This window comes from Bacillus sp. NPDC060175, assembly GCF_042728695.1.
Lineage (GTDB): Bacteria > Bacillota > Bacilli > Bacillales > Bacillaceae_G > Bacillus_A.
The window spans coordinates 1-56,450 of record NZ_JBHWYR010000019.1 but is presented as its reverse complement, the minus strand read 5'-3'; the positions used below and the strand labels follow the sequence as shown (position 1 = coordinate 56,450).

Genomic DNA, 56,450 nt, shown 5'->3' with positions numbered 1-56,450 from the left:
ATCGAAGAAAAAAATGGCGTTCTCTTTTACCGTTTTTAGTGCCGATTCAGGAAAAGGAGTTTTCCCACGAAGACCGGCTTACGGTAAGAGAAGCAATTTTGAAAGTTCCTGAAGAGCAGCGGGCTGTCCTGATTCTTTCTTACTATCATGATATGCAGCAAAAAGAAATTGCAGAGGTACTGGATATTCCTGTTGGAACAGTGAAGTCGAGACTTCATAACGGGATAAAGAAATTGAAACAATTGCTGGAGGTGGATGAAATTGAGCGAAAATCCTTTTAAGAATGAATATAAATTAAAGCAGCATTTAGATAGCGATCATGTAGACATACCGGATTTTCCAAAAACGGTAAGCCGCTTCGATCGATTACTTGGATTTCTTGCTTCTCCAGCGAAAGATCCTGTGGAAGCGACGATTGGGAATGATTTATCGGTTGTGTTTCATGTGTCGTTATTAGTTGGTGTTCCAGTTATTTCTCTTATTACGATATTCATTGCGACTTTGTAAAGGATTGGTAGGAAAAGAACTCATACCTCTATTTGACACGCCTATATAAATGATGGTATAAAGAAAAGTATATGAATAATTGAGCGTGGAAAGGGAGAAGTAGTGATCATTTCCCTGTTTTAGAGAGCTGATGGTCGGTGAAAATCAGCACATAGATGATCGCGAATTACGCCCCTGGAGCATCTTTTTTCGATTGAATTGTATTCAAAAGGGAAAAGACGGTGCTAAGCCGTTATGTAAATAAGGTGGTAGGCTTTTTTGTCTGCAACTAGGGTGGTAACGCGATGATCAAAATCGTCCCTTATTTGAAGGGGCGATTTTTTTATGTTTTCAACCTTCACGCCAGTAATGAACTTAAAGGAGAGTATGTAGGATATGGGTATTTTACAAGATCTTGAATTTCGCGGGCTAATTAATCAGCAAACAGATGCTGAGGGATTAGAGCAATTATTAGAAAAAGAAAGCGTTAAATTATACTGTGGTTTCGACCCGACAGCGGATAGCTTACATATTGGTCATATGTTACCAGTATTAATGTTACGTCGTTTCCAATTAGCTGGTCACCAACCAATCGCACTTGTTGGCGGTGGTACTGGTATGATTGGTGACCCAAGTGGTAAAAAAGCAGAGCGTACATTAAATACGAAAGATACAGTTGCTTACTACACGGAAAGCATTAAAAACCAACTTTCAAACTTCTTAGAGTTTGAAAACGTGGACAACCCAGCAACGATGGCTAACAACTACGACTGGCTTGGTAACTTAGATGTAATTACATTCTTACGCGATATCGGTAAAAACTTCGGTTTAAACTATATGTTAGCAAAAGATACAGTAGCATCTCGTTTAGAAACTGGTATTTCATTTACTGAGTTTAGTTACATGATTTTACAATCATACGACTTCTTAAACTTATACCAACAACACAATTGCTGTCTTCAAATCGGTGGTAGTGACCAATGGGGTAACATTACAGCTGGTCTTGAATTAATCCGTAAATCAGAAGAAGATGCGAAAGCATTCGGTTTAACAATTCCACTAGTTACAAAATCTGACGGTACGAAGTTTGGTAAAACAGAGGGCGGCGCAATTTGGTTAGACCCAGAGAAAACAACTCCTTACGAGTTCTACCAATTCTGGATCAATACAGATGACCGCGATGTAGTTAAATACTTAAAATACTTCACATTCTTATCTCATGAAGAAATTCTTGAGCTTGAGAAGCAAGTAACTGAAGCACCAGAAAAACGTGCAGCACAAAAATCATTAGGATCTGAAATGACAAAACTTGTTCACGGCGAAGAAGCGTTAGAGCAAGCAATTAAAATTTCAGCTGCATTATTCAGTGGCTCTGTAGCAGAACTTACTGCAAGCGAAATCGAGCAAGGATTCAAAGACGTACCATCTGTAGAACGTACTGCAGAAGATACAGTATTAATCGACTTACTTGTAGAAAGCAAAATTTCACCATCTAAACGTCAAGCACGTGAAGATGTAACAAACGGTGCAATCTACGTAAACGGTGAGCGTACACAAGCTTTAGACTACGTTGTAACAGAAAACGACCGCATCGAAGGTAAATTTACAATTATTCGTCGCGGTAAGAAGAAATATTTCTTAATTCGTTACTAATCAGAAACGAATGTAAAACAAATAGTACCCCGAATGGTAGGCTGAAAAGTCTATCGTTCGGGGTTTTTATGTATGCATTTAAATTGCCTCATGATTTCTTTTAAATAGAATATGAAGAATTAATACGAGCATATAAAGTAAGCTAATTAGCATAACGACAAATGCTGTGGGATAAAATTTTGCCGCATATATAAAGAAATCGATTTGATAAATATCGTCATAATGTGAAACGTACCCTTTAAAATAATTCGTAAACTTAGCGCTATATTTCCATTCATCAGGATAATCAATTAAATTACTCCCTTGATACCAACTAATAAGTGTTGAAGTAATAAACAGCATACATGCACTGCCCAATTGAACCATTTGGTTTATTGTCAAAACGAATCAACCTCCTATTTTATGGTTATTATAACGTGCATTCGTATTCCTGTAACCTTTTTGTTGTAATCTCCTTTTCGAGTTCATACGGAAATCACATGTAAGCGGTATGATAAACGTATAACAAATAGAAAGGAGTGGTAAAACAAAATGTCACTAGAAGCGCTCATTATTTTTTCTTTGCTAAATGCGGGACAGCTTGCAGAGCATACGAAAGGCGATATACATAAAGAGCAGAAAGATGCTTATGTATATGTTCAAAAAGAGGAAAATAAATAACTTTAATATATATAAATAAAAGCTACTTGAAGTGACTGTTTAGTTGTCTTCGGTAGCTTTTTCTATTGAGATATAATGTGGAAGTCATGAAAAAAGGGGTAGTCAGAAAACGAAATGATTATATGTTTAAGGGAATAAGTATAACAGCATGTAATGAAGATGGATTATAAAATTTTGCACAATAAACGGAGCTAGTATTAAAGAGGATCCAATCGTTGGAATGAATAAAAGAGAAGTAAGGACGATTATCCATAACTCATGAAAAAACTTCCTTGAAGTATTTTACTATACATACGACATTTATATAAATAAAAAAGCCCAGGCCCCTTGATAAACAAGGTTCCTAAGGCTTTTAATATTACTCTTTGCAGAGTACCGAGATTAACGAGAGTAGAACTCTACGATTAATGCTTCGTTGATTTCAGCTGCTAACTCAGGACGCTCAGCGTGACGAGTGTAAGTAGCTTCTAACTTATCAGCATCGAAAGTTAGGTATTCTGGTACGAAGTTGTTAACTTCGATCGCTTCTTTAACAACAACAAGGCTGTTAGATTTTTCGCGAACACCGATAGTTTGACCAGGTTTAACGCGGTAAGATGGGATATCTACGCGAGCTCCATCAACCGTGATGTGACGGTGGTTTACTAATTGGCGAGCTGCACGACGAGTGCGAGCTAAGCCCATGCGGTAAACTAGGTTGTCAAGACGAGCTTCAAGAAGGATCATGAAGTTTTCGCCGTGCTTACCAGGCATTTTACCTGCTTGGTCAAATGTGCGACGGAATTGACGCTCAGTCATGCCGTACATGTGACGAAGTTTTTGTTTCTCTTGTAATTGTAAACCGTATTCTGAAAGTTTCTTACGTTGGTTAGGACCGTGAGGACCTGGTGCGTAAGGGCGTTTTTCTAATTCTTTTCCTGTACCGCTTAGAGAGATTCCAAGACGACGAGACAGTTTCCATGCTGGACCTGTATAACGAGCCATAGTTGACTCCTCCTTCAAAAATGTTTTTATTTTCGTAAAATAAAAACAGACGTAATCGATATTTACGGGTATTTTGTTTTCATGTACCTTCGCTCCAGCAGCAGGGAGTTACGAGATACACCTCCGCAGAGGAACAAAATACAAACGATAAACTCACATTACAAGGCTGCCTTTTTATTTTACACAAACGCTATTATATCTTTTAGCTGTGATTTCGTCAAGTGAGTACCTTTTTGTTTTATTCATATAAATTTTGGAAATCAGTTAAGAAGGAATTTAAAACGATGTAAAAGAAGAGATAGAAACACAAATAAAACGCTTACATAAAATAAGGTAAACCGTTCATCAAATTTTTATTGATGAATATGCGGCAATAAAAACATAAAGGGGATGTTTTTATGAAAAAGAAACATATGGAGACAGCATTAATTCATCACGGATATGAATCAAATGAAAATAAAGGGAGTTTAACACCACCTTTATTTCAAACTTCTACATTTACGTTTGAGACAGCACAGCAAGGAGAAGCGAGTTTTGCGGGAGAAGATCCATCTTATATTTATTCAAGACTGGGGAATCCAACTGTGAAATTATTTGAAGAACGTATGGCTGTTTTAGAAGGTGGAGAGGAAGCGCTGGCGTTCGGTTCAGGTATGGCAGCCATTTCAGCAACGTTAATCGGTTTTCTAAAGGCTGGAGATCATATTATTTGTTCAAATGGATTATATGGATGTACGTACGGTTTTTTAGAAGTATTAGAAGAAAAATTTATGATTACTCACTCGTTTTGTGATATGGAGACAGAGACTGATATTGAAAATAAAATTCGTCCAAATACAAAGCTCATTTTCGTTGAAACACCGATTAATCCAACGATGAAATTAATTGATTTAGAAAAGGTAATCGGGGTAGCGAAGCGAAATGACTTGCTTGTTATTGTCGATAATACGTTTTGTTCACCTTATTTACAAAGACCTCTTGAGCTCGGTTGTGACGCCGTCGTTCACAGTGCGACAAAATATATTGGTGGTCACGGGGATGTTGTAGCGGGTGTAACAATTTGTAAAACGAAAGCGATAGCTGACAAAATCCGTCCGATGCGAAAAGATATCGGCGGCATTATGGCGCCTTTTGACGCTTGGTTATTGTTACGCGGATTAAAAACATTAGCAGTAAGAATGGATCGTCATTGTGATAATGCGGAAAAAATTGTATCGTTTTTGAAAAATCATGAAGCAGTAGAAGGTGTTTGGTACCCGGAAGGGGAATTAGCATCCCGGCAAATGAAACGAGGCGGGGGCGTTATTTCTTTTTCAATTAAAGGCGGGAAAGAGGAGACACAGTCGTTTATCAATGAGCTCCATTTTATTACAATTGCCGTAAGTTTAGGTGATACAGAAACGTTAATTCAGCATCCAGCGACGATGACGCATGCAGCTATTCCAGCTGAACTAAGAAAAGAAATGGGTATTTTCGATAATTTAATACGCCTATCTGTCGGTTTAGAATCATGGGAAGATATCGTTTCTGATTTAGAACAGGCACTCAAGAAAATATCTACTGTTAGTAATCAATAAAGTGAAACTTTAATCAGTGGGGGTTTTGTCCATCCCCCACTGATTATTAGCCTTCACCAATCGGGCTTTTACGGGCAGTTATCTCCCACCTAACTTCCTCGCATTTGCCGAATTTTGAGGAGGGAGTCTTACTGCCCACAAATAGCGGGATAAAAAAGAGTGAGCTATCGGTTTCGTACGTTACGTACTTAATCGATAACTCACTCTTTTCTTTTTTTAAATATGTTTTAGGAGTGTTTCCACAAACTTTTCTAAATAATGCTGATCTACTTCATCAAAACGATTTTTTTCAGGACTATCAATATCGAGTACACCAATGATATTTCCTTCTTTCATAATCGGTACAACGATTTCAGAATTAGAGGCACTATCGCAAGCGATATGTCCTGGGAATTGGTGCACGTCCGCTACAAGTTGCGTTGTTTTTGTTTCAGCTGCAACGCCGCAAACACCGCGTCCGAACGGAATACGCACGCAAGCTGGCATTCCTTGGAATGGTCCAAGAACAAGCTGATTTCCTTCTGTTACATAAAAGCCAACCCAATTAACGCGATCTAAAAATTGATTTAATAGTGCGGACGCATTTGATAAGTTTGCGACTACGTTCGGTTCGCCAGTTAATAATGCATCCAGTTGTTTAATTACTGTCTCATATTGCTTTTCACGAGATCCTGCATAACTTTCTTTTGTAAACATGGAAACAACTCCCTTTTTATCGAGATATGTAAAATGGTAGCAAAATACGATGTATTTCACATGACTTTGTCGATAGAAAATTAAAGGAATTTGTCTTAAAAGTCAAGAAATTTAAACTATAGCTGTTCATTGAGAGGAAGTGAGCGCATGAAGCAGACGAAACAAAAGGTAATTGATGCGGCAATATCGTTGTTTAATACGAAAGGTTATGACGGGACATCGGTGCGAGACATTGCAAAGCGAGCGGATGTGAATGTAGCGAATATTTCATATTATTTTGCTGGAAAGCAAGGGTTATTAGAACAGCTTATTACGGATTTTTTAGAAGGCTATATTCACGTAATTGAAACGTCATTTGAACAAAGAGAATATTTATCGGCTAAAGATGTGATGGTGCAAATGGTGCGAGGGATTTTACGATATCAATTTGATAATAGAGAACTGACACGTTTTTTTTATAGAGAGCTTTCGCTTGATACGACATTAATTCGTGAAGTGATGACCGTTTATTTTTCGAGAGAAAGATATTATATAGAACAAATCATTAAACAAGGACAAATGAAGCAAGAATTTAAGAAGGTATCTTTTACAATGTTTATGACGCAATTAAAGGGCATGATGAATATGCCGTTTTTATATCCACAATATATATCAGAGGTGCTACACTCGTTTCCATCTGAGACGTTTTTCTTAGAAATGTATACGAAGGAAATTGAGCAATGGATGGAACGAACATTATATAAAGCGAGTATGTATTATGAACTGCCAAGAGCTATTCATATGTGAAAAATCCCCACCTAACGAATTGAGGTGGGGATTTTTATATGTTGTTTTCTTTGCCATAAATTGTTGCATACTAGCGCAATAATTGTTAATGAGGCGCCGGCAATTTCTATGTTATCGACAGTATAACCTTGAAACATAGAACCGATAAGTGCAAGTACAGGAACTAAATTCATAAATAATATGCCGTTAATAGATGAAATATATCGATTTCCCGTGTTCCAGCAAAATACAGCGATAACCCCCGCAACAATCGACATATAAAAGAGTTCAAAACGAACGCTCATAACTGTATGCAGTGACGGTACAGAAATTATATTTGTGTAGGTATATTACCGAGTTTAGCGGCTCATTACATATCAAAGTGTAAAGACTTATTAGAGGATATATTATGAAATAGAATGGGAAATTGAGCATACGAAAGTATTAATGGAGTTATTTAAAGAGCGAAAAATTGAAGCGATGTTCATCGATTCAGTAGTAGAAGGCGCTACGTATATAAAAGAAATGCGGGAAGAAAAAATCGTTTGTGCTGTTTCGAATGATCATCCGTATAGGGCGAAAAGGGTAATCAAAATGGAAGAGTTGCAAAATGAACAGCTAATTGTATACCCAGAAATATGCGATGTAAGGAAAATGATTATGAATGTGTTTCACGATATAGGTGTAAAACCAACTATAGCTGTTGAAACATCTTATGCAGAACCGATGCTTGCAATGGTAAAAGCTGGCCCTGGTATTACTTTACTTCCGGAAATGGTGGTAGAGCAAGCGGTAAGGCAAGGAAATGTACATGTGATTTCTATTGAACCACCACTTGTGCGCAAAATTTATTTCGCATCTCATATGAAAGAGTGCCTGTTATTACAATCATTTGAGGATAGGTAGTTAAGTAAGCGGAATATTAAGAAAGATTACATTTACATTTAAAGAAACATGAAATTTTAAAAAAAACTAGGTCAAAAACACGTCATTACATGGTATGATTAGAACATTGTTAGTTGTTAAATATAGGGGATTCCCTTTTTATACATAATGCCTTCCATTTCATAAACGGAACGGACAAAAAAAGAGATATAACTTAGGAGGCTTTTTTGCATGGATTCTATCCTGACGATCGTTATCATTGTAGTAAGCTCTATTCTAGTGCTGCTCATGATAGAGCTTGTGATAAGAAATCGTTCATATAAAGATATTGAAGCACTGGAGCAGTGGAAACAAGAGATAAAAGATAAACCTGTGGCAGATGAACTAAAGCGGGTAAAAGATTTAAATATGACAGGTCAAACAGAAGAACTGTTTGGTAAATGGCGTGAAGAGTGGGATGAAATTGTATCAACAACTCTTCCGAAAGCTGAAAAAGATTTAGGGCAAGCGCGAAAATTCGCCTCGCAATTCTCCTTCCGCAAAGCAAAGCATGCGATGAAAGAATCCATAAGTGGTTTAGATGACGCTGATAATCGTATTACAGACATTTTAAATGAATTACAGCAACTGTTAGAAAGCCATGAGAAAAACAGCTCGGAAATTGAAGGGTTACGTGATACATATCGTAGTATGAAAAAGAGCGTTCTTGCTCATCGACACATGTATGGAGCAGCTGAGCAAAAAATTGAAGAGATGTTAGATGTTGAATCCGAGAAGTTCAAAACTTTTGAAGAGGCAACTGATAATGGTGATTATTTAAAAGCGAGAGAAATTGTTATTAGTTTAGAAGAAGGTTTAGCAAGTTTAGAACTCGTTATTCATCAAATTCCAGATTTATTGGTAGAGTGTCAAGCGACATTACCAGTTCAGCTGGAAGATTTATTACAAGGCCATGATGATATGATAAGACAAGGCTATGTATTAGAGTATTTGGAAATTCCTAAAGAAGTCCGCGATATGACGACACAACTACAAACATGTTTAATGGATATACAGGAGCTTTATATAACGGAAGCAGCAGAAAAAGTAGAGAACTTAAAAACTCATTTAGACAGTTTTTATGATCAACTTGAACAAGAAGTGCATGCGAAACACTATGTGGAGCAAAAAACACTGTCTGTTTATGAAGATTTAGAAGAAATTCGTACAGAAACAATTGAAACGAAAATAGAAACACAACTTGTGAAACAAAGTTATCAATTACAGGACAAAGACATTGAGTCACAAAAAGTAATTGAAAAGCAAATGCATATTTTAATGAAACGTTTTGAAGTGTTGCAAATACGCGTTGCTGAACAAGATATTGCATTCTCTATTATTCGTGAGGAACTAGAAGAAGTTTATGAGCAATGTGAAACTTTAAAAGTACTTCATGCAGAATATAAAGAAATGCTACAAACGATGCGCAAAGAAGAATTTGAAGCGCGTGAGAAGTTACAAGAAATGCGAAATACAATTTTTGAGACGAAACGTTTTATGCAAAAGTCGAATTTACCAGGTCTTCCAGAGAGTATTATGGAAGATTTACAAAAAGGGCAAATGGCGATACAAGCTGTATATGAGCAATTAGAAGTAAAGCCGTTAAATATGAATACTGTAAATAGTAGTTTAGAAGAAGCATACACAGTTGTGAATGGTGTATCTGAAATGACGGAAGAATTAATTGGACAGGCGTATTTAGTTGAAAAACTAATTCAATACGGTAACCGGTACCGCAGTCATGATGAGAATCTTGCAGAAAGCTTAAATTATGCGGAGAAATTATTCCGTGAATATCAATACGATGCAGCTTTAGAACAAGCGGCTTCTATATTAGAGCAACTTGAACCTGGTGTTGTTCAAAAAATAGCTGAATATGTAGACAATGAGCAAACCCTTTAATAAAGGGTTTGTTTTTTTGTGTAATTTGGAAGTCGATGTTGCTATAATGAATAGCGGAATACAGTAAGGTTGTTCGTTTCAAAATAAAGTGAAACCATAAGTGATGGGGTTTCATCCACCATTGATTGTTAATCTTTACCACTCAGTATGCCTGCAAATGGCGGGGGAAAATGTACACTTTTATATAAAAACGGAACCTTTGAGTAGTCTTAGCGTAATTACACGTATTTGTGATATGATTATATGATGTGATAGCGCTGAAAGGGGAAGAACGATGATCTATTTTGATAATAGTGCGACGACGAAGCCATATCCAGAAGCTCTTCAATCGTACGTAACGGTTGCAGGGAAATATTTTGGTAATCCTTCTTCTATTCACTCGCTTGGAGGAGAGGCAGAGCGTCTATTAACACAATCGAGAACGATTGCGGCACAGCTCCTTCACGTTAAACCTTCTGAAATTATTTTCACATCAGGTGGAACGGAAGGGAATAACCTTGCGATTAAAGGGATAGCGATGAGGAATCGTTCGCGCGGTAAACATATCATTACAACAAATATTGAACACGCGTCTGTGTTTGAGGCATATAAACAATTAGAAGATCTCGGTTTTGATGTAACATATTTACCGGTTAACGAGCACGGTGTTGTATCGGTAGAAGATGTAAAACGAGCGCTTCGTGAAGATACGATTCTTGTGTCAATTATTCACGTGAACAACGAGACTGGAGCGATTCAGCCCGTTGCTGAAATTGGAACATTATTATCGAACCATCCGAAAATAAGATTCCACGTGGACCATGTACAAGGGATAGGAAAAGTACCACTTGATTTATACGCTTCTCATATTGACCTTTGTTCAATATCTGGACATAAATTTCATAGCGTAAAGGGGACAGGTCTTCTTTACATACGTGATGGTGTAAGATTAGATCCAATCTTATCAGGTGGTCAACAAGAGCTCAAGTATCGTTCAGGTACAGAAAATTTACCTGGTATTGTAGCGATGGTGAAAGCACTTCGTATGACGATGGAACAAGTGAAAGAAAAGGTAGTTCATTTGCAAAATTTACAAACAGAGCTGGTCCGTTTCTTTAAAGAGATGGAAACTGTAACGATTAATACATCACTTGAATATGCGGCACCGCACATTTTAAATGTATCATTTGTCGGTTTAAAACCAGAAGTAGTCGTTCATGCTTTAGAAGAACATGGTGTATATGTATCGACGAAGTCTGCTTGTTCTTCAAAAGCAAATGAAGTGAGCCGAGTACTAGTGTCAATGGGAGTACCGCACGCCGCAGCTACAAGTGCGATTCGCATTAGTCTAGCACCGGACAACACGATGGAAGAAGTAAAACAATTTGAAGGTATTGTTAAAGAGACAATGCCAAAATTATATGAAGTGATGAGGTAAAGAAATATGATGACATATGAATATATTTTAGTTCGTTATGGAGAAATGACGACAAAAGGAAAGAATCGTTCTAAGTTTGTAAGTACGTTAAGAGATAATGTGAAATTCAAATTAAAAAAATTCCCAAACATTAAAATTGATGCAACACATGATCGTATGTACATTCAGTTAAATGGCGAAGACCATGAAGAAATTTCTGAAAGATTGAAAGATGTATTTGGTATTCATAAGTTTAACTTAGCGATGAAAGTACCATCAGAATTAGAAGATATTAAAAAAGGTGCATTAGCAGCTTTCTTACAAGTAAAAGGTGATGTGAAAACATTTAAAATTACAGTGCACCGTTCTGATAAGCGATTCCCAATGAAGACGATGGAGTTACTTCCAGAAATCGGTGGGCACATTTTAGAAAATACAGAGGATATCACAGTAGATGTTCATAATCCAGATGTGAATGTACGTGTAGAAATTCGCAGTGGTTATAGCTATATTATGTGTGGTGAGCACATGGGAGCAGGCGGTTTACCAGTTGGCGTTGGAGGAAAAGTAATGGTACTTCTTTCTGGTGGTATCGATAGCCCGGTAGCAACTTACTTAACGATGAAACGCGGCGTATCTGTGGAAGCAGTTCATTTCCATAGTCCACCTTTCACAAGCGAGCGCGCGAAACAAAAAGTAATCGATTTAGCACAAGAGTTAACGAAATACTGTAAACGTGTAACACTTCACCTTGTTCCATTTACTGAAGTGCAAAAAACGATTAATAAAGAAATTCCATCTAGCTATTCTATGACAGTTATGCGTCGTATGATGATGCGTATTACAGAGCGTATTGCAGAGGAGCGTAATGCACTTGCAATTACGACTGGTGAAAGTCTTGGACAAGTAGCGAGCCAAACGTTAGATAGTATGCATACGATTAACGAAGTAACAAACTATCCAGTTATTCGTCCGCTTATTACGATGGATAAATTAGAAATTATTAAAATTGCAAAAGAAATTGGAACGTATGATATTTCAATTCGTCCATATGAAGACTGCTGTACAGTATTTACACCAGCAAGTCCATCGACGAAACCGAAGCGTGAGAAAGCAAATCGTTTTGAGGCGAAGTACGATTTCGCGCCGTTAATTGAAGAGGCTGTAGCGAACAAAGAAACAATGGTATTACAAACAGTAGAAGTAGTGGCCGAAGAAGAAAAATTCGAAGAACTTTTCTAAACCCATAAATTACCACATTCAAATGTGCATGAAGTCATGTTGTTTATCACACTCTATATTCACAAGGAGGTGATACAACATGGCAAGCACAAATAAATTAGCAGTATCTGGTGCTCAAGCAGCATTAGATCAAATGAAATACGAAATCGCTCAAGAGTTTGGTGTTCAACTTGGAGCTGATGCAACATCTCGCGCTAACGGATCTGTTGGTGGCGAAATTACTAAACGTCTAGTTTCACTAGCTGAGCAACAATTAGGCGGTTACCAAAAATAATCCCATATACGATGGCTTAGAAAGAGCGGGTTCTCCCGCTCTTTCTTTTTTTGTCATGATTTATCGATAAATCGATATAAATTTATTCAACGGTTCGACATAAATATAAAAAAATTGTCAAAAGAAGAGGGTTCAAAATTTACTGAAAATTCTTTATTATATAAGAGAGGCATAGAAATAAAGGAGGATGTTTATGAAGAGAGAGGAATTGTTGGCGCCGCCGTCTTATAATTTAGTTTCGGAAATAGAGAAGTATACGAATGATAAAGAGAAGCTTGCTTTAATTTGGCAAGATGATAAAGGGAACAGACGAGAGATTACATATTTTGAATTAATGCAAGGTGCGAATAGGATTGGAAACGCTTTTATAAAGAGTGGCTTACAAAAAGGGGACAAGCTCCTTATTATGATGCCGCGCTTAATTGAAGCTTACATGACGTATATTGCTGCGATTAAAGTAGGATTTGTCGTTATTCCAAGCTCAGAAATGTTACGTAAAAAAGATATTGAGTATCGTATTGGGCACGGAGAAGTAAAGGCTATCGTAAGTTACGAACCGTATATTGGACAATTTGACGGCGTAGAAGCGGTGGAATCTCTTCAAAAATTCGTCTTGAGCGAGCGTTCAGTAGATGGTTGGACAAATTTAAAAACAGCATTAGAAACAGAAAGTGACATGTTAGAAATGGCGAAGACAGATAAAGAAGATATGGTCTTTTTATCTTATACGTCAGGGACGACAGGAAATCCAAAAGGAGTTGTTCATACGCATGCGTGGGCATACGCTCATTTACGTACAAGCGCTCCGAACTGGCTCGGAATCGAAGAAAATGATGTTGTATGGGCAACGGCTAGTCCAGGTTGGCAAAAGTGGATTTGGAGCCCGTTTGTAGCGACTCTCGGTTCAGGTGCAACTGGATTTGTATACCATGGTAAATTTGAACCGAAAACGTATTTAAATTTATTAGGCGATAATAAGGTGAATGTGCTTTGTTGTACACCGACTGAGTATAGATTAATGGCAAAGGTAGAAAACTTGAATGAGTACAATTTAGAAGCGTTACATAGCGCGGTATCAGCTGGTGAGCCGTTAAACAGAGAAGTGATTGAAACGTTCCAAAGGCATTTCGATATTACGGTAAGAGATGGTTATGGGCAAACGGAAAACACATTACTTGTTGGGATAATGAAAGGGATGGATATTAGACCAGGATCAATGGGAAAACCAACGCCAGGTAATCACGTTGATATCGTAAATGAAGAAGGAGTTCCAGTGCAGGTAGGAGAAGTTGGTGATATTGCAGTTCACATTGAAACACCAGCACTCTTTAAACAATATTATAAAGACGATGAGCGTACAGCGATGCAATTCCGCGGTGATTATTATATTACCGGTGATAAAGCGAAGAAAGATGAAGACGGCTATTTTTGGTTTGAAGGACGCGGCGATGATATCATTATTAGCTCTGGCTATACAATCGGGCCGTTTGAAGTAGAAGATGCACTTGTAAAACACCCATACGTAAGAGAATGTGCGGTTGTCGCAAGTCCAGATGAAATTCGCGGAAGTGTCGTGAAGGCGTTTATCGTATTAAGAGAGAATATAGAAAAGAACGAAGAAACATTAATTCCAGTGCTCCAACAACACGTCAAAGAACTGACTGCACCATATAAATACCCTAGAAAAATTGAATTTGTAGATGAACTACCAAAAACGATTTCCGGAAAAATTCGCCGTATTGAGCTTAGAAAACAAGAGATGGAGCTTCCTTCAAAATAATTTTGAAAAGGAAGAAGTAAATAGTTGAATGAAATGTAAAACGTATGATATTATAAAAACGAACACAAGTTCGTTTTTATAAATTTGAAAAAGAGGTGTCCGTATGATTTTAGGTATTAATCCATATTTAGTTTTAGATGGTAGTGGGCAAGAAGCTGTACAACTTTATAAAGAGGCGTTAGATGCGAAAGTAGAAGTAATGCAAACTTTTGGTGATATGCCTGAAAATCCAGAATACCCGATTCCAGCTGAAGCGAAAGAGCGTGTTGCACATGCTCATTTGAAAATTGGTAATACGGAACTTATGATTTCTGATACATTCCCAGGTAAAGGGCATGCGATTGGATCTCAAGTAACGATTGCAATTCGAATTAGTAATGCAGAAAAAGCAAAAGAGGTATTTGATAAGTTACAAGAAGGTGGAGAAGTTATCATGCCACTTCAAGAAACTTTCTGGAGCCCGGCATACGGACAATTGAAAGATAAATTTGATATTGAATGGCAAATTACAACGAATCCTACTGAACAAAATTAATTTTTAGAAAAGCACCATTTTTAATCGAAATGGTGCTTTTTTTATACGTTCTAATTTCGTAGACTAAAGGAAAAAGGGGATGAGTATATGGGAGAAATTTGGCATGGTGGAACCATTTATACAATGCGAGAAGAGAATGAAAAAGTGGACGCCGTTTACGTTGAAAATGGCATCATTGTTGATGTGGGGAATAAAGAAGAGTTAGAAAACCGATATTCAGAAGTGAAGTCGTGCGATTTACAAGGAAAAACGATGATTCCAGGACTCGTTGATAGCCATATGCATCTTATTGGGCATGGGGAGAGGTTGCTTCGTCTAGACCTATCAAATTGTACCTCTTATAAAGAAGTACTTTCACTTGTTCAGAAGCGAGTAGAAGAAGCGCCACAAGGAACATGGATTATCGGAGAAGGATGGAATGAAAATAATTTTACAGATACAAAACAAGTTCATGTACGTGATTTAGATGAGATTTCTAAAGAGCATCCAATTTTATTAAAGCGCGTTTGTCGTCACGTGACATGGGTGAATTCATACATATTGGAACAAACGAACATAACAGAAGCGACGCAAGATCCGAAGGGCGGGAAAATTGGTCGTGATGCGTCTAATAAGTTAACAGGACTTTTATATGAGCAAGGACAAGAGTTAATAAAACATGTGCAGCCTGAAATAGATGAAGCGTATTTACAAAGAGCTCTGCAAACAGCGATTTCAGACTGCTGGCAATACGGATTAGTTGGCGGGCATACGGAAGACTTAAATTATTATGGCGGCTTTCAAAAAACGTACAATGCGTTTTCACACGTTATAAAAGAAATGCCATTTAAAGCACATTTGCTCGTTCATCATGAAGTAGCGAATGAGCGAAAAGAATATGAAAATGAGCACTATATTGAATTTGGGGCGATGAAGATTTTTTCTGATGGCTCTTTTGGCGGAAGAACAGCTTTATTAAGTGAGCCGTATGAAGATGCGCAGGAAACGAATGGAGTTGCGATTTTTTCACGTGAAGAGCTTGCAGGATTAGTGAAGAAAGCACGTGATTTACATATGCCAGTTGCCATTCATACAATCGGTGATTTATCGCTTGAATATGTCATTGATGCAATTGAATTATATCCACCAGCAGAAGGATTACGTGACCGCATTATTCATTGTCAGCTCGCTCGTGAAGAGTTGATTGAAAGAATGAAAAACTTGCAAGCCATTATTGATATTCAGCCCATCTTTGTTTCATCGGATTTTCCGTCAGTTATTGAAAAACTAGGAAAGCATCGTCTTCGTTACGCGTACGCTTGGAAGACATTGCTCGGCGCAGGATTACATTGCAACGGTGGATCTGATGCTCCAATTGAACAAGTGAATCCGTTTTTAGGTATATATAGCGCTGTTACACGTAGAAGTTTTATTGATGGCGTATGCTATATGCCAGAAGAAAGATTAACGGTATATGAGGCTGTTTCTTTATTTACAACAGGAAGCGCGTATGCAATTGGAAAAGAAGCAAAGCGAGGACAAATTACAAAAGGATATGAAGCAGATTTTACGATATTAGACCGTAATGTTTTTGAAATTGAGGCGGAAGAAATAAAAGAAGTGCAGGCAGAAATGACCGTCATTGATGGGGATATTGTTTATAGAAAAGACGTGTGAAAATATATCAGCGATTTTCGGAATATATCGACTGTAACTCGAAATATATCAGCGATTATTGAAATATATCGACCGCAATTCAAAATATATCAGCGATTTTTAAAATATATCGATTTACCGACAAAATCTGACAATAATGGCGACTGCATAGTAAGAGATGGCTGCCCACACCAATCGGGGGAAATAAATAACCCTCGAATTATGGAAATCCCATAATTCGAGGGTTATTTTATTACTATAAAAACGTTCTCTGTACTTTTTCCCAGAAGGAATTGTTTTTTAATTTGACAGTTTTAATTTGTTTATCGCTTAAACGCACAACGGCTTTTTCCACTTGTTTAATGCTAAGTGCTTCGTTATCCATTCCGATAACAGGATAATCATTGCCATCTGGTTTAAGTGTTAAAGTTAACGTACGCTCGTGATTTAAAAGGAACGGTGACCCGAGTGTACGGTATGTGTTGTTATTTAAAGATGCTAGTTCGCTTACTTGGAAACATGGGATAAGTGGGTCGACAACTGCACCATGTAATGATTTATTGTAAGCGGTACTTCCTGTTGGTGTGGAGATAACTAATCCATCACCTCTAAATGTTTCAAAATGTAAATTGTCGACGTGTACATCTACGACAAATGTTTTAATGATGCTAGAGCGTAATGAAAATTCATTTAAACAATGGAAAGATGTACCGTGATCTACATCTACTTTAATCGTTGGATATTTTCGCACTTCAATTTCGTTTTTTGTAATTTCTTGAAGGGCTGTATCAACGTGATCGATGTGGAAATCGCAGTAGAAAGAAATTTCATTTTTCGTAGAAATACCTGCGTATAAGCAATCTTCTCTAAAGCCAGTTTTACGAACGGCTTGTAAGAAAGTTCCATCATCTCCAACGCTGACGATAGCGTTTGCATTTTTTGGATGATCTAATATGGTAAATCCATTCTCCTCTAAAATACGATATACTGGTTTCATTTTTTCAACGAGCGTTACTTTGTCATCACCATAAAAGAAAAATAAATTGCGACGATCTGCCATTATGTATCCCTCCACTGCAGTTAAATTTTCTAGTTTTAGTGCTGCATACCATCAAAGTGTATTCTGAATGATATGCTCAAATAGTATATTTCGATATGAAATGTCAAAATCCCTTTTTATTTTTAGAAAAATTTTTATATTCAATTTTATCAAAGGTTGTTTAATGATGAATAAACTTGTCGATAATGGGTATGGAGTGAAAGGATGGTACGAATGAAATGGCTCGTAATTGGAATGATAATTCTTCTACTTTTTATTTTGCTAATACTATTATCGAAAATATCGCTTAAGGTGACGTTTTTATATTCAGAAATGGAAAAGCAATGTTTATTTCAAGTGAAAATATGGATGATTCGATATACGTTTGATGTATTGGAAAGAATTGAAAAACAGCAAAAAAAGACGGGGCAGAAAATCGAAAAAGCTGAGGAAGATGGCGGCATAGATAATAAAATTATGGCACAACTTGATAGCATTGGAGAACTGATAAAAAAGCTTCAAGAAGTTCATACTATTGTTAAAGATTTTCTCAAACGAGTGAAAATCAATAGTTGGAAATGGCATTCACAAATTGGAGCAGGCGATGCGGCTAGTACTGGAATTGTCACTGGATATGCATGGGGGACAAAAGGAATGGCTGCTGGAGTTGTAGGACAATATATGCATATTGTCGACATACCAGAATTTGAAATTACACCTGTTTTTCAAGGGAAGGGATTTGCATCAAGATGTGAACTAACAGCTTCCTTTCATATATTTCGTACTGTGAAAACAGCGGTAAAACTATTCATGTTTATGAGAAAACAAAAGTCTGGTATGGAAGATAAATCTGTTCAAGCATAGGGGGGATATAGAATGGACCATCCAATTCAAGGTTTAATGACAACAGCAATGCAGCATTTAAAACAAATGACTGATGTAAATACAATTGTTGGTGACCCGATTAAAGCAGCAGATGGAAGTGTAATTCTTACCGTTTCGAAAGTAAGTTTTGGATTTGCTGCTGGTGGAAGTGAATTTGGCAAAGTAGAGCATTCAGGCCGTCACCCGTTTGGAGGAGGTAGCGGTGGTGGGGTTTCCATTAATCCTGTTGCCTTTCTCGTTATAAATGGAGAAGGTGTGAAGGTTTTACATTTGGATAAACAAACACATGTCATTGATAAAATAATTGAATTAGCGCCACAAGCTGTTGATAAAGTGAAAGAAATGATGGATAAACGAAAAGAAGATGATCCGGAATTTCAAATTTAACGAATAAAGAAGCTAATCAATGGGTTAGCTTCTTTATTTTTTTGTAAATAAAGCGATTTTATTTGCATTATCGATAGGGACAAACTATCATTTACATTGTACATATTTTGTTTAAATAAGGGAGGATTTTTAAGTGGCAAATGTAACCTTTAAAGGTAACCCAATGACTTTAGTTGGAACAGAAGTTAAAGTTGGCGATCAAGCGCCTAACTTTCAAGTATTAGCAAATGACTTATCTCCAGTAAGTTTAGAAACATACAAAGGTGAAGTGAAATTAATTAGTGTTGTACCTTCAATCGACACAGGTGTATGTGATGCACAAACTCGTCGTTTTAACGAAGATGCAGCAGGTATTGAAAATACGAAAGTATTAACAATTAGCGTTGATTTACCATTCGCTCAAAAACGCTGGTGTGCAGCTAACGGTTTAGAAAATGTTGCGACACTTTCTGATCACCGTGACCTTTCATTCGGCGAAGCTTATGGCTTAGTAATGAAAGAGCTTCGTTTACTTGCTCGTGCAGTATTCGTAGTAGATAGCAATGACAAAGTAGTTTACGTAGAATACGTAAGTGAAGGTACAAGCCATCCAAACTATGAAGCAGCATTAGAAGCAGCAAAATTGGCGAAGTAATGTAAAAGAAGACGACCTCTCATTAAAGTTTCACTTTAGAAGAGGTCGTTTTTTCTCATGTATTGTTAACTAAACCAATATATGAGAAAAGACGTTACATCATAAACAACTTGAAGGGGAGCTCTTTGCAAGAGGTCGCTTTTTCTTTTGGGAAAAATTTAGATTATGGTATGATATAAGTTATGTGTAAAAGAGAGAAGGAGGAATGTACGTGAGTCAGGCAGTAGAAACATTATTTTCTATTTTTGATTCTTCTACGGTAGTTTTACGTAAAGAATTAGATGTAACATATTTAGAGGCGCTTGTAGAAACAGGTGATAACTTGTTTGAAGGAGCGATTTTACAAGAAGAATTATCCGAATCAACAATTGAAAGGTTGAATCGTGAATATAGTACGTTTAATGAAGAAACATATAAAGGTGAAGAAATTCGTAAAGCATTTCAGCTAGCCATTTTAAAGGGAATGAAAGAAGGCGTACAAGCGAATCACGAAATGACGCCAGATGCAGTCGGAATGTTCATGAGCTACTTATTCCATAAATTTATGCAAGGTCAAAAAGAAATTACAGTTTTAGACCCTGCAATTGGAACGGGTAACTTAATGACTACAGTGTTTAATAGCGCCAAAGAAGAACTAGCAATGAGTGGATTTGGTGTAGAAGTGGATGAAGTGCTAATTAAACTTGCTTTAGTAAATGCGAATTTACAAAAGCATGCAATCGAATTCTTCCATCAAGATGGACTAGCACCACTTTATATTGATCCAGTTGATGCAGTTGTTTCAGATTTGCCAATTGGTTACTATCCAAATGAAATCGGTGCAAGTGAATATACATTAAAAGCAGATGAAGGAATGTCATATGCGCATCACTTATTTATTGAACAAAGTGTGAAACATACGAAAGAAGGCGGGTATTTATTCTTCTTAGTACCAAACTTCATTTTTGAAAGTGATCAAGCGCCAAAGCTACATGCATTCATTAAAGAAACATGCTTTATTCAAGGATTGTTACAGCTACCTGTTTCCATGTTTAAAAACGAGAAAAATGCAAAAAGTATATTTGTTCTCCAAAAGAAAGGCCAGGATGTAATAATGCCGAAACAGGCACTATTAGTAGAATTACCTAAATTCTCCAACATGAAGGCTATGGAGAACATGATGGATCAACTAAATACGTGGTTTGCAACACATAAGTAATGCCAGATATATGTAACAGGGTTAGTAATTAATGTAGTACAGTTGTATAAAATATGGAATATTTTTTAATATATACAAGATTTAACTGAATCTTTTTGAAATCTGTAATATATTTTTTTTCTTGGTGTTACAATTTTTTCACTTGAAATATATGTCGGACGATGTTTAAATTAAAATCGTGAGTATAAAATTTACTAATGATGAAACGTTTTCATAATGAGTGAATTTAATTAGATAAAATCGAGCGGTTTGTGGAATGATCCACACAACTACCAAGAGAAAAAGGGGCGAAAGACTAGATGTCAAAAATCATCGCGATTAACGCAGGAAGCTCTTCCTTAAAGTTCCAATTATTTGAAATGCCAAGTGAAACAGTATTAACAAAAGGTTTAGTAGAACGTATCGGTTTAGAAGATAGTGTCTTCACAATTACTGTAAATGGCGAAAAACAAAAAGAAATTACAAACATCCCAGATCATGCAGTAGCAGTTAACATGCTTCTTAAGAAATTAACTGAAAACGGAATCGTAAAATCTCTTGATGAGATTGGCGGTATCGGTCACCGTGTTGTACACGGCGGCGAAAAATTTGCTGATTCTGTTTTAATTGATGATGAAGTATTAGCTGATATCGAAGAATTAAGCGATTTAGCACCACTTCACAACCCAGCAAACCTTGTTGGTATTAAAGCGTTCCAAGAAGTACTACCAAATGTACCAGCAGTAGCAGTATTCGATACAGCATTCCACCAAACAATGCCGGAATCTGCATTCCTATACAGCTTACCATATGAGTACTATGAGAAATTTGGCATCCGTAAATACGGTTTCCACGGAACTTCTCATAAATACGTGACTGAGCGTGCGGCTGAATTATTAGGTCGTCCAATTGAAAGCTTAAGCCTACTTTCTTGTCACTTAGGTAACGGTGCAAGTATCGCAGCAGTAGAAGGCGGTAAGTCTATCGATACTTCTATGGGCTTCACTCCACTTGCTGGTGTAACAATGGGTACACGTTCTGGTAACATTGACCCTGCGTTAATTCCATACATCATGGAAAAAACAGGCCAAACTGTAGAAGAAGTAGTTAGCGTATTAAACAAGAAGAGTGGTATGTTAGGTCTTACTGGTTACTCTAGTGACCTACGTGATATCATTGCGAAAGAAGAAGAAGGCGACCACCGTGCGAAAGTAGCACTTGACGTGTTCGTAAGCCGTATCCATAAATACATCGGTTCTTACACAGCTCGTATGAAAGGCGTTGACGCTATCATCTTTACAGCTGGTGTAGGTGAAAACAGTGCAGTTATTCGTGAGCGCGTATTAGAAGGCCTTGAGTACATGGGTGTATACTTCGACGTAAAACGCAATAACGTATTCGGTGAAGAAGCATTCATCAGCTTCCCACACTCTCCAGTAAAAATTATCGTAATTCCAACTGACGAAGAAGTTATGATTGCTCGTGACGTATTACGTCTTGGAGATATTGGTTAATATATGCATGAAAAAGACGAGATCCTAAAGGATTTCGTCTTTTTTTTGTATATATTTTAAAATTTGATCTGGATATAGTATTTTTTCCTTTTGAATAAATGCAGTGAGGGGAATCCATTTTGCATATGAGGCTGTTTGTTCATCTTTTATATTCAGTATCTCTATTTCATATAGTGATGTGTCTAATAAGCGTAAAGAATATAGTTGAATGATTTCATGACCAATTTCCTCACCCGAATAAAAAATATTTTCTAAGCATCCTAAATAATCGGTAACTTCTATTTCTGCATGAAGCTCTTCTTTAAATTCTCGAATAATGGTATCTGCTGATTTCTCACCAAGTTCAATTGAACCGCCAAGAGGACGATAATATGTTTCGTCGCCTGTACGATATTCTTGTACGAGAAGTCGCTCTTGATGTATAGCAATGCCAAAAGCTTTTGCACGTGGATACATATGTATAATCGCTCCTTATTTGTTTTGCATAAGGATGATTATAATGTAGCTAAGTAGAAATTGATAACATATATTCGGATAGATGTTTGGACTTAGGCTGTAAATAAAGAACACGCGATGTACAAGCCTATTTGCAAATATGATACAATAGAAAAAAATCGAACGAGGTGGTTGTTGCGATGCGATCGAAGCGAGAACAAGCCATTTTAGAAAATATAAAAGAGTGGGAAGGGCAATTAGTAGAGCAAGAGGCGACCGATTTTCAAAAGATGTTTGATAAGTGGTTGCATACTACAGTTGCAAAACTACCTGAGAAAAAACGAAAAGACTTTTTTACGAAAGCAGATGGATGGCTTTTTCATTTGCATGCACTTATTCAAAGTTCACAATCACAGTTAGATGCACGTAATCGTATTTTAGGAACGTCGAGATTATTTGATGAATCAATTGAGCAACTTGAAGATTTGAAGGCGTTATCTATTGATCAATTAACATACATAGCAGAGCAGCAAACAGCACGTCATCGCCTATATTCATTCGTACAAGGCGGAGCAACGGGTGCTGGCGGTCTATTATTATTAACGGCTGATTTTCCGGTTATGATTGCATTAAATGTGAAGGCTGTACAACTAATTGCGACATCATTTGGGCATGATGTGAACAAGCCGTATGAAATGATGCTTGCGTTAAAGGTATTCCACGCAGCATTATTGCCGGCGAGACTTCAGCAATATGCATGGTACAATTTACTGAGAGAACTTGAGCAAGAAGATTCATTCTTTTATGAAGGAGACGAAGAGGTGTTAAAGCCAGCTTCTACTGAGGTTGTGTTAAAACAAATTTTGAAGACATTTTCGATTTATGCTCTTCGTCGTAAATTATTCCAAGGCATTCCTGTACTTGGAATGGCAATTGGATCTACAGTGAACTATCGCTTAACGAGGAATGTTACTGAATTTGCAAATAAGTTTTATCAAGTGCGCTACATATTAGAAAAAGAAAAGAGAGCATGAAAAAAAGCGAGAGGCCGAAGCCTTTCGCTTTTTAGTTTGTCGCATGTTTTTTGGAAATTGGAATAGAAACGGGTTGCTTTGCTGCTTTCTTTTCTGTTTTTGGATAGTAAATTAAATCCAATGTTTTTGCCTGTACGGCAATCGAAAGAATAGTAAAAGCGATTTCTGTCCAATTTAAATAATATAATGAAAGCGCAAGAACAATCGCGTCAAAGACGAAGAAAATTTGCCCAATTGTAAACCGAGTTCGTTTACTTAATATAATTGTTAAAATATCGTCTCCACCGGTTGCACCGCCAAATCGCAATATAAAACCGAGTCCAATACCAGCTAACGCACCGCCAACTACTGCAGCTACAAATAAATTATTTGATAAATCTACCGTAAAAGGAGAATAATTTTCCATAAGGGAATAAAATACTCCGAATGAAAGTGAACCTAAGAATGAATAGCCAACCATTTTTCTACCTAAAAATGAAGCGCATAGTAAAATAATAGGGATATCCATTACTACAGTTGAAATAGATGGTGAAATATCATAAAAATTTTGGATAAATAGTGCAATACCTACAAAGCCACCTTCTGTTAAGTGGTTTTGGAAGTGAATGTGATATAGCGCTGCTGCTAAAATAAATGAACCGATTAAAACCATAAAAACTTCTTTAATAATTTGTCGACTTTGGATGTTCCTCATCGTTATTCCTTCTTTCCGTAGTTAGTAGTCCTTTTGGTGTTGTAAACTAACTACGAGCTCACATGTAGCTTTCAGTTAGTTTACGAAAAAACTAACTAAGCTATATGTCGCTGAAGAAATAACGAATAATCCTCTCGTCCATCAATTCTCCCTACCTTCGTTTTAGTTTAAGTCTTAAAGCGACTAAACAAAACGTGGAGTAGAATTCTTCATTTAGCAATCCTGCTCTTCTTTGTTTTGTTTAGCTAGTAACAATTAAGTCCTAAACAAAACGCTATGTGTAAGAAGAGTCTTTTTTTTGCCAAATTATCCTTCGGGCAATCATAATTTCCCCACTCTCGTATTTTTTTCGCTAGACTAAAGTATCTGAGCTGAAAAATACGCTACGTGTATGATTCGTCAATACGATGCCACATGCTCCTTCGAGCGATCATGATATCAAAATCCCTTCCTTCAAGATTTATATTATTATATCATACTTTCAAAAAATGTATGCGGATGGAAACCGACAATAACCGGAGGGAATCTACAAAAATTGTTATGTTTAAATATTTTTGTAGAAAAGCCTAAGCTATTTTGAAAATTGAACAAGCTTTAGAAAGTTTGTCCAATAAGTAAAAAGAAAATATAAATATTTATTCAATCGTATTTTCTTCGTCACTTTTATCTTTAAAAAATGCATCCCAGCTAATCACACTTAAAAAAGTTAAAGCGATAATAATGAAAGCTTGCATAAGTTTGAGACCTCCTTTTGTACATAGTATATGAATAATTCACTTTAGAATGTGTCATTTTTTTACAAGTCTTAATTGTTATGAGATTATATTAATATAGGTAGATGAAAGGAAGAGAGAAGATATGCTGAAAGACATGTTTAAAAGAAAAGAGCTAAAATGTATTTCATGTCAGAAAAAGATTGAATACGAAGAAGAGCTTGTTGCTTTTGTAAAGTTGCCGAAAGAAAGAAGAATATTAGTAGGCCCGTTTGATGTATGTTTAGCAAAAACGGCGCAAGAAATATATTGCAAAGCTTGTTACGACAAAAAAGCATGACCCAAATTAATTGAGGGGCATGCTTTTTTCATTGGTGTGCTTTTCCCTCAGATACGTTTTGAGTGAGGCGATACCAAAGCCAAAGGTCGTTAATAATAGAGGCTAAATCAGCTATTTCAGAATTAAGCCTACAGGAAATTTCAAAATTCTCTTCGTTATTTAAACGATGTTGTTTTTGATTAATGTAATGTTCAAGCTCTTTTATACGATCAGGTATTTTCCCGCGAATTTGCTCCCATTTTAATAAAATAGCGTGCTGCGTTTGTTCAGAGATGTCTTCCCATTCTTCTTGTATGTTCGGCACTGCAATTCCTAGATGTTCATTGTATATAAAATACTTTTCCATAGACAGCCCTCCATTTTCCTGCCTCTATTTTACATAAAAAAAGAAAGGAATTCGACGAAATTGTTTGAAAAAAATTATGAATTCCCCTTGATTCATTTTATGAAAGGTGATAAAGTTTGAATTATTATAAGAAATAGTGAATATTTATTCTTTAGGGGGATGCAAAATGGAGAAGAAAAAAGTTGTGTTAGCATATTCCGGAGGTCTTGATACTTCCGTTGCAATTAAATGGTTACAAGAGAAGGATTATGATATTATCGCGCTTTGTTTAGATCTAGGGGAAGGTAAAGACTTAGCGTTTGTAAAAGAAAAAGCACTTTCAGTAGGTGCAATTAAATCATATATGATTGATGTTCAAGAAGAATTTGCGAATGAATATGCATTGATAGCGATGCAAGCTCACACGTTATACGAAGGGAAATATCCTCTTGTCTCTGCATTATCTCGTCCGCTTATTGCGAAAAAATTAGTAGAAATTGCAGAGCAGGAAGGCGCAAGTGCAGTTGCACATGGATGTACAGGGAAAGGGAATGACCAAGTTCGTTTTGAAGTTTCTATTCAAGCGTTGAATCCATATTTAGAAGTTATTGCGCCTGTACGTGAATGGAAATGGTCACGTGAAGAAGAAATTGCATATGCAAAAGAAAATGATATACCGATTCCAATTAATTTAGATAGTCCATTTTCAATCGATCAAAATTTATGGGGACGCAGCAATGAATGTGGAATTTTAGAAGATCCATGGGCAGCGCCGCCAGAAGAAGCATACGAGATGACATTGGCATTAGAAGATACACCGAATAAACCAGATTTTGTAGAAATCGGATTTGAAGCAGGAGTACCGACGACTTTAAACGGCGCTGCATATTCACTTTCAGAATTAATTAAAACGTTAAATGCACTTGCTGGAAAACATGGCGTTGGACGTATCGATCATGTAGAAAATCGCCTTATCGGTATTAAATCTCGTGAAGTGTACGAATGTCCAGCGGCAATGACATTAATAACAGCGCATAAAGAACTTGAAGATTTAACACTTGTGAAAGAGGTTGCTCATTTCAAACCGATGATTGAGCAAAAACTAACAGAATTAATTTATAACGGTTTATGGTTCTCACCTTTAAAACAAGCACTCAATGCTTTCTTACAAGAAACGCAAAAAAATGTAACAGGTACAGTACGTGTGAAATTATTTAAAGGTCATGCGATTGTAGAAGGACGTAAATCTGAGTACTCTTTATATGATGAAAAACTTGCAACGTATACTGCCCAGGATGAATTTAATCATGATGCAGCAGTTGGTTTCATTTCATTATTCGGTTTACCTACAAAAGTATACAGCCAAGTGAATCAGAAGAAGGTGGAAGCGTGAGCAAACTTTGGGGCGGACGTTTTACAGAAGAAGCGGAAGCATGGGTAGAAGAATTCGGAGCTTCTATTTCCTTTGATAAGCAATTGGTTAGCCAAGATATAAAAGGGAGTATTGCACACGTTACGATGTTAGCAAAGCAAGGCATCGTTACGAAAGAGGAAGCAGAGAAAATCAAGATAGGGCTTCAGTATTTATTAGAGGAAGCGAAAGAAAATAAATTGAATTTCTCAGTCGAAGCGGAGGACATTCATTTAAATATTGAAAAGATGTTAATTGAAAGAGTCGGTGAAGTAGGAGGGAAACTTCATACAGGCCGAAGCCGTAACGATCAAGTAGCGACAGATATGCACTTGTATTTAAAAGAAAAAGTAGAAGATATTATAAAAGCTACAAAACAATTGCAAATTGTTCTTGTTCATCAAGCGGAAAATAACATTGAAACAATTATGCCTGGTTATACGCACTTGCAGCGCGCACAGCCTATATCGTTTGCTCATCATATCCTTGCTTACTTTTGGATGTTAGAGCGCGATGTGAATCGTTATGAAGATTCGTTAAAGCGTATTAACATTTCACCATTAGGAGCAGGAGCACTAGCTGGTACAACATTCCCGATTGACCGAGAATATAGTGCGGAGCTTCTTGGATTTAATGGAATCTATGAAAATAGTTTAGATGCGGTAAGCGATCGTGATTTCATACTGGAGTTTTTAAGTAACTCATCTATGCTTATGATGCACTTATCACGCTTTTGTGAAGAACTTATTTTATGGAGTAGTCAAGAATTTCAATTTATTGAAATGAGCGATCAATACGCAACTGGAAGCAGTATTATGCCGCAGAAGAAAAATCCGGATATGGCGGAACTTATTCGTGGTAAAACTGGCAGAGTATACGGTAATTTATTCAGTTTACTTACAGTAATGAAAGGATTGCCGCTCGCTTACAATAAAGACTTACAAGAAGATAAAGAAGGAATGTTTGATACAGTGAAAACAGTAGAAGGATGCCTTCATATTATGGCAGGCATGCTTGAAACGATGACTGTAAACAAAGAAAAAATGGGGCAAGCTGTGACGCAAGACTTCTCTAACGCAACAGAAATTGCCGACTATTTAGCAAGCAAGGGACTGCCGTTCCGTCAAGCTCATGAAATTGTTGGGAAACTAGTTCTTCATTGTACGCAAAAAGGAATCTATTTATTAGATGTACCACTTGAAACGTATAAAGAAATGAGTCCGTTATTTGAAGAAGATTTATATGAAGTTCTTTCACCTTATGCAGCTGTAAAGCGCCGTAACAGTGCTGGCGGGACAGGGTTTGAGCAAATCGAAAAAGCTTTGGAGAAAGCGAAGGGGTTAGCCATAGAGTTTGTTGGAAGTTAAATGATGTATGATATAGAAGGTAAGGTGCTTTTTTAGAAAGTGCCTTACCTTTTTGTATTTAGACTTTTAGCTATGTATCTATCATTTCATAATTATTTTTCATAATGATAAAATGATGATTCTCATGGATCGCTAACAGTTGGATAGATTGAATAAGGTTAGGGTAGTGAGCAATTGGATCTAAAAATACGATATGTCCTGCAATATTTTCGTCTATATGTTGAACTAGTTTTTTTATTTCATCTGTTTCACGTGAAAGTAATGCTTCTAATTCGTTTACATTCATAGAGTGATAGATTTTTTTTGAAGGGATTAAAATCCAAGGAGCTTTCATTCCTTTGCCGTGTTTTTCTTTATATTCCGCATAAATGTCATGTATGTCAGTTGCAAATGGGGTATTTCTTTTTAGTTTGGCATAGGGGATAAGAGCAAAAGAGAATTTAATCGCTACTTTTAGCATCCTTGTAATTAAATATAAGTGATAAAAGTGCTCCCCAATAGACCATTTTCCGTCCTCTTTCCTATACCATAGTTGTTCTTGTGAAAGTGAATGAAGCTTAGGTAGGAACTGGTTTCTTTGCACATGTAATGTGTGAAAATGTTTTGAGATATTTTCAGATTTCATAGTAGAGCATCCTCCATACCTATTTTTTCCTAATTATAACATTTTCCGTATAGATTTAATTAAGCCTAGAGCAATATGTTCTAGGCTTAAAGCTTCATTGATTAATCATACTTATGTCGATCTTCTGTGATACGAATATACTCAATATCCATTAAATCTCGAAACAGCGCACCATGACTTAGTTCAACGCCATGTTTTTCTTTAAAATGTGAGCATATTGTATTTAACATTTCAATCTCTTGCTCGTTGACATCTAAAATAATACGTTCATGATCTCCCATATAAATCCTCCTTCTCTAAACACATATATTTTGTCCGTCTATTTCTAAAAAATGTATGTTAATGTAATGTTAGGAAATGAGAAAGGAATGGAAGATGAGACGTATTTATTTTATAGGGTTAATTTTGTACACATTAATTGTGCTACATGTGGCATTCCCATCAATATTTTCATTTGCGAATGTAGAAACAGTGCATGTTGCGATATTTATCTTTACTCTATTTGTAGTAGATTGCTTTATTTTGATATGGCTTTCGAAAAGAAAAAATGTACAAGATAAAAAAGAAATTGAACGAAAAAAGAGAAAACGTTCATTTTGGATGACAACGTATTGTTTTTTATTAGTAATCACGGCTGCTTTTGCAAGTGAGCATATTCCGCTAGAAAGGTTAAATATCGAATTTTGGGCAATTGTATTTGCATGTTATTTTTTCATGCATTTTCTTCCTTATATGAAAGAAAAGCGAGGAGAAGAGGAAGATTCGCTTGTAGAAGAAGCGAGAGAACAAGAGCATAAGAGAATAGAAGAGGATATAAAGAAACTCGGAGAACAAAAATGGTATTTAAAATCAAAAATCATATATGTTCTTTGTTTTATTACGCCGCCAATTGGTTATTTGTATGTTTTTTTGCTTCGCAAAAAAATGACAGAAGATGCAAAGCAAACGTACTTAACGGTTGCGACGTTAATGATGGCGCTATGGTCTTTGAAGTTCCTTCCGCCTTATGTGTTTGCAGTTGTAATTGTTGTTGTAGCTTGTCTCGTATTTGTAGTGAAATATGTGAAATGAAAAACACCAAGCCCATGTGGACTTGGTGTTTTTTTATTATAAATTAAAGATCACCTTGCTCCTCATCACCACGAACAACAAGGACATCGCATTTCGCATAGCGAATAATATGTTCAGAGACGCTACCAATTAGGAAACGTTCTACAGCATTTAAACCAGTTGCACCGCACATAATTAAATCCACTTTATGTGTTGGGGCAATTTCTTTTGAGATTTTAGATTTAGGATTACCAAATTCTAATACAGTTTCTACTTTTTCAAGACCAGCTTCAAGCGCAGTTTTTTTGTAGTCTTCTAATAAGTCTTCTGCAAATAGATTTGCACGTTCAGCAATTGCGCGGCTATAAGCCTCTACTGCTGAGTATGCTTTTACGTCAACAATATGAGCAATTGTTAATGTTGCATTGTTTCGTTTTGCGACTTGAATTGCTTTTTTAAAGGCTTTTTCTGCTTCTTTAGAACCGTCCACCGCAATTAAAATATTTGTATATGTATTATTCATAGTAAATTCCTCCCAATCATTTGTATAACTGTTTACAACTTAATTATAAAACAAATTATGGTAATGTGCTTGTTGAAACGTTACAGAATTTTGAAAACTTTGTTTCAATTCATTTTAGTTGTAATTGGAGCGAGAACTTGTTACATATGAAGTATGGCAATTTAAAAGGAGGCATGTTTGTGAGACACGCGCTCATTACAGCCGGTACGAAAGGTTTAGGAAAGCAAGTAACAGAAAAGTTATTGGCTAAAGGGTATTCAGTGACAGTAACGTATCATAGCGATATAGCTGCTATGGAAACAATGAAAGAAACATATAAAAATATGGAAGAGCGTCTACAGTTCGTGCAAGCGGATGTCACGAAAAAGGAAGATTTACATAAAATAGTAGAAGAAGCGATGAGCCGTTTTGGCAAAATTGACTTTTTAATTAATAATGCTGGTCCTTACGTATTTGAAAGAAAAAAATTAGTCGATTACGAAGAAGACGAATGGAATGAAATGATCCAGGGTAATTTAACAGCGGTGTTTCATTTATTAAAACTTGTCGTACCGATTATGAGAAACCAGCAATTTGGCCGTATTATTAACTATGGATTTCAAGGGGCAGATAGCGCACCTGGATGGATTTATCGTTCAGCCTTTGCGGCTGCGAAAGTAGGACTTGTTTCATTAACGAAAACAGTAGCTTACGAAGAGGCGGAATATGGTATTACTGCGAATATGGTTTGCCCTGGTGATATAATTGGTGAAATGAAAGAAGCAACGATTGAAGAAGCGCGAAATCTGAAAGGTAGTAACACACCAATTGGTAGATCTGGAACAGGCGAAGATATCGCAAGAACCATTTCGTTTTTATGTGAGGACGATTCTGATATGATTACTGGTACGATTATTGAAGTAACAGGCGCTGTTGATGTTATTCATAGACATCGATAGAATTAAATAAAGTGAAGTTTCGAATAATTGGACAGTTTATCCTTTATACTGAGAGGTACGGATAATACTGTCCTTTAATGTAAGATTAAATCTATCGGAAAACTTGTATTATTTTTTGTCAAATATTGAGATATTATGTTAGAATATAAGAGCGTAGAAAGCGCTTTAAAAAATGATTCAGGGGTCATTTCATAACTCAAGGGGGAACTAATAATGCGTATCGGTATTCCAACAGAAATTAAAAACAATGAAAACCGTGTGGCAATGACGCCAGCGGGAGCTGTACATTTAGTACAAAATGGTCATGAAGTTTTTGTTCAAAAAGGATCAGGTGTAGGATCAGGCTTTACAGATGAAGAATACGTACAAGCTGGTGCGAAACTTGTTGAAACTGCTGAAGAAGCATGGAATCAAGATATGGTTATGAAGGTAAAAGAGCCAGTTGAAAGTGAATACGGTTATTTCCGCGAAGGTTTAATCTTATTCACATACTTACACTTAGCTCCAGAGCCAGAATTAACAAAAGCATTAATTGATAACAAAGTGGTATCAATTGCATATGAAACAGTACAATTAGACAATCGTTCTTTACCATTACTTGCACCAATGAGTGAAGTTGCAGGTCGTATGTCTGCGCAAATCGGTGCACAGTTCCTTGAGAAAAACAAAGGCGGAAAAGGTATTTTACTTGCAGGTGTTCCAGGGGTTAAACGCGGCAAAGTAACAATTATCGGCGGTGGTCAAGCTGGTACAAACGCAGCGAAAATTGCAGTAGGTTTAGGTGCAGATGTAACAATCATCGACTTAAGTGCAGAACGTCTTCGTCAATTAGATGATATTTTTGGAAACCAAGTAAAAACGTTAATGTCTAACCCGTACAACATTGCAGAAGCTGTAAGAGAATCTGATCTTGTAATCGGTGCGGTATTAATCCCAGGTGCAAAAGCGCCAAAACTTGTAACAGAAGAAATGATTCAATCAATGGAAACAGGTTCTGTCGTTGTAGATATTGCGATTGACCAAGGTGGTATTTTCGAAACAACTGACCGTATTACAACTCATGATAACCCAACTTACGAAAAACATGGTGTTGTTCATTATGCAGTTGCAAATATGCCAGGTGCGGTTCCACGTACATCAACTCTTGCATTAACAAACGTAACAGTACCATATGCAGTACAAATTGCTAACAAAGGCTATAAAGAAGCTTGCCTAGGCAACTCTGCATTATTAAAAGGTATTAACACATTAGATGGATATGTAACATTCGAAGCAGTTGCAGAAGCGCACGGCTTACAATACGCTGATGCAAAAGATCTTCTTGAAAAAGCTCCTGCTTTATCATAATAGAAATAAAATAAAGACCTTTCCTTTGTAGGAAGGGTCTTTTTGTTTAAACTAATTATCTAATTTCTTCACAATTTTCAAGCCGAACATCATTGTGAAGAAAAGAATTCCAAACAAGTAATACAGGGCATACTCTACTCGTATCGTCGAATTTTCGTTGGTGATATATAAAATAAATAGTATAGCAGAGCCGATTAAATGAGAGAGACCGAAAATTTGGGCCATAAGCTTTAAATTCATTTTCTCAATTCGTTCATCTATCTCAGGTAATGGGTATTCCTCGGACTCTTTCTTTTTTTTCTTAAAGAATATTCGTTTCACTACAAATAGTACCGAGGCTAAGAGTATGTATACGCAAGCGAATAGAAGGACAGAACGAATCTTTTCTTCATCACTACTATTGAAATAAAGAAAAATCGATCCTAACACTAAAATGGTAAGATTTGAAAAGAATTCTTGATTAAAAGTATTTTTCATTCTTTTTCCTCCCCAGTTTTATCTAATTGAAATAAATCTTCCACTTTACAGTTGAAAAACTCACATAATTTCAACGCTAATTCTAAACTTGGGTTGTATTTATTCTTCTCGATAGCGATGAGGGATTGTCTAGTGATTTGAACAGAGGAAGCTAATTGCTCTTGAGTGATGTCTCTAACGACGCGGAATTGTTTCACTTTATTTTTAATCAAATATACAAAGTCTCCTTTTTGTAAATTTGTTACATTTATTATATCCATTTTTAGGGAATAAGTAAATAAAACTTTACAAAAAGTAAACAAAACTTTACGAAAGATATTGCTTGTTACAATGTATGTTTTTGTGATAATTTGGAATTAAACGGAAAATGAAAGTCGATAGAGGAGATTGGGTGTGGAGAACTATGGAAACAGTAAATCTATTAGAATTAACAAAAGATATTAAAACTCAACATAAAAACTTCGTCGTTTCAAATATAAATAATCATTGCTTACGAATCGCCGTATTTACTGGTGAATATGATTGGCACTACCATTCTAATTCGGATGAATTATTCATTGTGTTAGAGGGAGAATTACTTATCGATTTTCAAGATAGAGAGACAGCAGTTTTAAAGCCAAATGATTCAATTTTAATTCCAGCATGTACAATTCATAGAACGAGAGCGTTGAAGAGAACGGTAAATCTTTGTTTTGAAAATGTAGAGGCGGATACAGTAATTGTGGAGGTCGTATGAGAAGGTTACAGATTGAAGAATACGATAAAGTAAGTTCACTTTTAGAAGAGAATCAACGAACAACAACTTTTGCGTATGCAGTTTGTGATCAAAACATAAATGGTGAGATTTTTATAAATGAGAAGTTAACAGCAGGACTAATCGTCACCACTAATGGTATTTATTATTTGTTTGGTGACACTCAAGACCAAAGTTATAACGAAGATTTATTTTCGTATATAAAAACAGTCATTGAAAAAACAGAGAAACGATTTACACTGTTCACTTCGAGTGAAGAGTGGGAAATGATGATTGAAGAGTACTTTAGTAATGCATTTCGGAACATCCCACGAAGGACATTTCAATTTCAAAGAGAAGTTTTTGAAGATAGAAAAATAGAATTAAACAAAAATACATATGAAATTAAACGTATTGATAAAAGTGATATAGAACGAAGTAATGAATTTACAGAGGATTATTACAAAGAATATTGGGGATCAAAAGAAGTGTTTTTAAATAACGGCTTTGGATTTTGTATAGAACAAGATGGGATAATTATAGCTGAATGCGTCTCAATATTTAGAGGGCATAGTTTTGCTGAAATTGATATTGCAACGCATGAAGCGCATCAAGGGAAAGGGTTAGCCCAAGCTGTCGCAACACATTTCATTGAACATTGCATGCAAAACGATATTACACCGTGCTGGGATTGTAATGTAGACAATATTCCTTCGCAAAAATTAGCTAGTAAATTAAGTTTTTATAATCCAATAGAATATAGTTTGTTTGTACGTAAGAGAACGGGGGAATAAAAATGAATGTGGAGTTAACGAGATTTAAAGTGAAACAAGGTAAAAGTCATCGTGTAGATGAATGGATGCAGCTTCTTAATGACAATATGAAAGAAGTGCTTTTGACATTAAACGACGAAAAGATGTATGTAGAGACAATTTTCCGGGAAATAAGAGATGGAGAAGAGTACTTATATTGGTATTCTGTGCAAGGAGAAGGCGGGACTCTTGTCGGAAATTCTCATCATGAAATTGATAAAAGGCATTTGGAGTTTTGGTATGAATGTATTGATGAGGAAGCGCCGTCTGTTGATATGAAAACAGAAGTCGTTATGATTCAAGATGTTGTGAAGGAAGCGATGAAATAATAGAATAGTATTTTTGAGAGGAGCACATCAAAATGGATGTGCTTATTATTATGGAATTTTTTTAGAAAAGCTGTATACATCTTATGCTCTCAAACGTTGAGTATATAGAAGGGAGAGCAGAATGAGTCATGATACGTTTGAATCGTTATTAATAGAGAAGTCAAAAGCTGTGTTTGGATACTTAATTAAGATTGGAGCAGATAGAAAAGAAGCGGAAGATATTGTGCAAGATACGTTGTATAAAGCTTTATTGCTTATGGAGGAAATACCGTTAGAGCATTTAACACCGTGGCTATTTAGAGTTGCAATCAATCAGCACCGAGATTTACACCGAAAAGAAAAAAGACTAAACCCAATCGCAATTGAATCGGTCGTTCTTATTGGTCAAAAGTCATTAGATGAAGTGCTTTTAACAAGTGAGTTGCAAGGAGAAGTACAAGAAATATTGGAGACGATGACGGAGGATTATCGTCATATTTTACTGTTGAAATATGAATATGAACTATCTTATAAGGAAATTGCCATTTTATTAAGTATGAAAGAAGACACAGTAAAAACAAGTTTGTACCGTGCAAGAAATCAATTTAAAAAATTGTATAGGAGGAGAAATGATGAGTCGGAAGGACTTTGATTTGAATATGGATGATAAGCAGATGAAGACTTTGATGAAGAGAGCGAAGAGGAAGCAGTTTTGGCGAAACTGGCTTATTTCTATTTGTGCGTCCATGATTGTTATAGTAGGTCTGTTTTTGGGAGCAACGTATTTTTCTCAACAAACGTTTAGAAAAATGGAAAGAGAAATGAATGCACTACATAAGGTTCAAGGCCCTAATATTCGTTTCAGTGGGAGCATGTATTTAAGTCTCGGTGTGACAGGAAGTACGGTAATATATAATTCTTATAAAAATATAGCCGGTCAACCAGTAAAATGGATAAATGATATATACGAATCAGGTATCTGGGATTATAGTATGAAGCACTATAATGGTGAACTTGTTAGTTTAGATGAGGAGAAAAGGGATGAAGAGGCTATTGCGATACCAGATTATAATGTACAAACAATGCAAAGGGAGATGAGATTTTATCTACCTTTTGTTACTTATAAAAATTATGTAGATGATCTGAAAAATATCGGGGAGTTGCAAAATAAGGTTGCAGAAGTGGCCCTATCTTTTGATAAACCATATTCAACTGAACAAATTGTTGAGATGCTTCCAAAAGATATACAAACAGTTTGGTTTTGGGTAGATACATACAATGAAAAGAAAAGCGATTCTTATGTAGGGTTAAAAGATCCTAAAAGTGGTGCAATACTAAATGCTGAAATGGCTAGTAATGTTTTTGGGTTTGCAGGAAGTTATGCAAAGGCAAAAGAAGATGTGAAAAACGATTTAACAATAAATTCAAAAGAGTTTCTGTACCAAATGAAGTATTTAGCAAAAAATAGTGAAGGTATACCAAGTGATTATTTTGAACAATATTATAAAGAAATAAAAAACACCAAACCAAAAGACTTACCAATATACGGTGTAGTCGTAACTGGAAAAACAGAGGATTTACAAAGTTTACAAGGTGTGCCATATATTAAGGCGGCTGTTAGAGGTGTAACAGTTGAGAAATATTGATTACAATTAATTAATGTGAATAATCAGAAAATTTATGTTATAATATGGGAAAAGGAGGTTTATATGAGGCAAATACATGGAGCAATTTATATTTACATAACAATGTTTTTCGTGCTAATATCCTATGGTTTAAGGCACGTGTATTCGCATCCTATATTAACTTTTTTAAGCGGAGCATGTATGGTGTTTGCACTTCTTGTCCACCTTTTCTCAGTTTGGATCGTGAAATTTCAAATTAATATTAGTGAAATAGAAGAAGGCACTTTTTAAAGAGCCTTCTTTTTTAATAATATTGGCGGAGCCCCTGTAGTAATTTTTCAATTTCGCATTCAGTTTCTTTACATATAGACATTGTACGTAATCTGAAAAATAAGCTGCGTAAGAAAGATTTTATATTTCCGTATAGAAATTCGTATGATTCAATATGCAGTATTGATTTTTGGATTTGTAATTGAGCTACTAAATCACGAAGGGCTAATATGAGTACTTCTTCCGCTAGGCCATTTTGCAGCATTACGACAATTGGACAAACGATACGTTCATCTTCTTCATACTTGTAATAGATGGAATGGACACAAACTTTATTTAATAAAGTTGTTAGTATTTCTTCGTAATGTGAAGCTCCTAGTTTAGGATTATTAACAAGCGCTTCAAATGTATCGGAAGCATGAGCGACACTATGTGCCCAGCCATGGTCTTGCACATAGCCTCGTAAGTCATGCTCTTTGTTCATATATAGAATTAATTTATCTTTTACATTTGAAATATCAGTCTGTGATAAGAAATTATGATTTGTATCCGCATCTATAATGAGGGCGATTAATAATGTTGTAAATGCACGGGTAAATACAGCGTCATCGTCATTTGCATGAATTTTATAGAATAAATAGTTTTCACTGATGCTTTCTGATAATAGTTTTTGTAAGTGGGTGTGTGAAATATAGTCCTTCTTGATTAGATGATAAAAAGTAGAGTAAATGAGTTTGTCTCTTAAATAGCTATCGGTAACGCCGATATGTTGAAGCATACTTGAACTTAATGAATCAATATGAAGTGTGTTGTTGATTATGTAATTATTATTACGAATTTCTTCTAACTGTTGTTGCAACATATAAACCTCCTATTTTAGAAAATTCTGCATATTGATAGTATAATGTGTGGAAGAAATAGACAAGAAATAATTTCTTTTGAATGACTCGATGTGGGAGGAAGTGTTATGGCGAAAGCCATGTTCTTCTTCATTAGTATTTTATTTTTAGGTGTGTTTCTAATAATATTATCAGCCTGTACTACGAAACCTGTAGAGCAAGTAGGGTTAAAAGAAGAACCTAAAGAAGGGTATGTAATACTAAGAAATGACACGGTGTTTTTTGTCGGTGATAAAACGTTTGAAACAAAAGTAGAGTTGCAAAATGATATGGAACAACAAATGAATAAAGAGCATCCATCAAATATAGTGTTGAGCTTTAAGGATAAAGACGCATATAATCAATTAAAAACAGGGGATAAAATAAAAGTATGGTCTTCTAAAATACTTGAAAGTTATCCAGCAAAAATGATTGTAGAGCAATTTGAAATAGTAGAGAAATAAGAAAAAGGCAGCAATCACGCTGCCTTTTTCTTATTTCACAAATTGTAATTCTTTCGGGAACTTCGTTAAGATTTCTGATCCGTCTTTTGTGATGTAAATATCATCTTCAATACGAACGCCGCCTACGTTTGGTACGTAAATACCTGGTTCGATTGTGAAGACCATACCTTCTCTTAATAGAGACTCGTTGCCTTCTTTTACATCTGGGTATTCGTGTACGCTAATTCCAAGTCCGTGACCAAGGCGGTGTGGGAAGAAGTCTCCGTAACCTGCATCTGCGATAACAGAGCGAGCAGCGTTGTCAATTGCACCAAATGTAACACCTGGTTTACATGCTTCAACTGCTTGTAGTTGTCCAGCAAGTACAGTGTTGTAAATGCGAGTTTGTTCTTCAGAAATATCACCAAATGCTACTGTACGTGTAATGTCAGAGCAATAACCTTCAATGATTACACCTAAATCAAATAGTACGAAATCGCCGCGTTTCATTTTGTTTGCGCCTGGAATACCGTGTGGAAGAGCAGAGTTTGCACCTGCCAATACCATCGTATCAAATGACATTTTATGGATGCCTTTTGTTTTTAATTCATGCTCAATAATTGCTAATACTTCTAGCTCGCTGCGATTTTCTTTAATTGCATTTATACCAACTTCAACAGCATAGTCTGCCATTTTAGCTGCTTCACGTAAAATAGAAAGTTCTTTTTCGTCTTTAATTAAGCGAAGCTCGCGAACTTTCTCTTCAGCTGATTTGAAAGCTGCATTTGGGAATAATTTTGTTAATTCTTCGTAGCGCTCTACGTTTAAATGTTCTTTTTCAATTGCAACTGCATTTGCATCAATACCACGATCTTTAATTGCTTTTGCAATCATATCCCATGGTTTGTCCGTATCAGTAAATCCGATAATTTCATGTGCCCAGCCAGCGTTACGCGCTTGGCCTTCTTCCATTTTAGGACAAATTAAAATAGGTTCTTTTTCTTGGAATACAAACATACCAAGTAGTCTTTCATGTGGTTCGCAGTGGAAGTTCGTCATGTAGAAAACGTTTGGTGTAGAAGTTAAGAACGCAGCTTCTACGTTTTTTTCTTTTAGCCATTGCATTAAATTTTCTAATCTAGCATTCATCGATTGGCACCCCCGAGATATTTAATTACAGATATAACTTTACATCGGATGAAAGCGTTATGACAAGTAAATAGATGTTAGAAAAGACAGGGAATTAAGAAATCATGTAGAATAAAAAGTGAGAATGTGAATAGGGGAGGAATGTAATGATGGAAGTATCTTATCACGGGCATTCAGTTGTAAAGATTGAAACGAATGGAAAAGTTATTTTAATTGATCCGTTTTTAACAGGAAATCCGAAAACAGATTTAAAGGCTGAAGATGTAAAAGTTGATGCGATTATTTTATCGCACGGACACGGTGATCATGTCGGCGATACAGTAGCGTTAGCAAAGAAAAATAATGCGGTTGTTGTAGCGCCATTTGAATTAGCGACATTTTTAAGTTGGCAAGGTGTAAATACACATCCAATGCATATTGGAGGTTCGCATGAATTTGACTTTGGAAAAGTGAAATTTACCCAAGCATTCCACGGCTCTAGTTATATTGATGAAGAAAATAAGACGATTACATATACAGGTATGCCAGCTGGTATTTTGTTTACAGCAGAAGAGAAAACGGTATATCATGCAGGAGATACTGCACTGTTCTCTGATATGAAGTTAATTGGAGAACTTAATAATATTGATGTAGCATTTTTACCAATTGGTGATAATTTCACAATGGGGCCAGAAGATGCTGTGTTAGCAGCAAAATGGATTGGTGCGAAAACGGTTGTACCGATGCATTACAATACGTTCCCAGTTATTGAACAAGATCCATATCAATTTGTAGAAAAGCTACAAAATTGTACAGGGAAAGTATTAGAAGCTGGAGAAAGTATTACACTATAAAAGAGAAATCCTTCATTTGAAACGACAAGTGAAGGGTTTTTTATGTGTGTAGTACAGTTTTTAAAGTCTGTATTTGTTTAGGTGATTCTTTTCTTTTTGGAAGTGGCTGTTCGGGTGTTTCATTCAACTCCATTGCAACTTTTTTTCCATCTACGAAAGCTAAAAATACAGCACCTACAACCTCTAAAATTTTTTTCATCATGTATTCGCTCCTTTGTTTCATTTCTTGTCTTAATTGTATATGGAATCGAGTGGACAAACTATCGAACGAGATGACAACAGCATTACAGTGTTGTAATAGAGTGACTGGTGGAATGTAAGGGTTATTTTGTTATAAAAAAAATAGTACAGATATATATAGAGAGAGTGTAACAGTTTTGAAAATATAGTATACTGAGAATACAACACATGAAGAATTTAGGGAAAAGAAAGTATGGTGAAACCATTTGGCTACCAAACATAATCAAATTTTAGAACATATTAATAGCCTGCCAGTAGGGCATAAAATTTCTGTGCGGCAAATTGCGAAAGATTTAAGTGTAAGTGAAGGGACAGCTTACCGTGCAATTAAAGATGCAGAAAATAAAGGGTATGTTAGTACAATTGAACGTGTCGGAACAATTCGAATTGAGCAAAAGAAGAAAGAGAATATCGAAAAACTGACATATGCAGAAGTCGTTAACATTGTCGATGGCCAGGTACTTGGGGGCAGAGAAGGACTACATAAAACGTTAAATAAATTCGTTATTGGGGCTATGAAATTAGAAGCGATGATGCGCTATACAGAAGCGGGGAACTTACTTATTATCGGTAACCGTACGAACGCACATCAATTAGCATTAGAAACAGGGGCTGCTGTATTAATTACAGGTGGATTTGATACAGAAGAGCATGTGAAAAAGTTAGCAGATGAATTGAAATTGCCAATTATTTCGAGTAGTTATGATACATTTACGGTCGCAACGTTAATTAACCGTGCAATTTATGATCAACTTATTAAGAAAGAAATTGTACTAGTTGAAGATATTTTAACACCAATTGAAGAAACACTATATTTAAAGCCTAGTGACATAGTGCAGAAATGGCATGAGTACAATGAAGAGACGATGCATGGACGCTATCCAATTGTGGATGAAAATAAAAAGGTGTTAGGTATCGTAACTTCGAAAGATATGATTGGTGTTGCGAAAGATACACCGATTGATAAAGTGATGACGAAACACCCTATTACGGTAAATGGAAAAATGTCTGTCGCAGCTGCAGCACGTATGATGGTGTGGGAAGGTATTGAATTACTTCCTGTTGTGGAGGATGGAAATAAATTGCAAGGTATCATTAGTCGTCAAGATGTACTTCAGGCCTTGCAGATGATTCAGCGTCAACCACAAGTTGGTGAAACGATTGATGACATTGTAACGAATCAATTTATGACGCCGAAAGAAGCAAAAAATGAGCATTTATATCAATTTTCAGTGACACCACAAATGACGAATTCAATCGGGACGTTATCTTACGGTGTATTCACAACAATTGTGACAGAAGCAACAAACCGCGTCATTCGTGCGCAGAAGAAGAGCGATTCAATTGTTGAGAACTTAACAATTTATTTCGTAAAGCCGGTTCAAATTGATAATGTTGTATCGGTTCATCCGAAAGTATTAGAAATTGGGCGTAAATTTGGTAAGGTAGATGTAGAAGTGCATCATGAAGGTAATGTTGTCGGGAAAGCATTGTTAATGGTGCAACTGATCGATAAATAAAAAGATGGAACAAATCGCTTTGATTTGTTCCATCTTTCTTTGTTTTATTGGGTTTTAAAGTTATTACTAAAGGTGTGGGGGAGTTTTAGTGGGAAAGCAAAGGAGTAGCAGGATATATATATAAGGATAGATAATTGAATAATTAGAAAAAATGGAATGTTAATTCATTTAGAATGTATACTATGTTATAATTATATTGTAAGATAATGGATGTCGGAAGGAGGATACAACATGTCATCAGAATTACTCTTTTTTGGTGGTATCGCACTCTTTTATTTCCTTGTGATGATACCAATTCAATACTTATACTTACAAGGATTAAATGAAAAAAAGAAAAGAACAGGATTATCTCAGCAAGAATTATACAAACAGATGTCTTTTGAAGAAGAACAATTACATTTTCACGTGCAAGGTAACCTCTTTAATATACCATCTGCGTTTGTTGCATATATGATTTTGAAAGTTAAGGGACGTAAAAAAGCATCACAATATTGATGCTTTTTTTACGTTGTTTTATAAGATTCGGCTTCTTTGACTGCTAATGGTAGAAAGTGTTTATATTGGCGGAATCCATTAAATGTACTCGCACTGCCAAGTAAAATAAACAAAACACCAACGATAATGCGTGCAGTTGAAAGTTCTAAAAAGAATTGGTTTATCCCAAAGAATAGGACGAATAAGCCGAGTGCCATTGCGGATTTTCCTGAGAGCCAACCTTTCTCCATTGGACGGTTTGTACGAAAGAATTTTGTTTTGTAGAAGAGGTACAACACAAATGAGATGATAATACAAAAGACGAATACAGGCATAATACACGCTCCCATTGATTGGTATAAAAATAACGATTTAGAAAAAAGAAAAATCTAAACTTTCTAATTTTTATTATAAAGCAATTGTTCGCATGTATGAAATGTTTTCCGTTATAATGGGGGATAAAGTGAAACTTTAATTAGTGTGGGGAGATCCCACGTACTAATTATTAGCCCTCACCAATCGGGCTTTTACGTGCATCCGGGCTCCAAATTAATTTTGCCCCATTGTTTTTAATACTTTTGAGGTGGGAGTCTTACTACACGTTAATGCGGGATAAAATGAAGAAGTTGAATAAAAAGGAGATTATACATATGCATGAACAAATTTTAGGAGCAATTAAAGAGTTTGATACAATTATTATTCATCGTCATGTACGTCCGGATCCAGATGCGTTAGGTTCTCAGTGCGGACTTGGTACAATTCTGCAAGAATCGTTTCCAGAGAAAAATATTTATATGGTTGGGTACAACGAGCCTTCTTTAGCGTTTTTACGAGTAATGGATGATATTGAAGATAGTGTATATGAAGATGCACTTGTTATCGTTTGTGATACAGCAAATCAAGAGCGTGTTTGTGATCAACGTTATGCAAAAGGAAAGATGGTAATTAAAATTGATCATCATCCGAATGAAGACCCGTACGGAGATATTACGTGGGTGGATACGACAGCTAGTTCTACAAGTGAAATGATTTATGAGTTTTACAGTTATGGAAAAGATAAAGGATTAACGATATCAAAGGAAGCAGCTCGCCTTATTTTAGCGGGTATTGTCGGTGATACAGGTCGTTTCTTATTCCCAAATACAACAGCGAAAACACTTCGTTACGTAAGTGAGCTTGTTGATATGGACGTGAAATTCACAGATTTATACAATGAAATGTATAAGACAAAAGAAAAGATTGCTCGTTTAAACGGTTATATTTTACAAAATTTCACGATGGTAGAAGAAGGCGCAGCATACATTAAATTAACGAAAGAGGTACTAGAAGAGTTTGATGTACTTTCTACTGAAGCATCTGGTGTTGTCGGGGCGCTTGGTAATATTGATGGATTAAAGGCATGGGTTCTATTTTTAGAGGAAGATGATGTTATTCGTGTTCGTCTTCGCTCAAAAGGACCAGTTATTAATAAATTAGCAATGCAATATAATGGCGGAGGACATCCGATGGCTTCTGGTGCAAAAGCATCTTCTTGGGAAGAAGCGGATCGTCTTTTTGCTGATTTACGTGAGCTGTGTAAATAAGAAGTTGTATGTTGAATGAAAGAGAAGGAGAGGCGCTGAAGCCCTCCTTCTTTATTTTTCTTTCTCTATATCAATACTAATTTCAAGTACGGTATCAAAAGAGACTGTGTCTACTTTAAAGCGGTATATACGATCGTAATGTTTGTACGTTTTATTTTCGATGACTTTTTTGAGCAGGTCTTTATTTTTTGCGATGCTTTGAATGTTTTTCGTTAAAAGATGCTGGAGATCATTATGGATAGAAGTGATCATGTTTTCAAGTGTAAGATTGTCTAAATCATATTTTTTTCGATTTATAATTTTTATTTTGATTTCTTGAATTGTTAAGAGTCGTTTATTTTCTGTGTTCAATTTCTCTTGGTCTTCGAGAAGGACGTGGAGTTTTGCTTCTTGTTTTTCGATAATTTCTTTTTGTTCTGCTATTTTACTAGCTTGTTCTTCTTGAAAAACACCGTATATGTACAAAAAAACAAACCAGCTCAACACTCCTCCAACAGCAGCGCCAGCTAAAACTAAATACCACCTTTTGGCTGTATTGGCACTGGGTACTCTCATACATGTTCCTGTGTAAGCCATTTAATAATAATAAGACCAGTTTGCATACCGCCAGTTGCAAAAAAAATAAGGAGAATTTGTTTTACGATATCTTTCATATCTCCGCCAAAGAAGCTTCTTTCAAAGCTATAAAAGGTATCGAACGTTCCGCCAATTGCTGCAACGAGTGCCCAAATTCTTAAATTTTGGGCAAATTGATTAATATAAGTTAGAGCTGGTTTTCCGACGAGAAATGCACCAAATCCGCCAATTAATGAACCACCAAGTATAACTCCAAAGGCAATAAAGTAACTAATAATAAGCAGAGAGAAAAAAGTATGTTCTCTTACATCCATCGTCATTCCCCTTTCTTCTTCATATATATGGACAAAGTCTGAGAAGTATGTTTTGATTTCCGCTTTCCTCATCACCTATAATAAAAGTAGTCACATAGGTAAAGAGAGGGTACAACAGTGAAGTTTGTGCATTTACAATGTCAAACCGTTTTTAGTTTATTAAAAAGTGCTTGTAAAATCGATGAGCTTGTCATTCGGGCGAAAGAGCTTGGATTTTCATCGCTGGCCATTACAGATGAAAATGTTATGTATGGAGTTATTCCGTTTTATAAAGCATGCAAAAAAAATGGTATACAGCCTATTATCGGCTTAACAGCTTCTATTTTTAGTGAAGAAGAAGAAAGGTCTTATCCACTCGTATTACTTGCTGAGAATGAAATAGGCTATCAAAATTTATTAAAGATTTCTAGCAGCATTATGACGAAGTCAAAAGAAGGTATCCCGAAGAAGTGGCTTGCTCATTATGCGAAAGGATTAATTGCAATTTCACCAGGGAAAGACGGAGAGATTGAACAGCTATTATTAGAAGACAAAGAGAGTCAGGCTGAAGACGTAGCCCATACGTATCAAAATATGTTCAGCAATTTTTATATAAGTTTGCAGCATCATGCGATTCAAGATGAACTGCTTTTACAAGAAAAACTGCCTGAATTTATTAATAAGGTAAACGTTCCAGTCGTTGCAACAAATGATGTTCGCTATATTAATCAAAGTGACGCACTTGTTCATGAATGTTTATTATCTGTTGAAGGCGGAACGAAAATGACTGATCCAGATAGGCCGAGAATGAAAACGGATCAGTATTATTTAAAGTCATCGGATGAAATGGAAGCACTATTTTCTCATGCTGAGGAAGCGATTCAAAATACAATAACAATCGCGGAACGTTGCCAAGTAGAAATTCCTTTCCATGTAAATCAACTACCGAAGTTTCCTGTTCCATCTAACGAGACGAATGATACGTATTTGCGTCGTGTTTGTGAAGAAGGCTTAAGTAAACGATATGGTACGCCGAAAGAAGTGCATATACAGCGTTTGAATCATGAATTACATGTGATTTCTCGTATGGGATTTAGTGATTATTTCCTCATCGTATGGGACTTTATGAAATATGCACATGAAAATCAGATTTTAACTGGGCCAGGCCGTGGATCGGCAGCGGGTTCACTCGTTTCTTACGTATTGGAAATTACAGATATTGATCCAATTGAATATGACTTATTATTTGAAAGGTTTTTAAACCCTGAACGTGTGACACTTCCAGATATTGATATTGATTTTCCAGATATAAGACGTGATGAGATGATTCGATATGTGAAAGATAAATATGGTCAGCTTCGTGTTGCTCAAATTGTAACGTTCGGAACTCTTGCAGCGAAAGCCGCAATTAGAGACATTGCTCGTGTAATGGGGCTCCCGCCAAGAGATATCGACATATTTTCAAAACTTATCCCATCAAAGCTTGGTATAACGTTAAAAGATGCATATGAGGAATCGCAATCGCTCCGTGAGTTTATACAAGGGAATCTTTTGCATGAGCGTGTGTTTGAAATTGCAAAACGTGTAGAGGGATTACCGCGTCATACGTCTATTCATGCAGCTGGCGTTATAATGAGCCAAGAACCGTTAACGGGAAGTATAGCGATTCAAGAAGGGCATAACGATGTTTATGTTACGCAATATCCAGCTGATGCACTAGAAGAACTTGGATTGCTCAAGATGGACTTTTTAGGCTTACGTAATTTAACGTTACTTGAAAATATTATAAAGTTTATTGTTAAAAAAACTGGGAAACAAATTGATATAAGAAATTTACCTCTTCAAGATGAAAAGACGTTTCAATTGTTAGGAAGAGGGGATACAACAGGTGTATTCCAGCTTGAATCAGGTGGTATGCGAAATGTACTTCGCGGGTTAAAACCAAATGAATTTGAAGACATAGTTGCTGTTAACTCTTTATACAGACCAGGACCGATGGAACAAATTCCAACCTTTATTGAATCGAAGCATGGGGAAAGACGAATTGAATATTTACATCAGGACTTAAAGCCTATTTTAGAACGAACATACGGCGTAATCGTATACCAAGAACAAATAATGCAAATCGCATCGAAGTTAGCTGGATTTTCGCTTGGAGAAGCGGATTTACTGCGCCGTGCTGTGAGTAAAAAGAATCGTGATATTTTAGATCAAGAACGCAAGCACTTTGTTCAAGGTTGTTTGGAAAACGGATACGATGAGACATCTTCAGAACAAATTTACGATTTAATTGTAAGATTTGCAAATTACGGTTTTAACCGAAGTCACGCTGTAGCTTACAGTATGATTGGGTACCAGCTTGCATATTTAAAAGCGAATTATACGCTGGAATTTATGACTGCGTTATTATCAAGCGCAATTGGAAATGAAGATAAGATTGTGCAGTATGTACGAGAAACGAAGCGGAAAGGTTTTCACGTTTTACCGCCGTCTCTTCAGAGAAGTGGTTACAACTTCCAAATAGAAGGGAATGCGATTCGATATAGTTTACTTTCGATTCGGAATATCGGAATGGCTACCGTGACTGCGCTACTCGAAGAACGAGAGAAAAAAATGTTCGAAGATTTATTTGAATTTTGTCTTCGTATGCCATCAAAATTTGTAACAGAGCGAAATTTAGAAGCGTTTGTCTGGTCTGGATGTTTTGACGATTTTGGTGTTTCGAGGACGACGTTATGGAAAAGTCTTAAAGGAGCGTTAGAGTATGCAAATCTTGCACGTGACTTTGATTTAGGGGATGCTGTTCCGAAATCAAAATATGTACAAGGAGAAGAGCTATCCTTTATTGAACAGTTAAATAAGGAGAAGGAAGCACTCGGTTTTTATTTATCTAGCTATCCGACAGCGCAGTATGCGGAGTTAGGAAAAGAATTAGAAATCCCATCTCTTGCTCAGGCGATGCGACATAAGAAAAAAGTACAAAGAGCAATCGTATATATAACAAGTGTGAAAGTTATTCGTACGAAAAAGTTGCAAAAGATGGCGTTTATTACATTCTGTGATCAAAATGATGAAATGGAAGCCGTCATTTTTCCAGAAACGTATATACATTTTTCACACAGGTTACAAGAAGGGGAAATTGTTTTAGTTGATGGTACGATTGAGCAAAGAAATCATAAGTTGCAATGGATCGTGAATGGACTCTATCCGCTAGAAGAAATGGATGTTTATGAAGGAATGAAAGAAGCATCTGTTTACGTGAAATTGCCGTCTCAATATGAAAAAAAGCTTGTAAATCAAGTTACGAAAATATTGTTTGATTATTCAGGTTTTACGAAAGTACTAATTTATTATGAAAAGGAACATAAAATGGTACAATTATCTCGAAGTTTATCGATTCATCCAAGTGAAGAATGTCTAGGAGCACTTCGTGAAATTGTCGGTGACGAAAATGTCGTTGTGAAAATATAATGGACAATTTCCCTACACTTCGATTATTATAGTAGTAGTGTTCGTGGTCAGACCACTTGGAGAAATTGATATCAGCAAGCATAATTTGAGGAGAGTGGATAGTTTGTCAACACTTCGTGAAGAAGCACTTCACATGCATAAAGTGCATCAAGGAAAATTAGAAACTGTATCAAAAGTAAAAGTAGAAAATGCAAAAGATTTAAGTCTTGCATATTCTCCAGGGGTTGCAGAGCCTTGTAAAGAAATTTATGACGATAAAAGTAAGGTATATGAATATACAATGAAGGGAAATATGGTAGCAGTTGTGACAGATGGAACGGCTGTACTTGGTCTTGGTAACATTGGACCTGAAGCATCTCTTCCAGTAATGGAAGGTAAAGCTGTATTATTCAAGAGCTTTGCTGGTGTAGATGCATTCCCGATTGCCTTAAATACAAACGATGTAGATAAAATTGTTGAAACTGTAAAGTTAATGGAGCCAACTTTTGGCGGTGTAAACTTAGAAGATATCGCAGCACCAAACTGCTTCGTTATTGAAGAACGTTTGAAAAAAGAGACAAACATTCCAATATTCCATGATGATCAACACGGAACAGCTATCGTAACAGTAGCAGGCCTTGTGAACGCGCTGAAGTTAGTTGGAAAGAAAATGTCTGACATTAAAGTTGTCGCAAATGGTGCAGGTGCAGCAGGTATTGCAATCATTAAACTGTTATATCGCTATGGTGTACGTGACGTTATTATGTGTGACCGTAAAGGTGCAATCTATGAAGGTCGTCCTGTCGGTATGAATCCGGTGAAGGATGAAGTTGCAAAATATACAAATAAGAATCGTATCGAAGGTTCTTTAGCTGACGTTTTACAAGGTGCGGACGTATTCATTGGTGTATCTGCAGCAGGTGCATTAAATGAAGAGATGGTTCGTACGATGAATGACGATGCAATTATTTTTGCAATGGCGAATCCGGTTCCAGAAATTATGCCAGAATTGGCAAAAGCAGCGGGCGCAGCTGTTGTTGGAACAGGTCGTTCGGACTTCCCGAACCAAGTAAATAATGTACTAGCGTTCCCAGGTATTTTCCGCGGTGCACTTGATGTACATGCGACACAAATTAATGAAGAAATGAAGATGGCAGCTGTACAAGCCATTGCAGAGCTTGTATCAGAGGATGAGTTGAATGCAGACCATATCATTCCAGCGCCATTTGACGCGCGTGTAGCGCCTCAAGTAGCGGCTTACGTTGCGAAAGCAGCAATGGAGACAGGAGTAGCTCGCCGTCAAGTAGATCCAAATGAAGTCGCTGAGAAAACAAAACAATTAGCGCTGATTGGTAAAGAATAAGCGAGGAATTTCCATTGACATCATCAAATACAAAAGTATATCTCGAAATTGTAAAAAAAATCCGATCCATTATGGAAGAGGATTGTTTAGTAGCAGGGGATCGTTTGCCGTCTGAGCGTGAGTTAAGTTCACGCTTAAATGCTGGACGTTCCTCTGTAAGAGAAGCATTACGTGCGTTAGAACTGGTAGGATTAATTGAAACGAGACGTGGTGAGGGGACGTTTATTCGAAACTTTTACGATAACGGTCTTGTACAATTAATTGCTCCGTTCTTGCTGCAAGATGAGAAAACAATTCGGGATTTATTACAAACAAAACGATTGCTTGAGAAAGATATGATTCGACTTGTATGTAATTTACCGAAAGAAACGTTTTCTAAAGTACTAAGTAAATTACACCAAGTGCTTGAAGAAAATGAAAGCTCAATTCCGGTGCTTCATCAAACGTTCTTTAAAACACTTATTGAACAATTCGATAATTATTTACTCTATCGCATTTGGATGATCGTAAATGATTACGTTGCAACTCTTTCTTGTGAAGTTTCAGGAGATTCTATCGAAATCTATAGAAAGCTTTATGTTACTTTGGAAGTGAAACAAGAAAATGATGCGTTAAAAATTTACGATGAATTAGTAGAGAATATACAGTTTCACTCGTAATGTATAAAATTTGTCGAAATGACCATGACACGTTATGACAAACATTCTACCGCATAGCGGTTAAAGTTAAACGTAAAGAGAGAGGTTATTAGACAGATTGAGAAGATAAGGCTAACATCAAACATTGGTGTTAGCCCCATTTTCTTCTTACGCTAACCTTAGCTCTCAACGAAGGGGGTCAAATTGTGCTAAGAGATTTATTCGTGAAAAAGAAAAAGTACGCTGCAATACCTTCAGAACAAGTACGAAAAGATGTACCAGATGGCGTTATGACAAAATGTCCGAAATGTAAAAAAATCATGTATACGAAAGAGCTTCTTAAAAATTTAAAAGTATGCGTGAATTGTGGATATCATCATCCGATGAATGCATGGGAACGCCTTGATAGTATATTGGACGAAGGTTCATTTCGTGAGTATGACAAAGAGATGGTTTCACTAAATCCACTTGAGTTTCCGGGATATGAAGAGAAACTAGAAAACGATCGTAAGAAGACTAAATTGAATGAAGCGGTTGTAACTGGTGAAGGAACAATTGATGACATGCTTGTTGTTGTTGCAGTAATGGATTCTCGTTTTCGAATGGGCAGCATGGGCTCTGTTGTAGGAGAGAAAATTGCCCGTGCGGTTGAAAAGGCATACGACTTACAAGTTCCATTTATTATCTTTACTGCGTCGGGTGGTGCTCGTATGCAAGAAGGGATATTAAGTTTAATGCAAATGGCGAAAACAAGCGTAGCTTTGAAAAAGCATAGTAATGCAGGAGGGTTATTTATTTCTGTTATGACTCACCCAACGACGGGCGGGGTTTCAGCGAGTTTTGCTTCACTTGGTGATTACAATCTTGCAGAGCCAGGTGCACTTATCGGATTTGCTGGTAGACGCGTAATTGAACAAACAGTGCGTGAAAAACTGCCGGAAGATTTCCAAACGGCAGAATTTTTACTAGAGCACGGTCAATTAGATGCGGTGGTGCATCGTGATGATATGAGAGAATCACTCCGTAAGATTTTAGAGGTTCATCAAGGAGGGGAAATGGCTGTATGGCAGAGCTAGAATTTGAGAAACCAGTTGTTGAGCTAAGAAATAAGATTCGTGAACTGAAAGACTATACGAAAAACAGCCAGATGGACTTCAGTGAGGAGATTCGTATTTTGGAGGACAAGCTAGAAAAACTAGAGGAAGATATATACGGCAATATGAAAGTATGGGACCGTGTTCAAATTGCTCGTCATGCAGAACGACCGACAACGCTCGATTATATTGAGCACTTATTTACTAATTTTTTTGAATGTCATGGAGATCGCCTATTTGGCGACGATGCAGCGATTGTCGGCGGCATTGCGAAATATAAGGGGATGCCTGTAACTGTAATTGGGCACCAACGCGGAAAAGATACGAAAGAAAATATTCGTCGTAATTTTGGGATGCCTCATCCAGAAGGATATCGAAAAGCACTGCGTCTAATGAAACAAGCGGAAAAGTTTAATCGTCCCATTATTTGTTTCATCGATACGAAGGGAGCTTATCCTGGTAAAGCAGCTGAAGAACGTGGACAAAGTGAGGCAATTGCCCGTAATTTATTTGAAATGGCGGGTTTAACTGTACCTGTTATTTGTATCGTTATCGGTGAAGGTGGTAGCGGTGGTGCGTTAGGTCTTGGAGTAGGAGATTACATTCATATGCTAGAAAATTCCACTTATTCTGTCATTACACCAGAAGGTGCGGCGGCGATTCTTTGGAAAGATGCTGGTAAAGCAAAAGAAGCTGCAGAAGCGATGAAGATTACAGCATTAGATTTGAAAGAATTAGGTGTAATTGACGAAATTATTCCAGAGGCAAAAGGCGGAGCGCATCGTAATGTTTTGAAACAATCAGAAAATATAGATTTAATGCTTAAGAAAACTTTTGAACAATTAAGCGGAATTTCGAAAGATGAATTAATCGAAAAACGTTATGAAAAATATATGAAAATTGGGCAAGTTTCGTTTTCAAACGCTTCCATTGGGATAAAATAATAAAAGCGTGCGTTCCTCTTCGCGAATGCACGTTTTTATTATGAAAAGACACATCTTCTCCATTGTGTTTTTGTATTTTTTCGTGTTATTTTATTATAAGGCAAATAATCTTTATGAGGTGAGTACAAATGAAACGTATTGGTGTATTAACAAGTGGTGGAGATTCACCTGGTATGAATGCTGCCATTCGTGCAGTTGTTCGTAAAGCGATTTTCCATGATATTGAAGTATATGGTATTTACCATGGATACGCTGGTTTAATTTCTGGTCATATTGAAAAATTAGAACTTGGTTCTGTTGGCGATATTATCCACCGTGGTGGTACAAAATTATATACAGCAAGATGTCCTGAGTTTAAAGACCCAGAAGTACGACTAAAAGGAATCGAGCAATTAAAGAAACATGGTATTGAAGGACTTGTTGTTATTGGTGGAGATGGTTCTTACCAAGGCGCAAAAAAATTAACTGAGCAAGGATTCCCATGTGTAGGTGTACCAGGTACAATCGACAATGATATCCCTGGAACAGACTTCACAATTGGTTTCGATACAGCTTTAAATACTGTTATTGATGCAATTGATAAAATCCGTGATACAGCTACATCTCATGAACGTACATATGTTATCGAAGTAATGGGACGTCACGCTGGAGATATCGCATTATGGGCTGGTTTAGCTGATGGTGCAGAAACTATCTTAATTCCAGAAGAGAAGTATGACATGGAAGATGTTATCGCTCGTCTGAAACGCGGTAGTGAACGTGGCAAAAAGCACAGTATTATCGTTGTAGCTGAAGGTGTTGGAAGTGCAATTGACATCGGTAAGCACATTGAAGAAGCAACAAGCTTTGATACTCGTGTAACTGTATTAGGTCACGTACAACGTGGTGGATCACCAAGTGCACAAGACCGTGTATTAGCTAGTCGTCTTGGCGCAAGAGCAGTTGAATTATTAATTGCTGGTAATGGCGGACGTTGTGTTGGTATTCAAAATAATAAACTTGTTGATCATGACATTATCGAAGCGTTAGCTCAAAAGCATACAATCGATAAAGATATGTATCAATTATCTAAAGAATTATCTATCTAATTGGCTTAATGCCTTGTATTTGGGAACGGTTTCATAATTTTTCGGAGGTGCAATATGCGTAAAACTAAAATTGTATGTACTATAGGTCCTGCTAGTGAAAGTATTGAGAAATTAGAGCAATTAATGGAAGCGGGTATGAACGTTGCTCGTTTAAACTTCTCTCATGGTAGCCATGAAGAGCATGGAGCTCGTATTAAAAATATTCGTGAAGCTTCAAAGAAAACTGGTAAAACAGTTGGTATCTTACTTGATACAAAAGGTCCAGAAATCCGTACACATGACTTCGTAGACGGACAAGCTGAGCTTGTAACAGGTGCAGAAGTAATTCTTTCAACTGAACAAGTATTAGGAACTGCAGAGAAGTTCTCTGTATCTTATGCTGGTCTTTATGATGATGTTAATCCAGGTTCTCGTATTCTAATCGATGACGGTCTTATCGAACTAGAAGTAATCGAGAAAGCTGACGGAAACATCCGTACAAAAGTATTAAACAGCGGAACTGTAAAAAATAAAAAAGGTGTTAACGTACCGAACGTAAGCATTAAGCTTCCTGGTATCACTGAAAAAGACGTACAAGATATCGTTTTCGGTATCGAGCAAAAAGTTGATTTCATCGCAGCATCTTTCGTACGTAAAGCATCTGACGTATTAGAAATTCGTGAATTATTAGAAGGGCATAACGCTCGATACATCCAAATCGTACCAAAAATCGAAAACCAAGAAGGTATCGACAACATCGATTCAATCTTAGAAGTTTCTGACGGTTTAATGGTTGCTCGTGGTGATATGGGTGTAGAAATTCCACCAGAAGAAGTACCATTAGTACAAAAACGTCTAATCAAAAAATGTAACGTATTAGGCAAACCAGTTATTACTGCAACACAAATGTTAGATTCTATGCAACGTAACCCACGTCCAACTCGTGCGGAAGCAAGTGACGTAGCAAACGCAATCTTTGATGGAACAGATGCAATCATGCTTTCAGGTGAAACTGCTGCGGGTCAATACCCTGTAGAAGCTGTAACAATGATGGCTAACATTGCGGTACGTGTTGAAAAATCATTACAATATGAAGATATGTTCAAAAAACGTATTAAAGAGTTCACTCCAACAATTACAGATGCAATTAGCCAATCTGTTGCGCACACAGCACTTGCTCTTGATGTAGCTGCAATCGTAGCTCCAACAGAAAGTGGACATACTGCGAAAATGATCTCTAAATACCGTCCGAAATCTCCAATCGTAGCTGTAACATCTGACGAGCAAGTAGGACGTCGTCTTGCACTTGTTTGGGGTGTACAAGCGTTTATGGCTGGGAAACGTGCAGCTTCTACTGACGAAATGTTAGATACAGCAATTCAAACAGGTATGGATGCGGGTCTAATCGGACTTGGAGATACTGTAGTAATCACTGCTGGTGTTCCAGTTGCTGAAACTGGTACAACAAACTTAATGAAAATCCACGTTGTTGGTGAAGAAGTTGCTAAAGGACAAGGAATCGGTCGTAAAGCTGCAAAAGGTAAAGTAGTTGTAGCGAAAACAGCTGCTGAAGCTGTAGCGAACGTAAACAAAGGTGATATCCTTGTTACAACAAGCACTGATAAAGATATGATTCCTGCAATTGAAAAAGCTGCTGCTCTAGTTGTAGAAGAAGGCGGTCTAACAAGTCATGCAGCTGTTGTAGGTGTATCAATCGGTATTCCTGTTATCGTTGGTGTAAACGGCGTAACAACAACTTTAAAAAGTGGCCAAGAAGTAACAGTTGATGCAGCACGCGGAATTGTTTATAATGGACATGCGGAAGTGCTATAAGAAGTAATACGGAGAGAAGGATCGGAGTCCTTCTCTTTTTTTTACACAAAAAAGGATAGAGATAGCTTTAAGCACCTGAAATCGCTTTGAAAAACGTTTGTTATAATATTTAGTGGAAGAGGGTTATCTGTACTTTGTAAAGCTTGTATGAGTGTTTTAAGGGGCTTATAAGGGGTTTTGCAAGGGTGATGCTTTCAAACCTTTTGAATGAAATATGAAGGAGTGTGGAGCTGTGAAGTGGTTGCTATTCTTACTTATTGTAATACCGGCGATTGAGATTACGGTATTGATAGGATCGAGTCATGTAATAGGTTTATGGTCTACGTTCGCTATGATTGTATGTACGGGTATTGTGGGTGTATATTTGGCGAAACGACAAGGGTTTAAAGTACTTAGAGAGATTCAATTTAGGTTAAATAGAGGAGAAATGCCGGGTGATACGGTTCTAGATGGTATTTTTATATTCGTAGGAGGTATTCTTTTAGTACTGCCTGGATATGTGACGGATATAATAGGTTTTATCTTTGTTGTTCCTGTAACGAGGGCTTTATTGAAGCCGGTTGTTATGAAGTGGATTGATTGGAAATTTAGAAAGAGAACTACTATTATTGTTCAGAAATAACGCGTAGATTATAGCGATCTACGCGTTATTTTTTTGTTTGCTATTTATGGTCAATTGTTAGCTGGGGGATTATTGTTAGTTATTAAACGATAGGATAAAGAGGGTTCTTGTGAATTTAAAGTGTTATATTATGGTGGTGTTCTTGCTTGTAGTAAGATTCGACTAGTGAGCAGAAGTTAGATAGGAGAAGAGAAATTACTGATTAAAGGGTTCATCTACCTTGTTTTGTATATTTATTCATTTACATAAAAAGTAATAAATGTAAGTAATAATTATAT

At 36.5% G+C, this 56,450-nt stretch carries 62 protein-coding genes, 2 pseudogenes and 1 other annotated feature (1 of these 65 running past the window's edge); of the genes and pseudogenes, 45 read left to right on the top strand and 19 right to left on the bottom strand.

The genetic code is table 11. The features are described 5' to 3' along the window. The 3 genes from ACFWDE_RS12200 to tyrS all read left to right on the top strand — a co-directional run. On the top strand, positions 1 to 281 hold the 3' portion of the coding sequence (locus tag ACFWDE_RS12200) for an RNA polymerase sigma factor (RefSeq protein ID WP_377892559.1). The gene continues 265 nt to the left of window position 1, outside the view; the window shows 281 of its 546 coding nt (coding positions 266-546); its start codon lies beyond the left edge, outside the window; it ends in the stop codon at positions 279 to 281. Continuing rightward, positions 262 to 507 carry a hypothetical protein gene (locus tag ACFWDE_RS12195; RefSeq protein ID WP_377892557.1) on the top strand — a complete coding sequence of 82 codons (246 nt, stop codon included), beginning with the start codon at positions 262 to 264 and terminating at the stop codon, positions 505 to 507. The genes ACFWDE_RS12200 and ACFWDE_RS12195 overlap by 20 nt, the downstream gene beginning before the upstream one ends. Before the next feature lie 77 nt (positions 508 to 584). Next, positions 585 to 812 (top strand) — a binding site (T-box leader). Between the two features lie 70 nt (positions 813 to 882). Next, on the top strand, positions 883 to 2,139 hold the full coding sequence (tyrS, locus tag ACFWDE_RS12190; protein WP_377892556.1) for a tyrosine--tRNA ligase: 1,257 nt from the start codon (positions 883 to 885) through the stop codon (positions 2,137 to 2,139). Positions 2,140 to 2,217: 78 nt separating this feature from the next. Here tyrS and ACFWDE_RS12185 read toward each other — a convergent pair whose 3' ends face one another. Continuing rightward, a complete protein-coding gene (locus ACFWDE_RS12185; RefSeq protein WP_377892555.1) occupies positions 2,218 to 2,520 on the bottom strand; it encodes a YjdJ family protein in 303 nt (100 codons plus the stop codon). 150 nt (positions 2,521 to 2,670) lie between these two features. On the opposite strand from ACFWDE_RS12185, the gene ACFWDE_RS12180 reads away from it, so the two are divergent. Next, positions 2,671 to 2,799 (top strand): transporter, encoded by a 129-nt coding sequence (locus ACFWDE_RS12180; RefSeq protein WP_377892554.1) that lies wholly within the window; start codon positions 2,671 to 2,673, stop codon positions 2,797 to 2,799. A gap of 381 nt (positions 2,800 to 3,180) precedes the next feature. On the opposite strand, the gene rpsD is transcribed toward ACFWDE_RS12180, so the two are convergent. After that, entirely contained in the window at positions 3,181 to 3,783 is a 603-nt protein-coding gene (rpsD, locus tag ACFWDE_RS12175) for a 30S ribosomal protein S4 (protein WP_002145373.1), read from the bottom strand. A gap of 398 nt (positions 3,784 to 4,181) precedes the next feature. Here rpsD and megL point away from each other — a divergent pair, with 398 nt between their 5' ends. Next, positions 4,182 to 5,360 (top strand): methionine gamma-lyase, encoded by a 1,179-nt coding sequence (megL, locus tag ACFWDE_RS12170; protein ID WP_002145374.1) that lies wholly within the window; start codon positions 4,182 to 4,184, stop codon positions 5,358 to 5,360. 216 nt (positions 5,361 to 5,576) lie between these two features. On the opposite strand, the gene ACFWDE_RS12165 is transcribed toward megL, so the two are convergent. Further along, entirely contained in the window at positions 5,577 to 6,056 is a 480-nt protein-coding gene (locus ACFWDE_RS12165) for a GAF domain-containing protein (protein ID WP_002067564.1), read from the bottom strand. A 147-nt stretch (positions 6,057 to 6,203) separates the two neighbouring features. Here ACFWDE_RS12165 and refZ point away from each other — a divergent pair, with 147 nt between their 5' ends. Then, positions 6,204 to 6,842 (top strand): forespore capture DNA-binding protein RefZ, encoded by a 639-nt coding sequence (gene refZ, locus ACFWDE_RS12160; RefSeq protein ID WP_002145375.1) that lies wholly within the window; start codon positions 6,204 to 6,206, stop codon positions 6,840 to 6,842. Between the two features lie 11 nt (positions 6,843 to 6,853). Here refZ and ACFWDE_RS12155 read toward each other — a convergent pair. Continuing rightward, positions 6,854 to 7,168 (bottom strand): annotated as a pseudogene (locus tag ACFWDE_RS12155) (EamA family transporter); the annotation flags it as partial. Here ACFWDE_RS12155 and ACFWDE_RS12150 point away from each other — a divergent pair. The 8 genes and pseudogenes from ACFWDE_RS12150 to ACFWDE_RS12115 form a co-directional block, all read left to right on the top strand. Further along, positions 7,157 to 7,727 (top strand): annotated as a pseudogene (locus tag ACFWDE_RS12150) (LysR family transcriptional regulator substrate-binding protein); the annotation flags it as partial. The pseudogenes ACFWDE_RS12155 and ACFWDE_RS12150 sit on opposite strands and share 12 nt — an antisense overlap. 210 nt (positions 7,728 to 7,937) lie before the next feature. Then, positions 7,938 to 9,647 (top strand): septation ring formation regulator EzrA, encoded by a 1,710-nt coding sequence (gene ezrA, locus ACFWDE_RS12145; RefSeq protein ID WP_002145377.1) that lies wholly within the window; start codon positions 7,938 to 7,940, stop codon positions 9,645 to 9,647. Between the two features lie 274 nt (positions 9,648 to 9,921). Continuing rightward, entirely contained in the window at positions 9,922 to 11,064 is a 1,143-nt protein-coding gene (locus ACFWDE_RS12140) for a cysteine desulfurase family protein (RefSeq protein WP_002160227.1), read from the top strand. Positions 11,065 to 11,070: 6 nt separating this feature from the next. Next, positions 11,071 to 12,285: a tRNA uracil 4-sulfurtransferase ThiI gene (gene thiI, locus ACFWDE_RS12135; protein ID WP_002160228.1), complete on the top strand. Its 1,215-nt coding sequence runs from the start codon at positions 11,071 to 11,073 to the stop codon at positions 12,283 to 12,285. A gap of 79 nt (positions 12,286 to 12,364) precedes the next feature. After that, the gene (locus tag ACFWDE_RS12130) at positions 12,365 to 12,559 is read left to right on the top strand and encodes an alpha/beta-type small acid-soluble spore protein (RefSeq protein WP_000168891.1); all 195 of its coding nucleotides are present in this window, start codon (positions 12,365 to 12,367) and stop codon (positions 12,557 to 12,559) included. A gap of 193 nt (positions 12,560 to 12,752) precedes the next feature. Next, positions 12,753 to 14,339 (top strand): acyl-CoA synthetase MbcS, encoded by a 1,587-nt coding sequence (gene mbcS / locus ACFWDE_RS12125; RefSeq protein WP_377892549.1) that lies wholly within the window; start codon positions 12,753 to 12,755, stop codon positions 14,337 to 14,339. A 103-nt stretch (positions 14,340 to 14,442) separates the two neighbouring features. Further along, complete coding sequence (locus ACFWDE_RS12120) at positions 14,443 to 14,874, top strand: VOC family protein (RefSeq protein WP_377892548.1); 432 nt, start codon at positions 14,443 to 14,445, stop codon at positions 14,872 to 14,874. Between the two features lie 87 nt (positions 14,875 to 14,961). After that, positions 14,962 to 16,530 carry an amidohydrolase gene (locus ACFWDE_RS12115; protein ID WP_377892546.1) on the top strand — a complete coding sequence of 523 codons (1,569 nt, stop codon included), beginning with the start codon at positions 14,962 to 14,964 and terminating at the stop codon, positions 16,528 to 16,530. Positions 16,531 to 16,765: 235 nt separating this feature from the next. Here the strand turns inward: ACFWDE_RS12115 and ACFWDE_RS12110 are convergent, their stop codons facing one another. After that, positions 16,766 to 17,569 carry an NAD kinase gene (locus ACFWDE_RS12110; protein WP_377892545.1) on the bottom strand — a complete coding sequence of 268 codons (804 nt, stop codon included), beginning with the start codon at positions 17,567 to 17,569 and terminating at the stop codon, positions 16,766 to 16,768. 204 nt (positions 17,570 to 17,773) lie between these two features. Here ACFWDE_RS12110 and ACFWDE_RS12105 point away from each other — a divergent pair, with 204 nt between their 5' ends. From ACFWDE_RS12105 to ackA, 5 genes are all read left to right on the top strand, one after another. Beyond that, positions 17,774 to 18,412, top strand: a complete 639-nt coding sequence (locus ACFWDE_RS12105) for a DUF2953 domain-containing protein (RefSeq protein ID WP_377892543.1) — start codon at positions 17,774 to 17,776, stop codon at positions 18,410 to 18,412. Positions 18,413 to 18,424: 12 nt separating this feature from the next. Beyond that, a complete protein-coding gene (gene ytfJ / locus ACFWDE_RS12100; protein ID WP_000350005.1) occupies positions 18,425 to 18,820 on the top strand; it encodes a GerW family sporulation protein in 396 nt (131 codons plus the stop codon). 133 nt (positions 18,821 to 18,953) lie between these two features. Continuing rightward, positions 18,954 to 19,454: a thiol peroxidase gene (gene tpx, locus ACFWDE_RS12095; protein WP_002145386.1), complete on the top strand. Its 501-nt coding sequence runs from the start codon at positions 18,954 to 18,956 to the stop codon at positions 19,452 to 19,454. A 211-nt stretch (positions 19,455 to 19,665) separates the two neighbouring features. Further along, a complete protein-coding gene (locus ACFWDE_RS12090; protein WP_078175047.1) occupies positions 19,666 to 20,652 on the top strand; it encodes a class I SAM-dependent methyltransferase in 987 nt (328 codons plus the stop codon). 299 nt (positions 20,653 to 20,951) lie between these two features. Then, entirely contained in the window at positions 20,952 to 22,145 is a 1,194-nt protein-coding gene (gene ackA, locus ACFWDE_RS12085) for an acetate kinase (protein ID WP_377892541.1), read from the top strand. 24 nt (positions 22,146 to 22,169) lie between these two features. Here ackA and ACFWDE_RS12080 read toward each other — a convergent pair whose 3' ends face one another. Further along, positions 22,170 to 22,601 (bottom strand): NUDIX hydrolase, encoded by a 432-nt coding sequence (locus ACFWDE_RS12080; RefSeq protein ID WP_377892539.1) that lies wholly within the window; start codon positions 22,599 to 22,601, stop codon positions 22,170 to 22,172. 179 nt (positions 22,602 to 22,780) lie between these two features. On the opposite strand from ACFWDE_RS12080, the gene ACFWDE_RS12075 reads away from it, so the two are divergent. Further along, on the top strand, positions 22,781 to 23,614 hold the full coding sequence (locus ACFWDE_RS12075) for an EcsC family protein (protein ID WP_002112252.1): 834 nt from the start codon (positions 22,781 to 22,783) through the stop codon (positions 23,612 to 23,614). Between the two features lie 31 nt (positions 23,615 to 23,645). Here ACFWDE_RS12075 and ACFWDE_RS12070 read toward each other — a convergent pair whose 3' ends face one another. Beyond that, the gene (locus tag ACFWDE_RS12070; RefSeq protein ID WP_002015542.1) at positions 23,646 to 24,308 is read right to left on the bottom strand and encodes a YitT family protein; all 663 of its coding nucleotides are present in this window, start codon (positions 24,306 to 24,308) and stop codon (positions 23,646 to 23,648) included. Between the two features lie 858 nt (positions 24,309 to 25,166). On the opposite strand from ACFWDE_RS12070, the gene ACFWDE_RS12065 reads away from it, so the two are divergent. After that, entirely contained in the window at positions 25,167 to 25,361 is a 195-nt protein-coding gene (locus ACFWDE_RS12065) for a hypothetical protein (protein WP_377892536.1), read from the top strand. Between the two features lie 28 nt (positions 25,362 to 25,389). Here the strand turns inward: ACFWDE_RS12065 and ACFWDE_RS12060 are convergent, their stop codons facing one another. Continuing rightward, complete coding sequence (locus ACFWDE_RS12060) at positions 25,390 to 25,707, bottom strand: radical SAM protein (protein WP_219920511.1); 318 nt, start codon at positions 25,705 to 25,707, stop codon at positions 25,390 to 25,392. Positions 25,708 to 25,873: 166 nt separating this feature from the next. Between ACFWDE_RS12060 and ACFWDE_RS12055 the strand changes: the two genes are divergently transcribed. Next, entirely contained in the window at positions 25,874 to 27,079 is a 1,206-nt protein-coding gene (locus ACFWDE_RS12055; protein ID WP_377892534.1) for an argininosuccinate synthase, read from the top strand. Next, positions 27,076 to 28,464, top strand: coding sequence for an argininosuccinate lyase (argH, locus tag ACFWDE_RS12050; protein WP_377892532.1), 1,389 nt, complete (start codon positions 27,076 to 27,078; stop codon positions 28,462 to 28,464). The genes ACFWDE_RS12055 and argH overlap by 4 nt, the downstream gene beginning before the upstream one ends. 70 nt (positions 28,465 to 28,534) lie before the next feature. Here argH and ACFWDE_RS12045 read toward each other — a convergent pair whose 3' ends face one another. Continuing rightward, the gene (locus tag ACFWDE_RS12045) at positions 28,535 to 29,089 is read right to left on the bottom strand and encodes a DinB family protein (protein ID WP_377892531.1); all 555 of its coding nucleotides are present in this window, start codon (positions 29,087 to 29,089) and stop codon (positions 28,535 to 28,537) included. 101 nt (positions 29,090 to 29,190) lie between these two features. After that, on the bottom strand, positions 29,191 to 29,370 hold the full coding sequence (locus ACFWDE_RS12040; protein ID WP_070145106.1) for a ProA domain protein: 180 nt from the start codon (positions 29,368 to 29,370) through the stop codon (positions 29,191 to 29,193). Positions 29,371 to 29,464: 94 nt separating this feature from the next. Between ACFWDE_RS12040 and ACFWDE_RS12035 the strand changes: the two genes are divergently transcribed. Continuing rightward, positions 29,465 to 30,160 carry a hypothetical protein gene (locus ACFWDE_RS12035; protein ID WP_377892529.1) on the top strand — a complete coding sequence of 232 codons (696 nt, stop codon included), beginning with the start codon at positions 29,465 to 29,467 and terminating at the stop codon, positions 30,158 to 30,160. A 43-nt stretch (positions 30,161 to 30,203) separates the two neighbouring features. Here ACFWDE_RS12035 and ACFWDE_RS12030 read toward each other — a convergent pair whose 3' ends face one another. Next, positions 30,204 to 30,662: a universal stress protein gene (locus ACFWDE_RS12030; RefSeq protein WP_215576584.1), complete on the bottom strand. Its 459-nt coding sequence runs from the start codon at positions 30,660 to 30,662 to the stop codon at positions 30,204 to 30,206. A 146-nt stretch (positions 30,663 to 30,808) separates the two neighbouring features. On the opposite strand from ACFWDE_RS12030, the gene ACFWDE_RS12025 reads away from it, so the two are divergent. Further along, entirely contained in the window at positions 30,809 to 31,600 is a 792-nt protein-coding gene (locus ACFWDE_RS12025; protein WP_377892588.1) for an SDR family oxidoreductase, read from the top strand. A 213-nt stretch (positions 31,601 to 31,813) separates the two neighbouring features. Continuing rightward, the gene (gene ald / locus ACFWDE_RS12020) at positions 31,814 to 32,947 is read left to right on the top strand and encodes an alanine dehydrogenase (RefSeq protein ID WP_377892526.1); all 1,134 of its coding nucleotides are present in this window, start codon (positions 31,814 to 31,816) and stop codon (positions 32,945 to 32,947) included. A 51-nt stretch (positions 32,948 to 32,998) separates the two neighbouring features. Here ald and ACFWDE_RS12015 read toward each other — a convergent pair whose 3' ends face one another. Both ACFWDE_RS12015 and ACFWDE_RS12010 read right to left on the bottom strand, forming a co-directional pair. Beyond that, on the bottom strand, positions 32,999 to 33,424 hold the full coding sequence (locus ACFWDE_RS12015; protein WP_377892525.1) for a hypothetical protein: 426 nt from the start codon (positions 33,422 to 33,424) through the stop codon (positions 32,999 to 33,001). Beyond that, complete coding sequence (locus ACFWDE_RS12010) at positions 33,421 to 33,684, bottom strand: helix-turn-helix transcriptional regulator (protein ID WP_002003636.1); 264 nt, start codon at positions 33,682 to 33,684, stop codon at positions 33,421 to 33,423. Before ACFWDE_RS12010 ends, ACFWDE_RS12015 begins: the two co-directional genes overlap by 4 nt. A gap of 143 nt (positions 33,685 to 33,827) precedes the next feature. Between ACFWDE_RS12010 and ACFWDE_RS12005 the strand changes: the two genes are divergently transcribed. The 6 genes from ACFWDE_RS12005 (at position 33,828) to ACFWDE_RS11980 (ending at position 37,193) form a co-directional block, all read left to right on the top strand. After that, positions 33,828 to 34,160 (top strand): cupin domain-containing protein, encoded by a 333-nt coding sequence (locus tag ACFWDE_RS12005; protein WP_377892523.1) that lies wholly within the window; start codon positions 33,828 to 33,830, stop codon positions 34,158 to 34,160. Continuing rightward, positions 34,157 to 34,951 (top strand): GNAT family N-acetyltransferase, encoded by a 795-nt coding sequence (locus tag ACFWDE_RS12000; protein ID WP_377892521.1) that lies wholly within the window; start codon positions 34,157 to 34,159, stop codon positions 34,949 to 34,951. Before ACFWDE_RS12005 ends, ACFWDE_RS12000 begins: the two co-directional genes overlap by 4 nt. A 2-nt stretch (positions 34,952 to 34,953) precedes the next feature. Further along, entirely contained in the window at positions 34,954 to 35,298 is a 345-nt protein-coding gene (locus ACFWDE_RS11995) for a DUF6176 family protein (RefSeq protein WP_377892519.1), read from the top strand. 121 nt (positions 35,299 to 35,419) lie between these two features. Next, positions 35,420 to 35,929 (top strand): RNA polymerase sigma factor, encoded by a 510-nt coding sequence (locus tag ACFWDE_RS11990; protein WP_377892518.1) that lies wholly within the window; start codon positions 35,420 to 35,422, stop codon positions 35,927 to 35,929. Next, the gene (locus ACFWDE_RS11985; RefSeq protein ID WP_377892516.1) at positions 35,910 to 36,923 is read left to right on the top strand and encodes an anti sigma factor C-terminal domain-containing protein; all 1,014 of its coding nucleotides are present in this window, start codon (positions 35,910 to 35,912) and stop codon (positions 36,921 to 36,923) included. The genes ACFWDE_RS11990 and ACFWDE_RS11985 overlap by 20 nt, the downstream gene beginning before the upstream one ends. Before the next feature lie 63 nt (positions 36,924 to 36,986). Continuing rightward, positions 36,987 to 37,193 carry a hypothetical protein gene (locus ACFWDE_RS11980; protein WP_377892514.1) on the top strand — a complete coding sequence of 69 codons (207 nt, stop codon included), beginning with the start codon at positions 36,987 to 36,989 and terminating at the stop codon, positions 37,191 to 37,193. Between the two features lie 13 nt (positions 37,194 to 37,206). Here ACFWDE_RS11980 and ACFWDE_RS11975 read toward each other — a convergent pair whose 3' ends face one another. Next, positions 37,207 to 38,034, bottom strand: coding sequence for a DUF2785 domain-containing protein (locus tag ACFWDE_RS11975; RefSeq protein WP_377892512.1), 828 nt, complete (start codon positions 38,032 to 38,034; stop codon positions 37,207 to 37,209). A 105-nt stretch (positions 38,035 to 38,139) separates the two neighbouring features. Here ACFWDE_RS11975 and ACFWDE_RS11970 point away from each other — a divergent pair, with 105 nt between their 5' ends. Beyond that, complete coding sequence (locus ACFWDE_RS11970; protein WP_377892510.1) at positions 38,140 to 38,514, top strand: DUF3221 domain-containing protein; 375 nt, start codon at positions 38,140 to 38,142, stop codon at positions 38,512 to 38,514. Positions 38,515 to 38,544: 30 nt separating this feature from the next. Here ACFWDE_RS11970 and pepQ read toward each other — a convergent pair whose 3' ends face one another. Next, positions 38,545 to 39,642: a Xaa-Pro dipeptidase gene (gene pepQ, locus ACFWDE_RS11965; RefSeq protein ID WP_002112217.1), complete on the bottom strand. Its 1,098-nt coding sequence runs from the start codon at positions 39,640 to 39,642 to the stop codon at positions 38,545 to 38,547. A gap of 149 nt (positions 39,643 to 39,791) precedes the next feature. Between pepQ and ACFWDE_RS11960 the strand changes: the two genes are divergently transcribed. Further along, positions 39,792 to 40,475, top strand: a complete 684-nt coding sequence (locus tag ACFWDE_RS11960) for a metal-dependent hydrolase (RefSeq protein ID WP_377892587.1) — start codon at positions 39,792 to 39,794, stop codon at positions 40,473 to 40,475. A 40-nt stretch (positions 40,476 to 40,515) separates the two neighbouring features. Here ACFWDE_RS11960 and ACFWDE_RS11955 read toward each other — a convergent pair whose 3' ends face one another. Continuing rightward, complete coding sequence (locus ACFWDE_RS11955) at positions 40,516 to 40,677, bottom strand: hypothetical protein (RefSeq protein ID WP_377892508.1); 162 nt, start codon at positions 40,675 to 40,677, stop codon at positions 40,516 to 40,518. Between the two features lie 244 nt (positions 40,678 to 40,921). On the opposite strand from ACFWDE_RS11955, the gene ACFWDE_RS11950 reads away from it, so the two are divergent. Together ACFWDE_RS11950 and ACFWDE_RS11945 are read left to right on the top strand one after the other, a co-directional pair. Continuing rightward, a complete protein-coding gene (locus ACFWDE_RS11950; RefSeq protein ID WP_000201581.1) occupies positions 40,922 to 42,235 on the top strand; it encodes a DRTGG domain-containing protein in 1,314 nt (437 codons plus the stop codon). A 231-nt stretch (positions 42,236 to 42,466) separates the two neighbouring features. Further along, on the top strand, positions 42,467 to 42,730 hold the full coding sequence (locus tag ACFWDE_RS11945; protein WP_070145094.1) for a DUF3949 domain-containing protein: 264 nt from the start codon (positions 42,467 to 42,469) through the stop codon (positions 42,728 to 42,730). Positions 42,731 to 42,738: 8 nt separating this feature from the next. On the opposite strand, the gene ACFWDE_RS11940 is transcribed toward ACFWDE_RS11945, so the two are convergent. After that, the gene (locus ACFWDE_RS11940; protein WP_002088950.1) at positions 42,739 to 43,044 is read right to left on the bottom strand and encodes a YtpI family protein; all 306 of its coding nucleotides are present in this window, start codon (positions 43,042 to 43,044) and stop codon (positions 42,739 to 42,741) included. 315 nt (positions 43,045 to 43,359) lie between these two features. On the opposite strand from ACFWDE_RS11940, the gene ACFWDE_RS11935 reads away from it, so the two are divergent. After that, positions 43,360 to 44,292, top strand: coding sequence for a DHH family phosphoesterase (locus tag ACFWDE_RS11935; protein ID WP_002199190.1), 933 nt, complete (start codon positions 43,360 to 43,362; stop codon positions 44,290 to 44,292). A gap of 51 nt (positions 44,293 to 44,343) precedes the next feature. On the opposite strand, the gene ytrI is transcribed toward ACFWDE_RS11935, so the two are convergent. Together ytrI and ACFWDE_RS11925 are read right to left on the bottom strand one after the other, a co-directional pair. Then, positions 44,344 to 44,847, bottom strand: coding sequence for a sporulation membrane protein YtrI (gene ytrI / locus ACFWDE_RS11930; protein ID WP_377892505.1), 504 nt, complete (start codon positions 44,845 to 44,847; stop codon positions 44,344 to 44,346). Beyond that, positions 44,844 to 45,257: a YtrH family sporulation protein gene (locus ACFWDE_RS11925; protein WP_377892504.1), complete on the bottom strand. Its 414-nt coding sequence runs from the start codon at positions 45,255 to 45,257 to the stop codon at positions 44,844 to 44,846. The genes ytrI and ACFWDE_RS11925 overlap by 4 nt, the downstream gene beginning before the upstream one ends. Positions 45,258 to 45,299: 42 nt before the next feature. Between ACFWDE_RS11925 and dnaE the strand changes: the two genes are divergently transcribed. The 8 genes from dnaE (at position 45,300) to ACFWDE_RS11885 (ending at position 56,172) form a co-directional block, all read left to right on the top strand. Next, positions 45,300 to 48,632, top strand: coding sequence for a DNA polymerase III subunit alpha (gene dnaE, locus ACFWDE_RS11920; protein ID WP_377892503.1), 3,333 nt, complete (start codon positions 45,300 to 45,302; stop codon positions 48,630 to 48,632). Positions 48,633 to 48,765: 133 nt separating this feature from the next. After that, entirely contained in the window at positions 48,766 to 49,974 is a 1,209-nt protein-coding gene (gene ystJ / locus ACFWDE_RS11915) for an NADP-dependent malic enzyme (protein ID WP_179117546.1), read from the top strand. 14 nt (positions 49,975 to 49,988) lie between these two features. Next, positions 49,989 to 50,633, top strand: a complete 645-nt coding sequence (locus tag ACFWDE_RS11910; protein WP_002145425.1) for a FadR/GntR family transcriptional regulator — start codon at positions 49,989 to 49,991, stop codon at positions 50,631 to 50,633. A 185-nt stretch (positions 50,634 to 50,818) separates the two neighbouring features. After that, positions 50,819 to 51,688, top strand: coding sequence for an acetyl-CoA carboxylase, carboxyltransferase subunit beta (accD, locus tag ACFWDE_RS11905; protein ID WP_002015500.1), 870 nt, complete (start codon positions 50,819 to 50,821; stop codon positions 51,686 to 51,688). Next, a complete protein-coding gene (accA, locus tag ACFWDE_RS11900) occupies positions 51,676 to 52,650 on the top strand; it encodes an acetyl-CoA carboxylase carboxyl transferase subunit alpha (RefSeq protein ID WP_000818787.1) in 975 nt (324 codons plus the stop codon). The genes accD and accA overlap by 13 nt, the downstream gene beginning before the upstream one ends. Positions 52,651 to 52,778: 128 nt before the next feature. Next, positions 52,779 to 53,738, top strand: a complete 960-nt coding sequence (gene pfkA, locus ACFWDE_RS11895) for a 6-phosphofructokinase (RefSeq protein ID WP_002034288.1) — start codon at positions 52,779 to 52,781, stop codon at positions 53,736 to 53,738. A 54-nt stretch (positions 53,739 to 53,792) separates the two neighbouring features. Beyond that, positions 53,793 to 55,550, top strand: a complete 1,758-nt coding sequence (gene pyk, locus ACFWDE_RS11890; protein ID WP_377892501.1) for a pyruvate kinase — start codon at positions 53,793 to 53,795, stop codon at positions 55,548 to 55,550. Between the two features lie 232 nt (positions 55,551 to 55,782). After that, entirely contained in the window at positions 55,783 to 56,172 is a 390-nt protein-coding gene (locus ACFWDE_RS11885; protein WP_377892500.1) for an FxsA family protein, read from the top strand. The last annotated feature ends 278 nt before the right edge of the window (positions 56,173 to 56,450 follow it).

Bases quoted from the DNA above. Each gene is read 5' to 3' on its own strand.
- ACFWDE_RS12080 (WP_377892539.1), bottom strand. From the start codon at position 22,601: ATGTATCCACGTGCAAAAGCTTTTGGCATTGCTATACATCAAGAGCGA.
- ACFWDE_RS11980 (WP_377892514.1), top strand. From the start codon at position 36,987: ATGAGGCAAATACATGGAGCAATTTATATTTACATAACAATGTTTTTC.
- ACFWDE_RS12040 (WP_070145106.1), bottom strand. From the start codon at position 29,370: ATGGGAGATCATGAACGTATTATTTTAGATGTCAACGAGCAAGAGATT.
- ald (WP_377892526.1), top strand. From the start codon at position 31,814: ATGCGTATCGGTATTCCAACAGAAATTAAAAACAATGAAAACCGTGTG.
- ACFWDE_RS12035 (WP_377892529.1), top strand. From the start codon at position 29,465: ATGAGACGTATTTATTTTATAGGGTTAATTTTGTACACATTAATTGTG.
- rpsD (WP_002145373.1), bottom strand. From the start codon at position 3,783: ATGGCTCGTTATACAGGTCCAGCATGGAAACTGTCTCGTCGTCTTGGA.
- ACFWDE_RS12180 (WP_377892554.1), top strand. From the start codon at position 2,671: ATGTCACTAGAAGCGCTCATTATTTTTTCTTTGCTAAATGCGGGACAG.
- ACFWDE_RS11955 (WP_377892508.1), bottom strand. From the start codon at position 40,677: ATGATGAAAAAAATTTTAGAGGTTGTAGGTGCTGTATTTTTAGCTTTC.
- ACFWDE_RS12010 (WP_002003636.1), bottom strand. From the start codon at position 33,684: ATGGATATAATAAATGTAACAAATTTACAAAAAGGAGACTTTGTATAT.
- ACFWDE_RS11990 (WP_377892518.1), top strand. From the start codon at position 35,420: ATGAGTCATGATACGTTTGAATCGTTATTAATAGAGAAGTCAAAAGCT.
- refZ (WP_002145375.1), top strand. From the start codon at position 6,204: ATGAAGCAGACGAAACAAAAGGTAATTGATGCGGCAATATCGTTGTTT.
- ACFWDE_RS12115 (WP_377892546.1), top strand. From the start codon at position 14,962: ATGGGAGAAATTTGGCATGGTGGAACCATTTATACAATGCGAGAAGAG.
- pepQ (WP_002112217.1), bottom strand. From the start codon at position 39,642: ATGAATGCTAGATTAGAAAATTTAATGCAATGGCTAAAAGAAAAAAAC.
- ACFWDE_RS12110 (WP_377892545.1), bottom strand. From the start codon at position 17,569: ATGGCAGATCGTCGCAATTTATTTTTCTTTTATGGTGATGACAAAGTA.
- ACFWDE_RS11935 (WP_002199190.1), top strand. From the start codon at position 43,360: ATGCATGAACAAATTTTAGGAGCAATTAAAGAGTTTGATACAATTATT.
- ACFWDE_RS12165 (WP_002067564.1), bottom strand. From the start codon at position 6,056: ATGTTTACAAAAGAAAGTTATGCAGGATCTCGTGAAAAGCAATATGAG.
- ACFWDE_RS12130 (WP_000168891.1), top strand. From the start codon at position 12,365: ATGGCAAGCACAAATAAATTAGCAGTATCTGGTGCTCAAGCAGCATTA.
- pfkA (WP_002034288.1), top strand. From the start codon at position 52,779: ATGAAACGTATTGGTGTATTAACAAGTGGTGGAGATTCACCTGGTATG.
- megL (WP_002145374.1), top strand. From the start codon at position 4,182: ATGAAAAAGAAACATATGGAGACAGCATTAATTCATCACGGATATGAA.
- ACFWDE_RS12060 (WP_219920511.1), bottom strand. From the start codon at position 25,707: ATGGAAAAGTATTTTATATACAATGAACATCTAGGAATTGCAGTGCCG.
- ACFWDE_RS11975 (WP_377892512.1), bottom strand. From the start codon at position 38,034: ATGTTGCAACAACAGTTAGAAGAAATTCGTAATAATAATTACATAATC.
- ACFWDE_RS12105 (WP_377892543.1), top strand. From the start codon at position 17,774: ATGGTACGAATGAAATGGCTCGTAATTGGAATGATAATTCTTCTACTT.
- ACFWDE_RS12015 (WP_377892525.1), bottom strand. From the start codon at position 33,424: ATGAAAAATACTTTTAATCAAGAATTCTTTTCAAATCTTACCATTTTA.
- ACFWDE_RS12055 (WP_377892534.1), top strand. From the start codon at position 25,874: ATGGAGAAGAAAAAAGTTGTGTTAGCATATTCCGGAGGTCTTGATACT.
- accA (WP_000818787.1), top strand. From the start codon at position 51,676: ATGGCAGAGCTAGAATTTGAGAAACCAGTTGTTGAGCTAAGAAATAAG.
- ezrA (WP_002145377.1), top strand. From the start codon at position 7,938: ATGGATTCTATCCTGACGATCGTTATCATTGTAGTAAGCTCTATTCTA.
- ACFWDE_RS12070 (WP_002015542.1), bottom strand. From the start codon at position 24,308: ATGAGGAACATCCAAAGTCGACAAATTATTAAAGAAGTTTTTATGGTT.
- ACFWDE_RS11960 (WP_377892587.1), top strand. From the start codon at position 39,792: ATGGAAGTATCTTATCACGGGCATTCAGTTGTAAAGATTGAAACGAAT.
- ACFWDE_RS12065 (WP_377892536.1), top strand. From the start codon at position 25,167: ATGCTGAAAGACATGTTTAAAAGAAAAGAGCTAAAATGTATTTCATGT.
- ACFWDE_RS12120 (WP_377892548.1), top strand. From the start codon at position 14,443: ATGATTTTAGGTATTAATCCATATTTAGTTTTAGATGGTAGTGGGCAA.
- ACFWDE_RS12030 (WP_215576584.1), bottom strand. From the start codon at position 30,662: ATGAATAATACATATACAAATATTTTAATTGCGGTGGACGGTTCTAAA.
- ACFWDE_RS11940 (WP_002088950.1), bottom strand. From the start codon at position 43,044: ATGCCTGTATTCGTCTTTTGTATTATCATCTCATTTGTGTTGTACCTC.
- ACFWDE_RS12025 (WP_377892588.1), top strand. From the start codon at position 30,809: ATGAAGTATGGCAATTTAAAAGGAGGCATGTTTGTGAGACACGCGCTC.
- ACFWDE_RS12000 (WP_377892521.1), top strand. From the start codon at position 34,157: ATGAGAAGGTTACAGATTGAAGAATACGATAAAGTAAGTTCACTTTTA.
- ytrI (WP_377892505.1), bottom strand. From the start codon at position 44,847: ATGAGAGTACCCAGTGCCAATACAGCCAAAAGGTGGTATTTAGTTTTA.
- ACFWDE_RS12075 (WP_002112252.1), top strand. From the start codon at position 22,781: ATGCGATCGAAGCGAGAACAAGCCATTTTAGAAAATATAAAAGAGTGG.
- ACFWDE_RS11995 (WP_377892519.1), top strand. From the start codon at position 34,954: ATGAATGTGGAGTTAACGAGATTTAAAGTGAAACAAGGTAAAAGTCAT.
- pyk (WP_377892501.1), top strand. From the start codon at position 53,793: ATGCGTAAAACTAAAATTGTATGTACTATAGGTCCTGCTAGTGAAAGT.
- mbcS (WP_377892549.1), top strand. From the start codon at position 12,753: ATGAAGAGAGAGGAATTGTTGGCGCCGCCGTCTTATAATTTAGTTTCG.
- ytfJ (WP_000350005.1), top strand. From the start codon at position 18,425: ATGGACCATCCAATTCAAGGTTTAATGACAACAGCAATGCAGCATTTA.
- ACFWDE_RS12005 (WP_377892523.1), top strand. From the start codon at position 33,828: ATGGAAACAGTAAATCTATTAGAATTAACAAAAGATATTAAAACTCAA.
- ACFWDE_RS12045 (WP_377892531.1), bottom strand. From the start codon at position 29,089: ATGAAATCTGAAAATATCTCAAAACATTTTCACACATTACATGTGCAA.
- thiI (WP_002160228.1), top strand. From the start codon at position 11,071: ATGATGACATATGAATATATTTTAGTTCGTTATGGAGAAATGACGACA.
- ACFWDE_RS12140 (WP_002160227.1), top strand. From the start codon at position 9,922: ATGATCTATTTTGATAATAGTGCGACGACGAAGCCATATCCAGAAGCT.
- ACFWDE_RS11945 (WP_070145094.1), top strand. From the start codon at position 42,467: ATGTCATCAGAATTACTCTTTTTTGGTGGTATCGCACTCTTTTATTTC.
- tyrS (WP_377892556.1), top strand. From the start codon at position 883: ATGGGTATTTTACAAGATCTTGAATTTCGCGGGCTAATTAATCAGCAA.
- ACFWDE_RS11970 (WP_377892510.1), top strand. From the start codon at position 38,140: ATGGCGAAAGCCATGTTCTTCTTCATTAGTATTTTATTTTTAGGTGTG.
- ACFWDE_RS11985 (WP_377892516.1), top strand. From the start codon at position 35,910: ATGAGTCGGAAGGACTTTGATTTGAATATGGATGATAAGCAGATGAAG.
- ackA (WP_377892541.1), top strand. From the start codon at position 20,952: ATGTCAAAAATCATCGCGATTAACGCAGGAAGCTCTTCCTTAAAGTTC.
- ystJ (WP_179117546.1), top strand. From the start codon at position 48,766: ATGCATAAAGTGCATCAAGGAAAATTAGAAACTGTATCAAAAGTAAAA.